This is a genomic window from Cerasicoccus frondis (assembly GCA_031296915.1).
Lineage (GTDB): Bacteria > Verrucomicrobiota > Verrucomicrobiia > Opitutales > Cerasicoccaceae > Cerasicoccus > Cerasicoccus frondis.
The window spans coordinates 1-50,017 of the sequence record JAVDPC010000026.1 but is presented as its reverse complement, the minus strand read 5'-3'; the positions used below and the strand labels follow the sequence as shown (position 1 = coordinate 50,017).

26 protein-coding genes and 1 tRNA gene are annotated in these 50,017 nt (G+C 55.7%); 15 read left to right on the top strand and 12 right to left on the bottom strand.

Annotation, left to right across the window (positions count from 1 at the left end):
- The first annotated feature begins 782 nt into the window (after positions 1-782).
- The 5 genes from RBB63_RS17890 to RBB63_RS17870 all read left to right on the top strand — a co-directional run bounded on the left by RBB63_RS17890 (position 783) and on the right by RBB63_RS17870 (position 9,135).
- Complete coding sequence (locus RBB63_RS17890) at positions 783-4,637, top strand: PKD domain-containing protein (protein ID WP_309386361.1); 3,855 nt, start codon at positions 783-785, stop codon at positions 4,635-4,637.
- Between the two features lie 184 nt (positions 4,638-4,821).
- The gene (locus tag RBB63_RS17885) at positions 4,822-7,020 is read left to right on the top strand and encodes a WD40/YVTN/BNR-like repeat-containing protein (protein ID WP_309386360.1); all 2,199 of its coding nucleotides are present in this window, start codon (positions 4,822-4,824) and stop codon (positions 7,018-7,020) included.
- Between the two features lie 44 nt (positions 7,021-7,064).
- The gene (locus RBB63_RS17880; protein WP_309386359.1) at positions 7,065-7,583 is read left to right on the top strand and encodes a hypothetical protein; all 519 of its coding nucleotides are present in this window, start codon (positions 7,065-7,067) and stop codon (positions 7,581-7,583) included.
- Between the two features lie 31 nt (positions 7,584-7,614).
- Positions 7,615-8,301: a polysaccharide deacetylase family protein gene (locus tag RBB63_RS17875; RefSeq protein WP_309386358.1), complete on the top strand. Its 687-nt coding sequence runs from the start codon at positions 7,615-7,617 to the stop codon at positions 8,299-8,301.
- A 165-nt stretch (positions 8,302-8,466) separates the two neighbouring features.
- Complete coding sequence (locus tag RBB63_RS17870; RefSeq protein WP_309386357.1) at positions 8,467-9,135, top strand: prepilin-type N-terminal cleavage/methylation domain-containing protein; 669 nt, start codon at positions 8,467-8,469, stop codon at positions 9,133-9,135.
- A 254-nt stretch (positions 9,136-9,389) separates the two neighbouring features.
- Here RBB63_RS17870 and RBB63_RS17865 read toward each other — a convergent pair whose 3' ends face one another.
- Together RBB63_RS17865 and RBB63_RS17860 are read right to left on the bottom strand one after the other, a co-directional pair.
- Positions 9,390-11,000, bottom strand: a complete 1,611-nt coding sequence (locus tag RBB63_RS17865; RefSeq protein ID WP_309386356.1) for an ABC transporter substrate-binding protein — start codon at positions 10,998-11,000, stop codon at positions 9,390-9,392.
- A 100-nt stretch (positions 11,001-11,100) separates the two neighbouring features.
- A complete protein-coding gene (locus tag RBB63_RS17860; RefSeq protein ID WP_309386355.1) occupies positions 11,101-12,174 on the bottom strand; it encodes an ABC transporter ATP-binding protein in 1,074 nt (357 codons plus the stop codon).
- Positions 12,175-12,364: 190 nt separating this feature from the next.
- Between RBB63_RS17860 and RBB63_RS17855 the strand changes: the two genes are divergently transcribed.
- The 6 genes from RBB63_RS17855 (at position 12,365) to RBB63_RS17830 (ending at position 16,018) form a co-directional block, all read left to right on the top strand.
- On the top strand, positions 12,365-13,087 hold the full coding sequence (locus tag RBB63_RS17855; protein ID WP_309386354.1) for a tetratricopeptide repeat protein: 723 nt from the start codon (positions 12,365-12,367) through the stop codon (positions 13,085-13,087).
- Positions 13,084-13,659, top strand: a complete 576-nt coding sequence (gene hpt, locus RBB63_RS17850) for a hypoxanthine phosphoribosyltransferase (protein ID WP_309386353.1) — start codon at positions 13,084-13,086, stop codon at positions 13,657-13,659. The genes RBB63_RS17855 and hpt overlap by 4 nt, the downstream gene beginning before the upstream one ends.
- A gap of 98 nt (positions 13,660-13,757) precedes the next feature.
- Positions 13,758-14,177 carry a SufE family protein gene (locus RBB63_RS17845; RefSeq protein WP_309386352.1) on the top strand — a complete coding sequence of 140 codons (420 nt, stop codon included), beginning with the start codon at positions 13,758-13,760 and terminating at the stop codon, positions 14,175-14,177.
- Positions 14,178-14,269: 92 nt separating this feature from the next.
- Positions 14,270-14,845 (top strand): response regulator, encoded by a 576-nt coding sequence (locus RBB63_RS17840; RefSeq protein WP_309386351.1) that lies wholly within the window; start codon positions 14,270-14,272, stop codon positions 14,843-14,845.
- A 124-nt stretch (positions 14,846-14,969) separates the two neighbouring features.
- A tRNA-Leu gene (locus tag RBB63_RS17835) sits at positions 14,970-15,055 on the top strand.
- Between the two features lie 273 nt (positions 15,056-15,328).
- Positions 15,329-16,018, top strand: a complete 690-nt coding sequence (locus RBB63_RS17830; protein WP_309386350.1) for a response regulator — start codon at positions 15,329-15,331, stop codon at positions 16,016-16,018.
- A 348-nt stretch (positions 16,019-16,366) separates the two neighbouring features.
- On the opposite strand, the gene RBB63_RS17825 is transcribed toward RBB63_RS17830, so the two are convergent.
- From RBB63_RS17825 to RBB63_RS17790, 8 genes are all read right to left on the bottom strand, one after another.
- Entirely contained in the window at positions 16,367-21,535 is a 5,169-nt protein-coding gene (locus RBB63_RS17825) for a galactose-binding domain-containing protein (protein ID WP_309386349.1), read from the bottom strand.
- A 106-nt stretch (positions 21,536-21,641) separates the two neighbouring features.
- Complete coding sequence (locus tag RBB63_RS17820; protein WP_309386348.1) at positions 21,642-26,828, bottom strand: discoidin domain-containing protein; 5,187 nt, start codon at positions 26,826-26,828, stop codon at positions 21,642-21,644.
- A 192-nt stretch (positions 26,829-27,020) separates the two neighbouring features.
- Positions 27,021-30,194: a PQQ-dependent sugar dehydrogenase gene (locus RBB63_RS17815; RefSeq protein ID WP_309386347.1), complete on the bottom strand. Its 3,174-nt coding sequence runs from the start codon at positions 30,192-30,194 to the stop codon at positions 27,021-27,023.
- A 268-nt stretch (positions 30,195-30,462) separates the two neighbouring features.
- Positions 30,463-31,410 (bottom strand): PEP-CTERM sorting domain-containing protein, encoded by a 948-nt coding sequence (locus RBB63_RS17810; RefSeq protein ID WP_309386346.1) that lies wholly within the window; start codon positions 31,408-31,410, stop codon positions 30,463-30,465.
- 125 nt (positions 31,411-31,535) lie between these two features.
- Positions 31,536-33,035, bottom strand: a complete 1,500-nt coding sequence (locus RBB63_RS17805; protein WP_309386345.1) for a glycoside hydrolase family 30 protein — start codon at positions 33,033-33,035, stop codon at positions 31,536-31,538.
- 6 nt (positions 33,036-33,041) lie between these two features.
- Positions 33,042-34,430, bottom strand: a complete 1,389-nt coding sequence (locus tag RBB63_RS17800; RefSeq protein WP_309386344.1) for an MFS transporter — start codon at positions 34,428-34,430, stop codon at positions 33,042-33,044.
- A gap of 25 nt (positions 34,431-34,455) precedes the next feature.
- Complete coding sequence (locus RBB63_RS17795; RefSeq protein ID WP_309386343.1) at positions 34,456-37,908, bottom strand: hypothetical protein; 3,453 nt, start codon at positions 37,906-37,908, stop codon at positions 34,456-34,458.
- Between the two features lie 24 nt (positions 37,909-37,932).
- On the bottom strand, positions 37,933-39,249 hold the full coding sequence (locus RBB63_RS17790; RefSeq protein ID WP_309386342.1) for a glycoside hydrolase family 2 TIM barrel-domain containing protein: 1,317 nt from the start codon (positions 39,247-39,249) through the stop codon (positions 37,933-37,935).
- Positions 39,250-39,353: 104 nt separating this feature from the next.
- On the opposite strand from RBB63_RS17790, the gene RBB63_RS17785 reads away from it, so the two are divergent.
- The 4 genes from RBB63_RS17785 to RBB63_RS17770 all read left to right on the top strand — a co-directional run bounded on the left by RBB63_RS17785 (position 39,354) and on the right by RBB63_RS17770 (position 45,603).
- Entirely contained in the window at positions 39,354-40,418 is a 1,065-nt protein-coding gene (locus RBB63_RS17785; protein WP_309386341.1) for a LacI family DNA-binding transcriptional regulator, read from the top strand.
- Between the two features lie 252 nt (positions 40,419-40,670).
- Positions 40,671-41,159, top strand: a complete 489-nt coding sequence (locus RBB63_RS17780) for a hypothetical protein (protein WP_309386340.1) — start codon at positions 40,671-40,673, stop codon at positions 41,157-41,159.
- A 102-nt stretch (positions 41,160-41,261) separates the two neighbouring features.
- The gene (locus RBB63_RS17775) at positions 41,262-44,927 is read left to right on the top strand and encodes a pilus assembly PilX family protein (protein WP_309386339.1); all 3,666 of its coding nucleotides are present in this window, start codon (positions 41,262-41,264) and stop codon (positions 44,925-44,927) included.
- Between the two features lie 19 nt (positions 44,928-44,946).
- The gene (locus RBB63_RS17770; protein WP_309386338.1) at positions 44,947-45,603 is read left to right on the top strand and encodes a hypothetical protein; all 657 of its coding nucleotides are present in this window, start codon (positions 44,947-44,949) and stop codon (positions 45,601-45,603) included.
- An 844-nt stretch (positions 45,604-46,447) separates the two neighbouring features.
- On the opposite strand, the gene RBB63_RS17765 is transcribed toward RBB63_RS17770, so the two are convergent.
- Together RBB63_RS17765 and RBB63_RS17760 are read right to left on the bottom strand one after the other, a co-directional pair.
- The gene (locus RBB63_RS17765) at positions 46,448-48,370 is read right to left on the bottom strand and encodes a sodium:solute symporter family transporter (protein WP_309386337.1); all 1,923 of its coding nucleotides are present in this window, start codon (positions 48,368-48,370) and stop codon (positions 46,448-46,450) included.
- Positions 48,371-48,399: 29 nt separating this feature from the next.
- Positions 48,400-49,500: a hypothetical protein gene (locus RBB63_RS17760; protein WP_309386336.1), complete on the bottom strand. Its 1,101-nt coding sequence runs from the start codon at positions 49,498-49,500 to the stop codon at positions 48,400-48,402.
- Positions 49,501-50,017: the final 517 nt, after the last annotated feature.

Below are 50,017 nucleotides of genomic sequence, written 5' to 3'. Positions count from 1 at the left end.
AACGGAACGTTGTTTCTCTCCGAATAGGAGCTACCAGCGGATTTAGTAGATGGGCTCCATTGTGTTAGCTCTTAATATTTTGTGAATAACTTTAGGGAACATACCTTGCTAGTATCGTGTGTGATCCCAATGACTTTATTACCTATATCATGGGGTTCGCGTCGATCACTTCGTCAAGGGGAGGCCTATAAGCTTTCTGTTTCAGATCGCTTATTCACCGCAAAAAGTAAGCGGGAGGCGAAAAGCCTTGCTCGAAGTCTTGCAGCGAGTCACGTTAACGGCGTTGTGAAGGTATGGATTGGCCCCGATTTGCTCGCCGGTTCTGCTTGTCGCAGGATTAGCAAATCTAATCAAAAACGCAGTTGACAGAGCTACGTCGTGATACGGTGGGATTTAGGGTTATGCTTTTTCTGCAGAAGGACACCCTCTATATATTGTGCGCAATCATAGGCATTGCTAATTTTAAGAGTGCTTGGATATGGATTATACCGCAATCGAATCGCGAAGGTCCGCAGCCAGGAACTGCTGGGCGTATTTTAGACATGCAAACTCTCAGACTCAGTGAAGCATAATTTCTCTAAGCAATTCGCAAGCGCTATTTGTTGTTTCAAGCCGCTGGTGCAATGCAGCGGTTTCTTTGTGCCACCAATCTTGCTGTGACTGTAACAGTGACAACGGCGTTCAACGATAACTCAAATTCAATAAGCTACCAACAACCCCTTCTACTTGCATCCAAGCCTACCCCATGGCTGCGATGGCGCACTTTTGTGCGTGCCCCCTTTATGCTCAAATCAATAGTCCTACCCCTCCTCGCATGCCTCGCCCTACCCGCGATCTGCCTTGCGAGCAACCCCCTGCGTCCGGACGCCAATGGCGTGGTGGACACAGTGTTTAACGCCGACTACAACGAAGCCGTCTATGGCCGTTGGCTCTCCAGCAAAATGGGCGGCGGCGGCTACATGCTCAACGTAGTCATGAACGAAGCCGACCCCGACATCCTCTACGCGTACAGCGACGTGGGCGGCATCTTCCGCTCCGACGACAACGGACGCAACTGGCGCATGGTCCACAACACCGTGAGCCCACAAAGCCTGGATTGCGTGCGCGACCTCCTCGTTGACCCCAACGATCCAGATAAAGTCATTGCCGCGGTCGGCACGCGCTGGGCGCCCCGGCAAGGCATCTTCATCAGCAACGATGGCGGGCAAAGCTGGACTAAGACGCTCGATTGCCCAGTGTATGGCAACGGCGGCAACCGCAGCGCTGGCCGGATACTTCAGCGCTCACCCGACAACGACGACACCCTGTATGCGGCCCCCGGCAGCGATGTTTACAAAAGCACCGATGGCGGCGTTACCTGGACTTCGCTGAACTTGCAAAACCACTACGTGACCGATCTGAAGATCGACCGCGCCAACGCCAACCGCATCTTTGTGTGTGCAGAAGCGAGGACGATGTCCACCATCGATACATGGACATCGACCCGCCAATACACCACGCTCACCGGCGGGCTCTTTCGTACAGACAACGGCGGCTCCACCTGGACAACGGTTGTCAGCACCGCCCCGCGCGAAATGGTCCAAAGCCCCACCAACGCCAGCCGCTGGTACGCAATCCGTGACGCGCGCCGTATCGAATACACGGACGACCTCGGTGCAACCTGGACTGATGATTCAACCGGGCTGGCGCTAACGAGTTCATCGAATCCCTCGCCCATGTGGGACAGTAGTTACCAGAGCCTGGCCGCAGGGTCTGACTTTCTGTTGGTCGGCAGCGGGTCCGGCACGTTTTACATCAAGCAACCGCTGAACGCGGACTGGTCTGCCATTACCAACGTTGGCCGCTATCAGGGGGACTGGTATGCGAGGACTGTTGCCGGGGAGTGGGATCACTTTGGCCGCGCCACGGCCTCGGTGGTGATCGACCCGAACGACGACGATCACTGGTTCTTCACCGACTACTATTCCATCCACCAAACTTGGGACGCCGGCGCCAACTGGACGCTGACCATCGACGGCATTGAGAACACCGTCATCCACGAAATCGCCGTGGACCCCAGCGACGCCAACATCGTCCACATGGCCATGGCGGACAACGGCTACTACCGCTCGACCGACGGCGCCGACTCCTTCCCCACGCGCGCAGGATCGACGACGAATTGCAAAGCGATCGCGGTTGCCCCGTCCGACCCGGACACGGTTTACATCGTGGGCAACCACAACTGGTATGTCGGCTGGTATTCCAACACCGTTTACCAAAGCACCGATGGCGGCGAAAACTTTGGCCGCCAGAACATGACGAATGTGCCCAAAGATCCCGACACCGCGGGTGACGACATCGACCAATGGCTGGTCAACTCCATCGCCGTGGATTCCAGTGATCCGCAACAGATTTACATCACCGTGAGTGGCGCCGTGTCCTCAAGCGCAGGCGGCGTGTGGGCCAGCGCCGATGGCGGCGACACCTGGGCTTGGGACAGCACGGGGCTGCCGTCATCATCGAGCTTTTTCCAATCGTCGATTTGGGACAACGGTCATCAGCTTGCGCGGAATTTCAACGGCTCCATGGTCGCAGCGACCAGTGGGAATATTTACTACCGCGACAGCGATACCGACAGCTGGGCGCAGTCCACGATTACCCGCCACGGTGGGCAATTCACGCAAGTTCATGCGTCCCCAACCGAGAGCGGCGTGTACTATCTGGCCGAGAGTGACTACGGCCTGCATCGCAGCAATGACAATGGGGAAACGTGGACCCGTGTGCTGAGCCAAGGCGTGCAATCCCTGGCCGTTGATCCACAGCAGGATCGGATCGCGGTGTCGCTCGATGAAGCCGGTGGCATCCTGCTCAGCGAAGACGGCGGCGCCACCTGGATCACGCTCGATAACGGCATTCCGCAGCGCTACCGCCTCAAGATGGCTTTTGCCGGTGAGCGTCTCGTGGTCGGCACGCCGGGCAATGGAACGCTCTACATTCCGCTCACCATGGAGACACTGGAGATCGCGCAGCCAGCCAACGACTACGGCGTTTACGCAACGGACCAGCTAGCATTGCTGCAAGCCTGTTGGGCGGATTATGAAGCACCAGCTTCGGTCACCTGGATTCTCGTGGGCTCACCCAGCGGCGCGCAGATCGATCAGCCCAATAGCCCGCGCACCACGGTTCGCTTCACCGCTGAAGGTCGTTACACCATCTTGCTAACCACGGTTTCAAGCGACGGCCTCACCACCACGCGCACGGCAGTGCTCACTGCGCTCGACAGCCAACCGGTGGGCAATCACGTCGAGCTCGGCGGCGAGCTAACGATCGAAGCCGAGAACTATAACAGCATCGCCAACGGCACTGGCGCCTTTGCCGGGCAATCCTGGATATTCAGCGATCAGCAGGCCGGCCACACGGGCACTGGCGCGATGACAAGTAGTAGCAACATCGGCAGCAATTCCGGTGATTCCACCAACGGTCCTCGCTTAAGCTACAACGTGCATTTCACCACCCCCGGTACTTACACCGTTTGGGCGCGGTTGCATGGCGGAAGCAACGTCGATGACTCCGTGCACTTCGGGCTCAATGGCAGCCCCGTGACCTTCGGTTTGTATGGCGTGGATACGCCCGCGGACGGCTCCTGGTCATGGAGCAATCGGTATAATTACCAGTCGGCCACGATCACTATCCCGAGCGCGGGCAGCCATGAGATCCAAGTCTGGATGCGCGAAGACGGCGTGTGGTTCGATAAGCTTTACCTGACCACCGGCAGCACAACGCCAACCGGCTCAGGCGCCATTGGCTACGGAGCATTGACCAACACCCCGCCGACGACCGGCATCCACATCCCCGAATACGCAATGGTTGACTCGTCGTTTGCCATCGAGGCGGAAAATTACGCGACCTCGCATGCGGGCTCAGGCCCCTTCGCCGGGGACAGCTGGACCTTGACCACCGCGCAATCCGGCTACTCTGGCAGTGGCGCGCTGACCAGCCCCAGCAACACCGGTAAGAACTCCGGCGATTCCACCGACGGACCCCGCCTCGACTACACCGTGTATTTCAGCAACCCGGGAACTTACTACGTGTGGGCGCGGCTGCATGGTGCCAGCAATGTCGACGACTCCGTGCACTTCGGCCTCAATGGCAGCCCCGTGACCTTCGGCTTGTATGGTGTCGATACGCCCACCGACGGCTCCTGGTCTTGGAGTAATCGGTATAATTATCGGGCGGCCAAGGTCACCATCCCGAGCGCAGGTGAATACACCGTCAATGTCTGGATGCGCGAAGACGGCGTTTACTTCGACAAGCTTTACCTGTCGGCCAGCAGCAGCGCGCCATCGGGAACCGGCCCCACCGAAGCCGCCGCAGACTTCACCGCCGCGACATCCAGCAGCATCGCTACAGCCGATGTGGCAACGGGCGCCGCGATTGCGCTCAACGGCTCGGCCTCCGATGATGGCATTCCCGCCAGCCCGGTGCTGAGCTATCAATGGGAACTCGTCAGCGGACCCGGCGCCGCCACCTTCAGCAATGCCACGTCCGCCAATGCCTCAGTCGTGCTGAGCACGGCGGGAAGCTACGTGATCCGATTTTGCGTTAGTGATGGCGAACTCGCGACGGCACAGGAAGTCTCGCTACAAGCAAGTAACTGATCATCTCGCGTTCGCCGGGATTTCGGTGCATCGTTCGAGGAACCCTTTTTCCTGAACGATGCACCATTTCCCAAGTTACAGTAACAATCGAACTAATGTTTCTAATTGGGGACAATGGGCGTTAAAGTGCTTGAATACATTCAATCCAAGGCCCCATCGCGGGCTGCAAACACCCAAGTATCCAATGCTTCGCCCATTGTTGCTCCCCCTCATCATTCCTTTCATTGCTGCGGCCCAGCCCGCAGGCGACCCCTTGCGCCCGGATGCCGAAGGCGTCGTGCAGGCAGTTTTCAACCCGCAGGAAAACCTCGCGGAATACGGCCACTGGCGTTCGAGTAAAATTGGGGGCGGCGGCTATCTGCTCAATGTCGTCACGAATGACGTCAACCCGGATATTGTTTACACGCATAGCGACGTTGGGGGGATTTTCCGCTCCGACGATGGCGGGCGCAATTGGCGTATGCTGCACAACAACGTGGAGCCACAAAGCCTGGACTGCGTGCGCGATATGCTCGTCGACCCGCAGAACCCGGACATCATCATCGCTGCCGTGGGCAACCAATGGACCCCAATGCAGGGTCTTTATAAAAGCACGGATGGCGGGCAAAGCTGGAAAGAAGTTTACCACACCCAGGTGTTCGGCAACGGCCCCAACCGCAGCATGGGCCGCATCCTCCAGCGCTCCCCCGACGAGCCGCAAACGATCTACGCGGCGCCCGGCATAGAAGGCGTGCTCGTCAGCCGCGACGATGGCGAAACGTGGGAATCCATCGGCATCGACAACCTCTACGTCAACGACTTTAAAGTCGATCAAACCAACGCCCAATACATGTTTATTTGCGCTTCGGAGCGCAAAATGTCCAGCCGTCAGGCCTGGGGCGGCGCGACCACCAAGCACGAGCTCGGCGGCGGCCTTTTCCGCTCGGATGACGGTGGCCAGACCTGGGGTAAGCTCTCCGATGAAGCGCCGTTGGAGATTATCCAGAGCCCCATGGAACCGCGCCGCTGGTACGGCATCTTTAACTCCATGCGCGTCAAATACACCAACGACGCAGGCGGCACGTGGATCGATGCGTCCGAAGGCCTCGACCTCGCCGACTCGCGCCCCAGACCGACCGACGGTAACAGCTACCGGGCGATTGGCGCAGGCCCGGATTTCCTCATTCTGGCCAATGGCCAAGGCAAGTTTTTCGTCAAAAAGTCCGTCAACAGTCCGTGGGTCGAAGTAGAATCCGAGCGCATTCAAGGCGACTGGTTTGCCCGCAGCCGCCCCAATTCCTGGGATAAGTTTGGTCGCGCCACCGCCAGCATTGTGGTCGACCCCAACGATGAAAACCACTGGTTTTTCACGGATTACTATACGGTCTATCAAAGCTGGGACGCGGGCAAAACCTGGACGCTGACCATCGACGGGATTGAAAACACCGTGATCCACGCCGTCGTTCAAATGCCCCACGATCCGAGCATCGTCCACATGGGCATGGCCGACAATGGCTACTTCCGCTCCGACGACGGCGCGGCCTCGTTCCAGCACACCACCGGCTCGTTCGACAATTGCAAAGCTATCGCCGTGGCGCCGTCGGACACGGATATGGTTTACCTGCTAGCGCCCAAAACCCACGGCTGGTACGCGGACACCGTTTACATGAGCAGTAACGCCGGCAAGAGCTTCAAGCGCATGGCGATGGGCGGCGTGCCCAAGGGCAAGGACGACTACCGCGTGAACTCCATTGCCGTCGACTCCGAGGATCCTTACAAGCTCTACATCGGCGTCAGTGGAAATGTCGCCCCGGGCCAAGGTGGCGTCTGGGTCAGCACCGATTTGGGTGACACCTGGAGCTGGGACAGCGAAGGCCTGCCGCAGGGCAAAGGCTTTTTTCAAAGCTCGATTTGGGACGCAGGCTACCAACTGGCGCGCAACCGTAATGGCTCGATGGTCGCCATTCAAAACAAGGCGGTTTACCGCCGCAGTAGCGACGCCGAGCCCTGGCAGCTCGCAGATATTCAACCAAGCAACGGCTGGAGCAAGTTCATGCAGGTCTTTAGCTCACCGAGCGAAACGGGTGTGTATTATGTGTCCGAGCAAGGCGGTGGCCTCTACCGCAGTGAAGACAGCGGCGTGACTTGGCGTCAAGTGCTCGACCGCGGTGTCGAGTCCATGGCGATCGATCTGAACAACAGCCAGCGCCTTGCCGTCTCCCTGCATGGCAACGATGGGCTGTTGCTCTCAACCGATGGCGGCGAGACTTGGGAAGCCTTGGACAACCACATTCCTCAACGCCACCGCCTTAAGCTCGCCTTTGCGGGTGATCGGCTGGTGGTCGGCACCCCGGGCAACGGCGTTTTTTATCTCCCGTTATCGGACAAGACGCTCCTGCAATAGCGCGCGATATTTTAAACAATCAATCCCCCTCAGATAACCCACCGATGAAAATTAATCTGAAACACATCGTGGCAGCTATCGCGCTGGCCTGCGCCTCTGGCTCCGCAATCGCCGAACAAGTCAAAAACATCCTGCCCTACGGAGCATGTGAGCAAGGCAAGCTGGGCTGGTATGTATGGAGTAAAGCGGGCTCAATCGAACTGGAAACCGACCGGAATGGTCTCGGCTCCGGCAAGGGGCTGAAGATCATCGCCCAGGGGGATGCCGTTAATGCCAGCGTTTCAATGCCCTTTAACTATCAGGGGCGCGCCACCATTTCGGCCCTCGTCGAATGCGACACCATCGACACCACCAAAGTGGTCCTGCAGTGTTTCAACTACGAGGGGCAGCAAATCGCCTGGATCGACCTCGCACACTTGAATAACGATGGCCGAGTGACCCAGATCAAGAAAACCGTCACGATTCCCGATGGCTCTCACAAGGTCAACCTGGCCCTCATCTTCTCTTCTCCCGGCACGCTGCGCATTGACGACATCGTGGTAACGCCAGCGCCTGTCGAATAAAGCATTTCATCCCTACAAACGATACCAATCCATGAATAAACTATTAAGACACTCCATTCTGCTTGTGGCCGCCTGTTGCATCTCGGCCACAGCTTCAGCCGACGACACAACGGTGAAACGCATTAAGTCCGTGGACACTGATCAGCCACTGATTGCGCTGACCTTCGACGACGGCCCCAACGAATTAACGCCCAAGTATCTGGAGCTCTTTGAGAAGGAAGGCATTAAGGCGACTTTCTTCTGGAAGGGAAAGAGCGTCGCCGGACGCCCAGAATTGGCCAAGCGCATTTTGGCCGAAGGCCACGAAGTGGGCAACCATTCCTACACGCACCCCAACTTCCAAAAGATCAGCGACGAAGAAGCCGTCAAGGAAGTCATGGAAACCCAGGAAGTCATTCAGGAAGTCACCGGCTTCAAGCCGACACTCTTCCGGGCGCCCTACATCGTCTACACGCCCAAGCTCATGGAAATCCTGACCGAAGCCGAGCTGCAGCCGATCGACTGCTCAGTTGGCGTCAAAGACTGGCACGAGGACACCACCGTCGAGTTGATCATTGAGCGCGCAACGACTGAGAAAACCAAAGCCGGCACAATCATGCTCATGCATGACTGGTCGCCCAAAAGCCTGGCCGCGCTACCGACCATTATCCAGCAACTGAAGGCCAAGGGATACCAGTTCGTCACCGTATCCGAGCTGCTCGAAGCCGCCAAATCATAGCACCATTTTCAATATGTTCACTACTAAGCGAGGTCAGGGATGGCCTCGCTTTTTTGCGCTTCTCTCTTACGGATGCGCGGCAAATGTTACAGTAACGTGAGTTCATGCCTTCCATTTTCCTTAATTTCAGTGCTAGGTTAGCCGTTTTAACACTTACCCCTGAAAATGAATCGTTTTCTACTTAAAATATCCTCCACCCGCAAAGCCTTTACGCTAGTTGAACTGCTCGCCGTTGTCGCGATTGTTGGCATATTGAGCAGCATCATCATCGCTGTGGTTGGCAATGTCCGCCAATCTGCAGACCAAACCACCTGCGCGAGCAACCTGCGCGAGCTACAGCTTGCGAGCATATCATATGCTGCCGAACAAGGCTATTACGTGCCAAGCATCATCAACTATGAGAAGGGCAACGGCAGCATTGACCGCGTATATTGGTATAATAACCCGATCTTTCTGGATCACCTGGGCTCGGAAAAACAGTTAAGGTGCCCGACACACGAATACCTGAAGTCCGACTCGCCCAAGGCTGGGAACTTCAGCTACGGCATTAATTTTACCAACTTGGAAGGCGGCTGGAGCGAGCCGGGCATTAAGCGCACGGCAACGATGGTTCAGGTCGAGAATCCAGTCGATACGATGGCGTTCGCCGATGGCGTAGACTGGCAGATTGCCGATTGGGCCGCCGATAAATACGTAGCGGAAGAATACATCGCCCATGCGATAGCCTATCGGCATAACGGCAAGGCCAACATCGTTCGCTTCGATGGCAGCGTGTCTGCAATGTATCGGGAGGAGGTCGTTAAGAATAATGACCTCTGGAAAATCGAGCAGTAGCTGACAAACAATCGGTGCTGTTTTAGCACAACAGCCCATGCTATGTTGCTCCAACAACCGATGCTATGATGGGGAAACAACCGAGCGGTTGTTGTGCACACATAGCATAAGGCTTTTTCAAAACACAGCATAAGGCTTTTCGAAAACAACCGAGTAGGCTTTTCGGAAACATAGCATAAGGCTTTTTGAAAAAGGCTTAGTAGGCTTTTTTCTGGCCTGCCTTGTGCGACTGATCTTACAGGAAGCAGGTAATATTAGCCTTGGCCGCCGTCGGCGATTTGTTGGGCGCGGCGGTACTGCTCACGGAAGTGGCCAGAGAGCTGGGTGAGCAGTTCCAAACGGCCCAGGGCGCCCTCGCCCAGTTTTTCATCGATCGTGGTCTTGGCCTGCTCGTAGTCGATGGCGGAAAGATCGCTCAGCACAGCGAATGCGGCGTCGGCGTCGGCGGTGCGGCCTTCTTCGCGGGCCCGCAGAATAGAGCCCCACGCGGCGCGCAGTTCCTCACCCGGGTCGATGAATGCCGCGCGGACCACGAAACGCAGCTCGCTGAACAGGCGTCCGGTCCATGCCGGCTGGTAGACAAAGCCCTCGGTCTCATCGTAAGGGAGGACCGTGGCGTCGGAGCGGTATTCCGCAAACTGCGGCTCGTAAAGATCGCGGCGGATCGGCGAGCGGCGCAGCGCGTAGTGGATCGGGCCGCCGGGCGCGCCGACCTTGAAGTCCCACAGTTTCTGCCCCTCCTGCGAGAGCGTGTATTCGATGAAGGCCTCGGCAATTTCCTTGTTCGGGGCGCCGCGCAGCAAGCCAATCGGGTCTGCCGAAATCGACGATCCGCCTGGTGGCATGATGAAGCCGAAGCGATCGCCGCCGCCCCGGTCCACGAGGTTCTGCTCCTGGAATCGTCCGTAGAAATCGATGGCCATACCGATGGCGCAGTCCCCCGCCGACACGTCGAGCACGGGCTTCGTCGCGGAGTCGGTGAAGTAGCGGGCGTTGGCGCTGATTTGCTGGATCAGCTGCATGCCGTTCATCCAGCCTTCGGGCACGGCCTGCTCCTCGGGCACGCCGGCGGCAACGAGCTCTTGCATTTGCTGCTGCACAAGCATTTCGAAAGCCTTGGTGATGGAGCCGCTCTTGGTCGGGTCAGCCACGGCGACGCTGCCGTAAAACTTCGGGTCAGCCAGGTCTCGCCAATGCGAGGGCTCGCCCTCAAAGCCCGCGCTGCGCAGCTCATCGCGGTTGAAAATAATGCCAAAGCTCGACAGCACGGCGCCGACGTAGCGGTGTTCATTATCCCAGAAGACTTCGCCGGAAAACGTCTGCGGAATCATCTCCTCGGTGAACCAATCCGGGTGCTTTTCGAAAATATTGTTGGCGACCAGCATCCCCTGCTGAGCCTTCACGTTGAAGTCATACCAGCCGCCGCCATGAAACAAATCGATGCCCACGCCAACGTTGCTGGCGAGGAAGGCTTCGCGAGCAGCTTTCGCTTCCTCGACCTGCGCCGGATCCTTTGGCGTATAACGCGGGTTGCCAAAGGCAGAGGCGACGTTTTCGTTCCACACGCGGCCGAGGTCGCGCGTCCAGTAGAGCCGGAACTGGTTCGTGTATTCGGCGTTGAGGTATTTAACGATCTCGCTGGTGCCGCCCGGGCTGCGCCAGTCGATTACAACCACCTTGCCGGTTTGCGCCTCATACCACTTGCGAAAACCCGTCTCAAACTCGTAGCGAATCGCCTCATTGTGCGGCGAAATGATGATCAGCTTCGCGTCGGGATTCTTGACGATATCCTGCTTCTTACGCAGCGCAATCGGCACCCCAACAACGAGGGCAATGAGCAGGACAATGATGGAATTTTTTAGCACTAATAACGCAGGTTAGAATTTCACGCAAAGACGCAAAGACGCAAAGGCCACTCCACCGAATTCTTTGCGACTTTGCGGCTTTGCGTGAGGAATCATTCGTTTAGTCGGTTAAAATGACTACGTCTTCGGGGCGAGCGGTGGCGTAGATTTGGCCATCGCGGCAGCCGCCGAGGTGCTGCGGGTTGATTTCCGAAACACGCAGGGACTCGCCGCCTGCGGTGGGCGCGACGTCGTAGTGCGCGACTTCGCCGTAGTAAGTCAGGCCGCTGATCGTGGCGGGAATTGCGTTCACGGCGGCGGCCTTTTCTTCGAGGCGCAGCATCTCCGGACGAATCATGATCGTGACCGCGGCGCCCGCCGAAAGCGTGGTCCCTTCGGGCGCTGAGCCGAGCAGCTCGCCGAAGCTTGTTTCGACCACGTAAAAGCCATTGGCCATAGTCTTGAAGTTGCCCGGGATGAAGTTGGCCTCGCCAATGAAGTCCGCGACAAACTTGTTCTTCGGACGGCGATAGACGTCCACCGGACTGCCGACCTGCTGGAGTTCACCGCGCGAGAAAACCGCCATGCGGTCTGCGATGCTCAAGGCCTCCTTTTGGTCGTGCGTCACGTAAATCGTGGTCAGCTGATACTCCTTGCAGATGCGGCGGATTTCCAGGCGCATGTCGTTGCGGAGCTTGGCGTCGAGGTTCGAAAGCGGTTCGTCGAGCAGCAGGCACTTGGGGCGGATCACCAGGGCGCGCGCGAGGGCCACACGTTGCTGCTGGCCGCCGGAAAGCGCGTTGGGCTTGCGGTCGCCGTATTCCTCCATCTGGACGGAGGCCAGGGCTTCGCGGGCGCGCGCGAGGCGTTCGGCCTTGGGCACCTTTTGCTGCTCCAAGCCGAAGGCGACGTTTTCGAGCACGGTCATGTGGGGCCACAGCGCGTAGCTCTGGAACATCATGCCGGTGCCGCGCTTGTGGGGTTCCTTCCTGGTGACGTCTTCTTCGCCGAAGAGAATCGTCCCCTCCTCCGGAATGTAAAAGCCCGCCAGGCAGCGCAGCAGCGTCGTCTTGCCGCAGCCACTTGGGCCAAGGAGAAAAAAGAGTTCACCCGGCTCGATTTCAACATCGATCCCAGCAAGCGCCGTCGTCTCGCCAAAGCGTTTCACCACGCCTCGCACACTAACCCCAATCATGCGGGCAACGTCAGCGAATGCGGCGCCAAGTGTCAAAACAATCGCGAGAAATCCCACATTGCGTTACCAGATTGCTACCGAAGCTCAGGCTTTTGCCTGCAACTGGCCCGTAAAACGCTCTGGAACAAGCTGTTTGGGTTCGGTTCTAATTGACACCAGTAGGCGCAGTTGCACCCTGTGAGGTTTATTCATGTTGAGAGCTAGAATTTTCGGTATCCTATTTGCGTTTGTTGTGACTGTCGGCGCCCTGCACGCCGAGCAGGACCTGAAAGCCGACACCAGTGGTGATCAAAGTATCCCCGGACTGGAGAAGAAAGTCGCCGCCAACCCCGACGACCTGGAGCTGAAATACGACCTTGGCATCGCCTATAGCGAAAAGGCGATGAACGATGAGGATGAAAAGGCGCTGGATAAATCAATCGCGATTTTCGAACAAATCCTGAAAAAAGACCCTGACAACGCCAAAACCCAGGCGATGCTCGGCAGTAACACGGTCATGAAGGCGCAGTACGTGTCGATTTTCAGCAAGTTGGATTACGTTGAAAAAGGTTATACAATTCTGGACGAGCTCATCACGAAAGATCCGAGCAATCCGGACACCAGGTTGATCCGCGGCATCAACGCCGCGCGCAGCCCGAGCTTTCTTGGCCGTTCCGATGTGGCCACCCAGGACTTTGAGTGGCTGCTGGCCGACATGCAAGAAGCCAGCAACACCTACGACGACAACTACCGCCGCACCATTTACTACTACGTGGGTGACTGGTATTTGGAAGAGCGTGACAGCCGCTGCGTGGAACTACTCTTGAAAGCATCGAAAACGTCCGGCGCCCCCCGCCTCACCGACGATATTGAAAAATCACTTACACGCGCCAAAAAGCGTTTCCCATCTACTTACCGAAAGCTAACCAAATGACGCACAACAGTCTCATGGATGACCTCGCCGAGGTCCTTGTCAGCGAAGAGGCTCTCGCAAAGCGTATTGCCGAACTGGGCGAAGAAATCACCACATACTACCTCAATAAAGGCATTGAGGAAATTGTGGTCGTGGCCGTCACCAACGGTTCCATTGTCTTCGTCGCCGATCTGATGCGTCAACTCAAGCTTCACGCGCGCCTGGACTGCATCCGCGTCTCTTCCTATCGTGATGACACCCAGCCAGTTTCCGAGCCAGAGATCATCGACAACATTCGCCTGAATATCGCGGGCGAGCATGTGCTGCTGATTGACGATATTCTCGACACGGGCAGCACCCTGCAAAAGCTCGTTGGCGTGCTCAAGGCCATGAAGCCAGCCACGCTGCGCACTTGTATCTTGCTGGATAAGGAAGGTCGGCGCACCAAGACCTACCGCGCCAGCTACAGCGGCTTCACCATCCCAGAGGCGTTCGTGGTTGGGTATGGTCTGGATTTTGCTGAACGTTACCGTAACCTGCCGTGCATCGGTGTTTTACGTCCAGAATTGCAAAATCCACCGGAGTGGTGCTAAGTTAGAGTTTGAAGGTTCGAAATGCTCGAAAGTTGAATTATTTCCGAACAACCAGTAGCTTACGAACTTCTAACCTTAAATCTTCGAACGCATTTCAAATGACTTTAGCGGAAAAACGGGATGAACTCGTCGAAGACCTGTCGATCATTGAGGATCCTCAGGAACGCTTCGCCTACATAATCGACAATGCAAGGAGCCAAAAGCCTCTAGCTGATGAGTTTAAAAACGACGCATTTCGCATCGAAGGCTGCCAGTCGCAACTCTGGCTGGTTCCGCGTTTCGAGGAGGGATTATGCTACTTTGAAACCGACTCTGATGCAGTCATCACAAAAGGTGTCGCCGGCCTCTTAACCCAGCTCTACAGTGGGTTTCCACCGGAGGAGATCGTGGCGATGCCACCGGACTTCCTGGCGCAAGTCGGCATTACCCAACACCTCACGCCCAACCGCCGCAATGGCCTCTCCAACGTTTGGAACAAGATTAAGGCATTCGCCGAGCACTGCCTCAAAGAAGCCTAGCAAAGGGGCAATCAACCCTATCTGCGCCGCAAATATACCCCTGCTAAAATATCGTGCAATCAAGTAGCTATTGAGCTAAACCCAATAACTCAATGAATGTGCTCATAGCAGAAGACGACGCCATCTCCCAGAACCTGCTGAAGACGAACCTTCAGCAAATGGGTTATAACGTAGCAACCGCAAGCGATGGTGAAGAGGCTTGGCGCATTTACAACACCTGCCCTACCCGCATTGTGGTCAGTGATTGGCTGATGCCCTGCCTTGATGGGCTTGGGCTGCTGGAGCGCATTCGCAACCGCCCGGAATCTGACTACACTTACTTCATCATGCTCACCGCCAACGTGGCTGATGAACAAAATTACGTGCGCGCGATGGACGCAGGCGTCGACGACTTCCTCAGCAAGCCGCTCGACCGCACTCAGCTCAAAATGCGACTCCGAGTGGCGGAACGCATCCTGCAAAGCACTTCGCGCATCAAGTCACTGGAAAATATCCTGACGATTTGCAGCTACACGAAAAAGATTAATTTCCCGGACGAAGGCTGGCAGACCATCGAAGAATTCATGCAGCGCCACTTGGGCATCCAGGTTTCCCACGGCATCGAACCCGGCTACTACGAGAAGGTAATCAAGCCGCAACTTGAAGAGCTGAAGGCTGAAAATCAATAATCAGCCAGGTCGTGAGGCCGAGGCTTTTTAATCAAAATTCTCTGTGATTTTCCCCTTGTCGACACCACGGCGACACGTAGCATACACCCTTTAATCCATGACCAGCCGACTTATCGGCGCACCCGCCCGGGTGGTGGAATGGTAGACACTGGGGACTTAAAATCCCTTGCCCGCAAGGGCGTGCGGGTTCGAGTCCCGCCCCGGGCACCACCTTGATATTAGGGAAATGTGGCGTGGGTTGGTGGATTTAGTCCAAAATACAGGGGCTAAATGAGTTGTCATTCCATCACAATTGTGACAAAAGGAATGCATTAACTTCAGGAAGGCTGTAGTTTAAACTGATTGAACAGATTTCTAAGGCCAAAACAACCTGATTTTCTATCCCTGAGTTTAAGTATACACACAAATGTGTCGTGTAGTCTTTGAGCATATCCCTATCCCAAAACGTAAACCCATTGTTGTTACAATGATGTCAACCCAAGCATGATCACGAAAGCAACACCAACCAAAATCATTATCGTCGAGAATCATGAGGTAGTCCGCATCGGACTTCGCCAATTGATTGCAGACTGCGAAGAGTTCGAAATTGTAGGTGAAGTCGATAATTGCGACGATGCCCTTACAGTTTACGAGGACCAAAAACCAAACATCGTCCTTATTGACGTGATGCTGCCTGATTGCAGCGGCATCGAATTATGTAAAAAAATGCGTGAGTCGAGCCATCATGCGAAGCTACTCGTGTTGACCTCATGTGAAGATGATCGCTGCATTTTCGACGCCTTTGCCCTTGGAATCGAAGGGTACATTCTCAAAAATTGTAAAGCTGAAAGCATTGTGTCGGCCCTAAGGGATGTGACGGCTGGTAAGAGTATATTGGACCCGTCGATCACCCAACACGTAGTTAACCATATGCGTAAAGCCAACGAGTCCCAACAAGAGGACTTGGTGGATACGTTATCAGCCCAAGAACGACGCGTCTTGGAACAAGTGGCGAAAGGCTTAACGAATAAGGAAGTGGCAATTTTGCTCAAACTCTCCGAAAAAACGGTTAAGAACTACTTTAGCAACGTGTTGAGTAAGCTATACGCCTCTCGCCGCACCGAGGCCGCTGCACTTTACTGGAGCTACGTTCGCCAACGAGAAACGTCCACTTATCAAAGGACCGCTTCATAGATCAGTTTGCCTAGAGCACTTTTCATCTAGATTGGCCGAGTCAGGTGGGTTAGAGATTGGATGCAGCGCAAGGCGGCTTTGATTGAGCGGGCTGGAAGCCCGTGATTGAAATGCCAACGCCGCGAACTTCCAATCTGGCCCCAAGCCCAAAACCGAGTGCTTTTCCGCGCCAGCGTTGTTGGCTTTTCGCTCACAGGCTTCCAGCCTGTGACGCTCAAGCCGCCTTGCTGAACACGAAAAATCACTGCGACCTGATCGGCCAATCTATATGAAAAGTGCTCTAGAAAAAGCGGGGCCTGCACACGATGTGCAGGCCCCGCTTTCTTCTCTATTTTAGCCAATGGGATGCTATTGCCCGGTCACGGTCCACGTCGCGCTGGCGTCGGTGGTTTGCCCAGTGCCATTAACGGCGCGCACCGTCCAAGTGTGAGCTCCCAATGAGGGAGCCGGAACTGTGGCGCCCAGCACCTGCTCACCAAACACTTCCACCTCATAGAGGGAGAAGCCATACGGCGTGGGCGTGTCGATGCAGTAGACGTTGAGGTATCGCGCTACGGCGGACAAGCCGGTCAGGTCGTCGATCAAGCCATCGCCCGTATTGGTGTAGTAAGCCTCGGTCCAGGTTTCGCCGTCAATGGACGCCTCAATGCGATACTCTGACGCATAGGCGTTTTCCCAATAGAGCTTCACCTGAGTGACCAGGTAATCCGCTCCAAGGTCGATCGTCACCGTCTGCGGCTCGAAGTCATCACTGGCCCAGCGTGAGCTTTCGCTGACGCTGTCGCCATCCGTCAGAGCGTAGTAAGTGCCCTGTTTAGTGGTCGAGGCCACATACGGCCGGTTGAGCGCGATGTTGGCGTTTTCTGTAATGAGTGGCTGGGGGGAGATTTCTCCTAGCTTTACACTATCAAAGTAGAACTCGTAGTAATCGACTCCGCTGTCGGCGTCCACAACATCCTCCCAGAAGAAGGACAGCGGCTCGCCCGCAGGCGCGTTGGAGGCGTTGGCCGGAGCCACCAACGCAAAGGCTGGCGGCGCGGTCGTATCGTTGAGCGTGAACGAGAAGGTTCCCGAGCTTTGCTCAAGCCCCGCCCAGTTCACGGCGCGCACCTCCCAAGTGTGGGCTCCATTAGCCAGCGCAAGATTCCGGTGATCCCAGGATGTGCCCTTCCTGGTCGTGTGCGCCTTGACGCCGTCGACGTAGACATCGTAATGGCTAATGCCGGTTTCCGCATCGGTGCTGGCTGTCCAACTAAAGTTGGGCAGGTCAGGATCGAAGGTTCCCGTGTCTGCCGGCGCAATGAGCGTCGGGGCGCTGGGCGCAGTGGCGTCTGCAAGGCCGTAGCCATCGAGGCCCGAACCATACTGGAACAACGGATCTCCGTAGATTGGCGGCACGGATTCACCCGCAGCGATGTGGGCAATGATTGCATCAATCTCTGGCTGGGTCGCACCGAGGTCGAAGGGAAGATCCTGACGTTCGACGGTATCCAGAATATCAGCCCCGCCCACTTGGGCCATCGAGCGCGGCAACTGGAACGGCGTCTTGCCGGTTGGCGCATAGTCGCCAAATAACACTTCAGCCAAAGCAGGTCCACCACCGTCACCGGCGCGATAGGTCAGGAGCAGCGCATCGGCGCTGAGTTCAGATGCCCCCAGAACGCACGGGCGCGGCATGACGTAAACAACCACGACCGGAATATTTTGAGTCAGATAATTGTCGATCACTGCGGTTTGTGCCGCTGGTAGATAAGGCTCTTCTTGCGGCCAATACGTGCCATGCGTGTAAGATGGTTCGCCGCAAACCACAATCGCGAGATCAGGAGTCGTCGGCGCCGTATTCAGGTAGACGTTGATCCCCTCTTCCGCCGCACGTACCGAGATGGCGTCAAACGGCGTGAGGGAGCCTTCCGTTTCGTGGAAGAAGCTCGTCCAGATCACCCATTGCGTGCCTGTGTCGGCAAACGGTCCATCGACTACGATGTTGCTGCCCGCAGGTAACTGGATAGGCAGAGCACCGTTGTTGCTCAACAGGGTCATCGACTCACGCGCCGCTTGGATGGCAAGGTCGTAGTTGTGGTGATCGCGCCATTCGCTTTCGCCATAGAGGTAGTCTCCATATGGGTTTTCGAAGATACCCAAGCGGAACTTCATATCGAGGATGCGGCGAACACGGTCTTCCACCACGGCGGGGTCAATTTCCGTGTCGAAGTCATCAATCTCCGGTGTTCCAGGATCGTAATCGTGACGCTTGGTCGGATCAGCGCCACCCATGACGTCGCAACCCGCGTTGGCGGAGTCGAGCCATACCCAACTGTCCAACCAGTCGCTACAGATCAGGCCTTCGTAGCCCATCTGATTGCGAAGGTAGGAGATGATGTATGGGTTGTCACCCGCGCCATGCGTGCTGGGCCCAAACAACGTGGTGCCGCCATAGCCCGGCATAATGCCGCTGGTGCCTGCTTCGATCGCAGCGTGCCATGGGCGCATGTGGTAATGCACAGTGGTGCCATCGTATACCATGACTTGCTCACCGCCAGCGCCTTGGCCCGGCCAGTGCTTAGTGGTCACCCAGATGGAATTCGGGTTTAGCTCCGGCCCCGCCTGCAAGCCAACCAGGAATGCGCGGATAATCGCAGAGGCCACATCCGCGTCTTCCCCGCAACCTTCCTGAATGCGTGGATAAAGAATCATGGTGCCCACTTCCGCAATCGGCGACAAAGTGCCAAACGCGCCCACGGCGCGCATTTCGCGACGCTGCATGTCACCCAGTTCACGGATGAGGTCATAGTTCTTAGAAGCGGCGAAAGAGGTGCCAGTCGGGAACGAAGTCTTGTATCCATGTATGGTGTCAGCACTGGTGATCGACGGAATGCCCAGACGCGTCGCAGCGTTGGCGAGTTGCGTGGTTTCCTGATCGGAAGGATCAACTGGACCGAAGTCAAATCCGGTCAATGGATCGACATCCGAATCGAAGAACATTTGCGAGATCTGCTCGACAAGCGTCATACGCGAGATCAGGTCATCCACCCGAACACTCACGGGCTGAGTCCAATCTTCATAGGGCTCAATCGTGCCGTTGCGGTTCATGTCACGAGCGCCGTTGACCATATTGATGCCATCATCAACCTGCTCCAACGTCGGAATATACAAACTGAAGGTGTTGATATCCGAACGCGGGTCCGACACGCCGTCCACGGCGACCACATACCACTGATAAGTCCAGCGATCCGGCAGTGGCTCAGTGAGCGTGAAAGAGGTCGTGGTTGATTCGCCGATCTTCGTGTAGCGATCAAGCAACTTACCCGGCTGCGTGAAGTCGTAATTGTCCTGAGTGATGTTCATGTAAACATCGTAGCGGGTTGCGCCAGCAACGGAGTTCCAAGTCAGCGTCGGCGTATGCGTGGCTGTTTCCATCGCGCCGTCGGCTGGACTGATCAAGGCGAAAGCTCCAACTGGGTCCGGAGCGGCGGGCGCCGTGTATGGATCCTCAATGATGTCGTCTGGATTGTAGCCCTCCTCTTCGTAAATTTCGAAGCTCCACAGCGAGTAACCATAATCCGTTCCGCGATCAATGCCCTGCATGCGGACATAGCGGCCAGTGGCGTCCATTTGCAAGTCGTCGGTCTGGCCGTTGCCGCCGCGAACTTCATAGGCCGTCGTCCAGGTAACGGCATCATCGGATACCTGGATATCGAAGTCCAGCCCGTAGGCGGTTTCCCAGATCAGAAGCACGCGCTTGAAGTTGTAGACCTGCCCGAGATCAACATATATCCACTCATCGTCGATGCCGGAAAGCGAAGCCCAGCGTGACTCGGGGTCCGTCTCGTAAGTCTCGCCATCATTCGCGCGGCTCGGAACGAGCGGTTCTTGCGAAGAGGATGCGTAGATTGGTTTGCCAAACGCGAGGTCCAAACCATTGCTGGCCTTGATTTTCTCAAGGTTAATAGTAAGGCCCTCATAAACGGTCAGTGTCATCGGGAACCCAAAGTCTTCGCCGCCCACGATCTGTTGATCATTTGCATTGACAGCCGAAATGCGCAGATCATAGCCGACTCCCAGGCTAACGTAATGCTTGGAAATCGTAATTTCAGTTCCGATATCATAGTTAATCGTATCGCTGATTTCCACGTTCTGGAAGATGAAGTATTCTTCGTCGTCATTGGTGTTTGGGCTAACGTTCACGCGAACGTATTCCACGTATTCTCCCGCGAGCGTGACGTCCGTCGGGCCGGTCGGTCCGGAATTGTTGTTGCTCGTGCTGTAGACTTCGAAGTCCCATAAGCTATAGCCATAGATCGTTCCACGCTCCACACCTTGCATCCGCACATAACGCGCGGTGACGGTATCGAACGAGATGTCGTCTGTTCCGCCGTCGCCAGCGGTTTCGGTAAAGACATCAGTCCAAGTCGCCGCATCGTCTGATACTTGGATAATGTATTGCTCGCCATAGGCGTCTTCCCAAGTCAACACAACACGACTAACCGAGCTTGCGGAACCTAGGTCCACGTAGATCCATTCGGTATCCGTCTCCAAGGAAGCCCAACGTGTGAGTCCGTCGCTGTCTACCGCGAAGTCCTTGGACAAACCAACCGGGTCCTGTTCGGATGAGACAACGACTGACTTACCCGCAGCCAAATCGCCCTCCGGCTGCGCTGCGGAGCCATAGACTTCGAAGTCCCAGAGCGAGTAGCCCCACTCGGAGCCTCGCGTCACGCCCTGCATGCGCACGTAACGGCCATTGACTGGTGAAGCCAACGTGATGTCGTCTTCTCCGCCGTCGCCAACGGTTTCCGTGTAAGCGTCGGTCCAAGTAGTCGCGTCATCGGAAACTTGGATGATGTAACCGGAGCCGAAGGCATCCTCCCAGCGCAGGTAAACGCGCTCGATGGATTTTGCTTCGCCAAGATCGACATAGATCCACTCGTCGTCCTCATAAGCGCTGGCCCATCGGGTCGCAGGATCGCCGTCAGTGGCGAGTCCTTCGGTGTAGGCGCCTTCTATGCTCGAGGCATAGGTGGGTTGGCCTTCCGCAAAGTCTTCTTCGTTAGGCGGTGTGGTGGACTGATCATAGATGGCGAACTCCCAGAGCGAATACCCATAACCGCCCGGGCGTTCGAGGCCATACATGCGAACGTAGCGCGCATCCGCGCCAACGGTTATCGTGTCCGTGCCGCCATTGCCATCTGTAATTTCAGCAATGTCCGTCCACGCCAGCGCGTCGTCAGAAGTTTGTATAAAATAATGGGTGGCGTAGGCGCCTTCCCAAACGAGTTCAACATCGCCGATGGATTGCACCGATCCAAGGTCGATATAAATCCACTGTGGGTCCGACCAATCGCTGCCCCAGCGCGTGCCGAGGTCGCCGTCGTTAACTTCTGCAGTGGTCAATCCAGCTTGCGTGCTGGATGCGGTGGCGGGCTGGTTTAACGCCAAATTGGTCTGCCCGCTGGCAAGGGTCGCAGCGAGCAGAGAAAGCACGCCTAGTCCCGGTTTGAATATACGAGAATATTTCATCACAGTTGAGGGAATCAGGTTTATGTTGAGAAAAGGCGGGGCCCTTGGGGAGAATGACCCCGCCTTGCAATTCATGGGGTGGATTTATTGGGGAATTGGAATTGGCCTAGTAGACCTCAAACTCCCACAGCGAGTAACCCCAGGGGGAGCCGCGATCAATGCCGAGCATGCGCACGTAGCGACCACTGCCGGAAACGGTCAAGTCGTCTTTGCCGCCATCGCCGTTGGTGACTTCGATGAGGTCTGTCCAGTTCGTCGCGTCGCCGGAAACCTGGATCTTGTAGTGTAATCCATAAGCGCCTTCCCATATCAACACGACCTGGGAAATGGTCTGCGTTGAACCAAGATCCACGTAGATCCATTCGTCGTCTTCAAACTCGCTGGACCAACGGGTGCCGCCATCGCCATCAACCGCTGCATCGGCGATGTAGACGCCTTCATCAGAGGATGAGACCACTGGCTGACCTTCGGCTAGATTCGTCGGTGGAGGCGTGCCTTGCGCATAGATCTCGAACTCCCACAGCGAATAGCCCCAAGGCGAGCCACGGCTTACGCCCTGCATGCGCACATAGCGACCGCTGGCGCCGATCGGCAGATCATCCTCGCCGCCATCGCCGCCGGTTACGCTGATTGCGTTGGCGAAGTTCGTCCCATCATCAGAGAGCTGAATGTGGTAGTCTTCGCCATAAGCGCCTTCCCAGCGAAGAATGACCGAGTCAATATAGGTGGATTGGCCAAGATCGACGGTGATATACTCATCATCTTCGAAGATGGACGACCAACGCGTGCCCAGGCTTTCATCGATCGCCGCCGATGCCTCCATGCCAGCGCCCTCTTCCGACGAGGCCGAAGCCGTTCCGTTTGGGGCGATATTAATGTAGGCGCCACCGCCAGATACATTCACGGTAGCAGTTGCATCAAGCACGCCACCGCCAGCAACCGTGCCAGTAAAGGTCGCGGTTACGGTGAACGGCCCGCCTTCCTGCGTGGCAGTGTAAGCGCCGTTCGCGTCAATGGAGCCGGTGTCGGCAGACCAGTCAATTTGGCTCGTTTCGCCGCCATTCCAATTGGCGTCGAACACGTAGGCATCGAAGTCCGTCGACATGCCGTTAAGCAGATCCACATCTGTCGGGTTCAGGAACAGCTGCGCGCCTTCAATCGCATCCGCGCCCTCCGATCCATAAACCTCGAACTCATAGAACGAGTAGCCATAGTCGAGCGCACGGTCGATGCCCTGGAAGCGAACATAACGCGCGCTAGCTTCTACGGCGAGATCGTCGTCTTCTGGCGTGCTTTTTTCCACGGTGAGAATTATTGTCCAATTCGCGCCATCGTCGGATACCTGCAGCTCATATTCGCTGGCGTAGGCGCCTTCCCAGTCGATCACGATACGCTCGATGTCATAGCTGGCGCCAAGATCGACTTGAAACCACTCATCGTCGTTGCCATGCGCGCTTTCCCAACGGGACACGCCGTCTTCATCAACAGCCAGAGCTGATTCACCTGCTGGCCCCACCACACTCGAAGCATCAGTGGTCTTGCCTGCCGCGACATTTTGCAGCGGCGGATGCACGGCGAAAAGCGCGGTCTGCGAGGCATTGCCGTTGTCGGCAATTATGTAGAAGGCGCCCGTGGTTCCGTTGGATGTAAACACGCCGTTCGCATCAATCGAACCGCCGCCATCGACTGCCCACACGAGTCCGACCAACGAAACTTCGTCACCATATTGGTCGAGGCCAGTCGCGGCGAATGTTTCCGTCGAGCTAGCTTCCACGCGGGCGAACTCCGGCGTGATCGCAATGTCGGCGAGGTATGGCGCATCGCCTACACGGAACGTGTAAGTCTGCTCCTGTCCATCCGCATTCACGGTCACGACAACCGGGTCGGCATTCACGCTCGCGGAGAAGAGTCCGTTCACATCGATGCTGCCACCGGCGTTGACAGACCAGCTGATGCTCGTCAGCGGATGCGTGGCGCCATACTGGTCGTAGCCCACCGCAGAGAACTGAATCGTGCTGCCAGGCGTCACCGTCTTGGCGGCGTTCGACGCCGTGATCTGCACATTGTTCAACGCTTGGTCGAGCTTGTGTTGGACGACCTTCTTCGGCGGAACTGGGAACGTGCCAATCACGCCGCCACTGGTGTTGTAAACCGTGGCCGTTTGCTCGACATCGCTCGGATTGTAAACCGCGTAGCTGTAAACGCCGGTCGACGGATTGTAGAAGACCTGGCTCGTCGGAATGTCCGTGTAGCGATCATAAACGATGTGCCCGAGCGAACGCAGCGCGTGCGTGTAGTAATACGTCAGGCCGCTCGTGTCGTTGCCGATGCCAATTGGATGTCCGTCGTCGTAAAACTCGTCCATGAGCTCAGCCACCACATCGGCATCGTAGTGAGCCATGTAGCCAAGGATCACATTGCCGAGACCGACGCCCCAATCGCCAATGACTTTCTTGGCCTGCGCAGTGTCGACGCCGCTTTGATAATTTAGCACCTCAAACTCCCACTTGTCCTCGAGGTAGTTTACATCGTAGGTATAATTGGTGTAGAGGTAGTCATACATTGGCCAGCCTTCGAGTGGTTGGCCAATGGCGGGCGGCACGAGGTCCGGGTAATTCGCAAGCGTGCCGGCAGACCAGATTGTCGGGTCCAGTGTAATCGCGCCATCGGGCTCCACGGTGAAGCTCAACTGGCCATTCACGTAAAGCGGATTGCCGCTTTGCGCGAGCGTGTAGGTCGGGTTGTGGTCGTAGGCGAGTTTGATTGCGCCAGCAAACTTTTCAAGCGCGCCTGCAGTATCTGCATTGTGCCATTCGGTTTGCGCGGGGGCGAGATTGTAGTCGCGGATAACGCCACGCGCCGCGCCTGCCATCGTCGGCACCCGGTCTTGAACCATGGAGTTCATTTGCGATTTCGCAAACGCCGGATCTTCACCCATGTAGGCGAGGCCGGGCTGAATCGGCAGCCATTGAATGCCATACATCCAGCCGGGATCACCGCTAAAGAACGTCGCGTATGCAGGACCACTGTCAAAAACAATGCCCGCGTACTCGTGGCCATATTCGACGGGCAACGTGCCGCCATCGCCGAGGATGGGATTCGTCGCATCGGGATTGCCATGATAGTCCGTCCAATATTCCTTGATCGCGAGGCGCTCGATCGCGTAGCCCATGGCGCCAGCGGCAAGCATGTCATTGTCGTTCATCGCTTCGCCGAGCAGGAACAGTCCGCACCAGGATTGAATCGACTCTGAGCTCGACTCCTGGTTGTTGCCATTGCCTGCGCTGGTGCCACCCGCGTAAGAGTGGCCATGCCACAGATCGAAGGTGCGGAAGAACGGGAAGTCCGTGTCGTTGCGATCCCAGTTTGCGTATTGCTTGGCGACGAGCCTGGCTATGTCGCCGTAATCCGCGAGGAACTGCGGGTCTTGCAAACCGAGCAACGCAGCCGCACGGGTGAAGTAACCGTAGTGGAAATGATGGTCCGTGAATTGCGACGAGCCATAGGATTCATTAAAGCCAACCAACGCCTTGTAGCCATCGTAACGGGCAAAGTAATGCTCTGTTTCGACGCCGTCGTAGGTAAACCAATCTTCAAGCGCAGTCGTCAGCGCAGCCTTGAGAGCGTCTACGTGGTCGGTCCCCAAATCGGCGGAGATCGTCAAGTAGTCACCGAACTGTGTGAGGCTCTTGCCGCCCCAATAAGTGTCACCACCGTAGTCCGTGCGCTGCGCGTATTGATCGAGGTAGAAGTCCATACGCTCCGGCGAGTAATCATGCGCGCCACCGAGCTGGCTAGGCGTCGGCAGATTCGGCAAGATGCCCGTGAACGGGAAATCGATCTGCGCGGTGTTCGACGCCGATAGCTTCAGCTTGCCACGCGGCGTGGTGTAGCTGACCGACGTGAACGTGAGATCGTTATCCGTCTCGCGGTAATGATGCGGAATCCAGCCTTGCAGCACGGTCGTGTTGACGCCCTTGAGCGCTTCCGCCGTCACCGTCCAATTCGTGCGAACAAAGCCGTTGGCTGGGTTGTAAGACCACGTCATCATCGTGTCTCGTGGAATGGCATAGGCATAAGCGTCAAAGCCGTTCAAGGAGCCCCAATCCGGCATTGCGCTGATCACCAGATACGAGCCACTGCCGAAGTTAACGAGCACATCGCCATTGGCGTCCTCAAAGGTCGTGCCGTCGGGCGCGTGAAGGCCAAACGTTCTCCCCTGCACTTCCACGGACATCGCTGAGCCGGTGTAAGGCAGCGTCAGCACGTTGCCTGCGGCGTCGCGAAGGATCGCCGAAGCGTCGATGCTTAGCAGCGGACTCACGCCGGTTGACTCCACCCACACAAACGGCAGGCCGTGCCCCATCGTCACGTCGTAGTAAGCGTTCGGGTTTTGCTCGAGACGCATTTGCACGAGCCAGTCCGACCAGTCAAGCGCCACTGCGCTGGCGGGCGCAAAGTCGGTGCTAAACTTCGTGGCCGGGTCGGCGTCGTTGGTCATCACAATTTGGTCCGCCATGATATGGCCCCAGCCGCCGGTCACGTTATCGACCACCTGCACCTGCGCGGTTTGGCCGTTGTACTCGGAAATGTCCCAGGTTTGCCATGCAAGGTTTTCCGAATTCTCACCCGTCATGGTGCGGACGACATTGCCGCCGACGATGAGACGAACTTCCGCGACGCCGGGATGGTTTCCACCACCCACCAACGCGTGTATATACTGCGCGTTGACGGTGAAGGTTGGCGAAGTTAACGCCCCCGTTGATGCATCGCCACCGTGGAAGGAATTGGCCAACCCGGCGCCGTTGAAGTTCGTGACTAAAGATTGCCCGGACACCGAGCCAGCCGCTGGACCACTGCCAAAGGCCGCGCCCGTCGTGCTCCAACCCACAGGCCAGCCAGCGCCTTCGAAGTCGGCGAGGATGGTGTCATTCGGTCCGAGGATGATCGCGGCCTGCCCACCTACGCCGATGGGATACTCCGTCAGCATGTCGGTTCCCGAGGCCGAGAACTCGATGGGGAAGAAAACATTGACCCCCGAGGCATTGGCCTGCACCGAGAGCGGATACGGCCACATGTTGCCCGAGTATTGGTTGAAAATCAGGTCCGTCCACCAATCGTTGGTTGGAACCGGTTCGCCCGACTTGGACGAGTGAATGTAGAGCTGGCGGTTGAGGAAGTTGGACACCATGCCGATGTCTTCTCCACCAACGATATCTTCATGCGCGGGTGGGAATTCCGCGTAGCTGCCTGCGCCAATCGGCACGGCTTGTTGCGCATGGAGCTGGCCCATTGGGGCTAGCGACAGAGTCGTCGTCAAAGCCGCCAAACGGGCAAGACAACTCCGATGTGGGGTGCACAGTAGTCTTTTCATCTATGTTGGGATTGGGATTCAGGGGAATAACAACCACACACATCGTTGCAATTTAATGCAACCTATCGATGTCGAGTTGTTGAGGGATTGAGAGTTGTTGAAAGCATCGTGCTAATTCGATTCTACTTTGAATCGAAAGAAGAGTCCGTTATCGATGGCCCCAACTGGCGGGATCAGGAGGATTACATCATGTTCGGGGTCCGAATACAGTTCGTAACCAGGCGACAAAGCCCAAGCACCAAAAGCCGCACGGCTAGCCACACTACTCCATGATTCTGGAGTCAAATCAGTTGAAGCCTCCCAACGGATTGCAATGCTGTCCAGCGGCTCCGCAACGGTTAGCACAATGCCATCCGAATCGGACAACGCATTGACACTCGCAAAATCCCCATTGTTGGCCGCATTGGATTGAAGTGCATATTCGATCAAGTTCTGGACGCCGTCCCCATCGAAGTCGCTTTCGGGTTCTGCTTCATTTGAGCTCGATTCTTCACCGAAGGTTTCACCACGCCAAAGCTGGTAGGCGGAGAGTTGTTGGATCCAGTCGCGAATCGTTGCCTGATCCTCAAGCGACATCGGATCGTGAGGGCGCATACGGTCGCCCACTTGCGGTTGGTCGGAATTTATTTTTTCCATCAGGTAACTGCGCTCCGGCGAGCCAGGCTCCACGAGTTTGACCCCCGGCGCCTCAACGCTCAGTTGGTTCACCAGCTCTGCAAAGCTGGCGCTTGGCTGTAAATCCAAGCCGCCGCTGTTGGTTGCGATATCGTTATGGCAGCCAATGCAGTTAGCTGAAAAAATCACCTGTACGTCGCTGACAAAATCGATGTTTGGCGTCTCGGCAATGCCCGATAAATCATCCACGTCTTCACCCCCATCGAATAGGCCAAGGACTGGCTCGCTTTCTACGAGTCCAGCATTCGAAATGACTTCGCCGACTTGCACACGTCCGTAAACATTCGTTCCGGAATCACCCGGAGCATCCAAGTAAAACACGTCATCTGCATCTGCGCTCGCAATGGGAAAATAGAAAAAGCCCAGTGCATCCACGTCCAAGCGATTCTCGATTCCGGTAGGTGCATAGCGCGCATTGCTGCTGTAGTCACGGCCACCAATGATCCCATACGGGATCTGATTCTCGCCACGCGATATGCCAACATCGACCACCGCTGGTTCGCCTCGGGTATCCAGCACACGACCGGCCCAGGCAGTGTTCGAAAAATTCAGGTTCAGCTCGAGTTCGGCGCCATTCCTTAAATCGACCATAAAGCCGTGCGTGATTGCGGCGAACCCAGCGGCATTCGCATCATCAGCGACAACCACAAATCCAGTTTCCGTCAGTTGAACATTGATTGACAGATCGACATCACTGCCAGCAGGAACGCCGAGCACATTCTGGTTTAGACCACTGCCGCCAGTCACCACCGCAGGCGTAACGCCATCTGCCTGATAGAATGTGAGCTCGACCGGCACGCCGACCGATTGCGACGAGCCGTCACTCACGTCGGCAATCTCGCCCATGATATCTATGTTCGGTGACTCAAATACCGACACCTGGGCTTCCACCGTGTCGGTTAACTCCAACGCATTCACCACCGTAAGACTGACTGTATAAACGCCGGCTTCACTATAGCTGTGCTGCGGACTCTGCTGTGTGCTCGTCGCGCCATCGCCAAAGTCCCAACTCCATGAGACGATCGATGAATCCGGCGCTATGGATGTATCAGTGAAATCGACGATCAACGGAGCAGCGCCTTGCTCAGGTGTTACGCTAAAGCTTGCTACTGGCGGCTCACCACCTTGAAAACGAATGCGGCCAATCTCATAACCATTGCCCAATGATGCGCCCTGATTGGTATCTGTATAATAGAGTGCTCCGTCGGGCCCGAGTTCGAAGGATACCATGCTCGCAGGCGGATCACTGAGGAAGGCAGCGCCGTTATCTGACTCAATTGCGGTGATTGCATCCAATTCCGCCCCGGTCAAGGACCAACGGTTAATTTCCTGGCCATAGCGAGCTTGGTAGATGACCGGACCATCCGGAGCAAAGGGGCCACCGCGCAGAATAATTACGCCCGTGGCAGATGGACTATGCGTCCGCAAGATGATGCGCTTTCCGTCGGCTGACGATGTTTCAAACTCATCTGGCCAACCACCATCAGCCCCCTTCTCGATGCGCACGAGGCGATCCGTTCCATCACCATTTTCGGAAAGATACATCACCTCGTCAAGCGGTGCCGCCGGATCGAAAACAAAGCGAAACGCATTGCGAAAGCTGTGCGCCCAAACGCGTGAGCGCACGCTATCAGGATCGCCATCGTAAAAGGGATTATCGGCCAATCCCAAGCCAGTAGCGGCGTCGACTTTCAGGATCTTTCCGTTGTAAACGTCCAAGTCATCAACGACGTAGCGGTTGCCATCATCGCCCAGCATGACGTAGAGCGAATACGGGTCATTCGGGTGAAATTGCAAGTCGCCGGCGTTGTGAACGTTGGTTTCGTTGGGCAAGCCGGAAAGCAAAATCACTTCCGAACCTGCAACCATCTGCGTGAAGCTTTCATCCAGCGTGATGCGCGACAAGCGCTGATCACTGGAGGTTGAATAAAACAGATAGACGTAGCGGTTGTTCGCAAAATCTGGATCGAGCCGCATGCCGAGCAAACCACGTTCGCCATCGGTATTGACCGCAGATGTGATGTCGGCGACGACGAGCGGCGGATTGAAATCGCCGCCTGCTCCTCCTAATTGCTGCCGCACAATCGTCGAACTCTCCCATTCCACTGTCAGACTCTCACCACCTCCGTTTTCGAAAAACTCGACTACTACGGTGTGATCCCCCTCCGTTAAATAAATCGTCCCCTCTTCTGTGATGTTGCCGTGCAAACCATCGTTGTCGACCACTTCCACACCATCAATCAACAGACGACTACCATCGTCTGAAGTCGTGTAAAACGTGTAGTCATCTTCTGTCGCAATGCTCAGTGTTGCGGTGTAGCGAAAAGCAAAATTATCGTCCCGTAGTCGGGGCTCCAAATCAAACCCCGCAACGGAACCGCTGGCCACCGGAGTCAAGGCGCCAAAGTCCGGCAACTCTGTCCAAGTGCCCTCAAAATATTGATAGCTGATGCTAATGTCGGGTCCATCATTTGGCTCCAGCACGAGCAATCTCCCCTGCTTCTCATTGACATAAAGGCGACCGGCATCGTCGAACTCCAGTGAGACAACTCCGTTGCCGCTGTAAACAGTTTCCGAGATGAAATTTGCATCCGAAAATTCTGCATGCAAAGAAGAACAAACTACAATTTTTACGAATAAAAATAATCCGATTATAGTTTTATTTATCTTAAAAGATTTAGGGTAATAGAGCATGATGGTAGTCGGAAACGCATAGCGATAAGGCTAAAACCTGGGGTAAGCACAGCCCGGCAAGCGAGCATTCATGCGGCTGCTTTAGTTGGGAGGGAACGACCAGAAGTTGGTCGGAGATGCGGTGTCTGTTTGTGGTAAAAAGCCGCCAGCTCTTGCTGACGGCTTCGAAATAAAAACAAAAGAATTATTGCTTGCGACGGCGAATCATCATGATGCCTAAAGTCGCCAATCCCAATAGCCCTGCATAAGTCGAAGGCTCCGGTATGTTAGAGGTAAACTCATACCCATTACCGACTGCAGTTGCGATGATGCCAGAGTTTACGTCATTGACGCGAACACGGCCACTAGCCATGAGGATGTCTTTGTTTGCCTCGTCCAGGTTATCAATGAACAACACTGAACTGGCCGAAGTGATGTTAATGTAATCGTCATCGCCGATGGCGAAAATTCCTTGAAAGGTGCCACCGTTTGCGATGTTCAAACGACCGCTGCCACCCAAGTTGACTTTGCTGGAAACACCTCCATCAAATGAAACCAAAGATGCATTATAAATACCGCCATTGATGGTGGCGTTGCTCGTTCCATTTGGCTTGAATTCAGCAGTATTCGCCACGCCTCCTGTCATGAGGAAAGATGCGGTATCCGCTGAGATTAAGAAGTTGGCCGTTGAGTTAAACTGGCCTCCGGAAGAAATCGTCATCGAGTCATCGTCCAGCGTCAACGCAATGCCGTTCAGTTCGAATACCCCACCAATATTAAGCGTGTTTGCGCCAGTATTATTGAAGTTTCCAGCGGTGCCAGTGTCAAACGAGCCACCGGTTTCAATCGTCAGAATGCCACCAGATGCCTGGATCCATGAAATATCGCCTTCCTGTATCCAACTGCCACTGCTTTGAATGGTAAGCGTGCTGCCATTGGTCAGAAAAAAGTCGCCTGGCGCCGTGTAAACGGTGGAGCCATTCACTGTCGCATTGTCTGGACCAGTGAGATTAGGAATTCCGTTGGGACTCCAGTTAGTAGCGGTGGCCCAATCGCCATCCGGTGCGCCGTTCCACACATAATCGACCGCGCTTAGATTGCTAACGAGCGACAACGACGGAACGAGAGATAAGGCAATGATTGTCTTTTTCATAGGTTTATTGAGGGGTCTGTGAGGGTATTGGTTAGTATGGAGTGAAAGTGTCACAATTTTATGCACGCGTCAAGTTAAATTGCATTAAATTACATAGTCGATTTTTAGGGCATTTATTCCTCGGCCTAGTCCTTGACAAGGATTGTCTGCAACGCTTGACCAGGTATCATTATCGTCTTTTTTCCACGATTCATAAACTGCAGGTCAAAATTGATTGCCTCTTCGGAGGTGTTAAACACAGCGATAGCGATGGAGGCATCCGGGTTCTTGAACGCAGTGGCCATCAGCACTTCATCATGGCCGACCATGTCGATGCGTACTGCGCCGGGGCGCATGTAACGGCTAAAATGCGCCAACGCATAAAACAGAGGAGTGCGGTAAAATTCATCCTTACCGCTATCGACCAGAATCGGCGCAAGGCAGTAATTGCGGGCATGGTTCGGCCCCCCACGGGTGTTGAGGAACATATTCCAGTCTACCCAACCCACGAAATGATGATTAAAGCCGCCAATCAGGTCACGAGCATAGCGGTAAAAAGGACGATACTTCGGGTGGTTCACCTTGTCATCTTCCGCCGCCCAGTCGTAGCCCCAATCAGTTGCTTCGGCGCGCCAATACCAGTCATCCTCAAGCCAGGAGCCAATCGCCTCATGGTCGCCGACCGCATCGATGCAGCCCTCCGAGTGTAGTATTTGCTTATCTGGAAATTCCTCGTGCACTTTATCCAGTGACCAGGCGCTGTAGTCGATCGTGCTTTGATACCAGTGCACGGCCATACCTGCTGTATACTTCGCCGCCTTCCGATTACCCAGAATCGTCTCGGCCCACTCAACCAAGTGATCCCCACGATTCTGATCATAAGCCCAGATCTTCACCTCCGGCGCATGCTTGGCCAAAGTCGGCCCAAGGTAATCACCAATGTAGTCCGCCATCTCATGCGCAGAAAAATGCACACTCTCCCACTGGCTGCCATTGCCCAGCGGTTCATTGGCCGGCGTCACGCCCCAAATCGGAATCCCTTCCACCGCATAAGCCTGAATGTATTTGACCATGTAGTCGGCAAACGTCTGGTAATGCTCACGCTTCAAATTGCCGCCATTCCAGTGGTTGTTAGTCTTCATCCAAGGCGGAGGCGTCCACGGCGAAGCCATGATTTTAAAATCGGCTCCCGCGATGCCCTGCGCTTCTTTAATCATTGGCAGGAGATACTTGCGGTCTGGCTCGATGGAAAAATGCTCGAGGTCCTTATCCCCCGGGACCGGCGCGTAGGTGTAGTTGGTGACGGAGAAATCACTGCTGGCAATGTGCGTACGGGTCAGCGAATAGCGGGCGCCTGCCGGTGAAAAGTAGCTACGCAGCGCCAGTTCACGCTTGGTTTTGGAAAGTTCGCTGATGACTTGTGCCGAGGACTCCGTAAAAGACCCTCCAATACCGACGAGCGTCTGGTAGGTCTTGCTTGGATCGAGCGTCAAGGTATAAGACGCCTCGCCGGTTGCGACCGCCTCCACTTTGTCCAGACGGTCGCCTTGTCGCGTCGTCTGATAAATTTCAACATCAGCATGGGAGCCGAAAGGAATGAGAAAAGTGGACGCAGACAGCGCCACAATAGAGGTAATTTTATTCATCTACTATTAAGCGTTTACAGGATTAATTGATTCTCGTTTGATTTTTAAATCCGCTTCAATTTCAGCAACCTCACGATCAGATAAAGGATACCAAAATAGGATAACACCATTGGCCACGGCCAGCAAGCCTGGTAAGATCGAAAAGAGCATACGAATTCCAAGAATCGCTTCCGGCGTTTGCTCCTGGTTGGCAACGTAGCCAAAACAGCCAAGCAACCAGCCAGACAGCCCTCCCCCGATCGTCAGCCCCATTTTCTGCGCAAACATGGCGGCGGAAAACACAAGCCCCGTTGAACGTCGACCAAAGCGCCATTCACCGTAATCAGCGACATCGGTATAAATTGCCCATACCAGCGCGGGCGTCGGACCGGCCAACAAACTGCCCAGTGCATTCACTGCCAACATGGTGTAAAAGGCGCCGGGAGGGATGAAATAAAACGCCAGCAAAGTCACTCCGTTCAGCAGCGTAAGCGCCATCAACGAATTTCGTTTGCCAAAGGTTTTGCTCAACCACGACGTAAAGAAAATTCCCACGATAAATGCGAGTGATCCGGAAGTGAGCATCAACGACGTTTTATCCAGGAACCAGAATACGGCTTCTCCGTCGTCACCGATGTAATACTTGAAAAAATGCGCCGTCACCGCGCCGCGAACCGCCACGTTAGACAGTGTCAGAATCGCCGCAATGACCATGATCACCCAAGGCCGATTACGAAAAAGAAACGCAATGTCTTTTCGTAAACTGACGCCTTCCTCACTCTGCGGCTTTACACGCTCCTTGGTCCAGGCGAACGTGATTAAAAACAAGCCAATCGCCACCACTGAGAGCAGCCCCATCGTCAACTTGAAGCCCAACGCCTCATCACCGTCGCCAAGCTCACGCACCAGCGGGCGCACTCCCAACGAAATAAGTAGTGTGCCCGAAAATGCGCCGACAAAGCGATAGCTGGCTAGCTTGGTCCGCTCCACCGAACTAGGCGTCATCACCCCCATCAGCGCCGAGTAAGGCACGTTAATCGCGGTGTAGATCATCATGAGGCCGATGTAGGTCGCATAGGCATAGATTAGCTTACCAGTTTCGCTAAAGTCTGGATTGGCAAAGCACAGATACCCCATCAACCCAAACGGTATCGCCATCCAGAGCAGATAGGGGCGATATTTACCCCATCGCGTATTCGTGCGGTCAGCCAATGCGCCCATCAAGGGATCGTTGATCGCGTCCCAAAAACGAGCCGCAACGAACATTGCGCCAACTGCCGCTGGCGCCAGTCCGAACACATCCGTGTAGTAATACAGCAGAAAGATGTTAACAAACTGAAAGAATATATTCGAGGCCGTGTCGCCAAAAGCGTATCCGACTTTTTCCCGAATCGAAAGTGATGCTGACTCGCTCATAAAGGGGGGAGGTTTTCAGAGGAGACTAAGCTGGCAGCTTCACCACAATGTGGTCGATATTCCCACTGCGATTCAGGATGTCTGCCGCCACGCCACGCGGCAACTTATGATCATGAACAACGGCCACGGCGCCATCCACATGGCAGACTTGAATCAAAGTCGACTTACGTTCAGTTCGCTGATAGATAATCGGCGTTTGCGCCAAGGTAAAAAGCAGCCCTTGCGGCGGAATGCTCAAACCGCGAGCCATGCCATCCACACTCAATACGCGGCAACCAGCGCCTTGCCTCATAAACTCTGCATTGCAAAGTAACTTTGGCTCAAAATGAATGCACTGATCGCGATAGCTTACGCCCAGCTCCGCAAAGCGCGCCAGGATGCCTTCCTTGACCATGCCGGTCAGTCCGGGTTGCTGGGCGCCAGCATGCGCCGGTGTATGCGAATACGCGTCGGCTGGGAAAGCCCCGTAGTCGAGTGCGGATTTACGAAAGCCCAACCCGCCCTGTATCGCATAGTAGCGACGCTCCAATTCTGCGTAAGCTGATTCATCGACTCCAGCAGCTTCGAGCGCCAACTCCGCCACAGCCAGCATCAGCTTGGACACCATGTGCCAATAGATGCTTCCCAAGCCTTCGTAGGCAAACATCGACCCACTGCGCCCGGTAAAGCCCCGGTGATTAAAAGCATTCTCGTACAGTGCATGCACCGCGTTGCGATCCTGCGCAACTAATTCGGCATATTCACTTTGCGATGCAAAGTCATTTAACACGGCTTCAAGCTCAAAGCGATTGGCGAGTCGCGCATGAAAGCGACAACAGCCTTCACTGGGCGAGCGTTCAATGATCGAGCTGTCGCCTTGCTCCAGAAGTTTTGCGAGTAACGGAATCGCCTCCACGGCATCGCTCGACGCCTGGCCGACATTGAGAAATTCCGGAATCTCCTTATCCGCATACAAAATGTAGCTGTTGCGCTCGGGGCAATAGAGCTGGCTTTCCTGCAGCGCCTGTAGGACCGTCAATGCTTCGTGCGAATTCAAGACACCCGCACTCAGCACCGCGACCTGCCCTTCCAGCATTTCGCCCAGATGTCCAATGCTTGCGGTTTCCGCATCCAGATCCAAGCTCAAGGTATTGTAGGCATGAAACAAGCCATCGGCTCGCTGGTTCAGGCGAATTGCGCCTTCCAAACGCCGAATAGCCTGGTCAATCCAAGCGTTCAGATCAGCCGGTTCAACTTCACTTTGCGATCCAAAGTTACCCGCGTAAACTCGCTCCCGGTAAGCTTCGCCAGCCTCACCCAACTCACGCAGCAAAGCGTAGCGCCGGGCATCGTCCATCTGCGCATCTAAAGGCGCTGCAGCAAGGGCGTTCTTCTGCGAACAAAGCAGCTCCGCCACGGACTCGCTGCACGTATAGGCGCCCGAACCTTCACTCACCACTTTACGCAGGAAGAGCAAGTAACGATGCAGGTAAGCGGTCGTCACCATCGACAGCCCCCACCCCGCCAAGGCATTGTTGGCGTCGTTCCATTCCGGACGCTGCGTATTCATCCAAACGCCGCCGCCCGGACAATAGTTACTGAGCTTCACCAGTGCAGGAATCAACAGCTTTTCCATCAGGCTAACACGCCGCAAGCCGCCATCATCGCCGTGTAATAATTTTCCATCGGCGCCCACCTCGGCAACGCGCGACTCAATAGCTTTATCGCGTTCCCAATTGAACCGAATCGAGTGATTGGGGTCGCGCGTCAGTTCCGTAAATGATTTAATCTCGTATGGCGAATCTGCAAAGACGTACCCCGCTTCGTGTAGCTTGTCGCGAAAGCCCGGCCCATCCAAGCGCTCGGCAAATTCAAGCAACTTGAGCAAATAAATGATCTGATGATCGCCCCAGTAACCAATCGACGCCCAGGGGTCGTCTGGGTCAGGCTTTTCGAAATCCAGCCCCTGCGCAGTGATCCGATACGGGTTGTAACCATCGGCAGTCGAAGCGTTGAGAAACTTGTGCAGGAAGGCGTCATTGAAATGCGGGTAACTGTAAGCCAGCGCCTCCCAGTTTTGAAAAATGTCGCGCCAGTTGCCCTCAAAGCCAACCACATCACGCCCCTGCGCATCTTTTGTTTTAATGTGGAATCGATTCCAAGGACGGCTTGGGTCACCATGACGACGGCTAAAAATCAAAGGCAGATGCTCACGGCAAAGCCTCGCCAAGTCATCACTCGCGTCGCCCTCCGCCAGTTCAATCAACTCCGGATAGGTAATGCTTTCTTTAAGCGAAGACAACCAAGCTTCTTCGACCGCGTTGAGTGTCTTCTTGTTTTGCCGAATCGACTCGATGAGCAGCTTGGTATCGATCCTGTAATTGTCTACAAAAGCACCGCCTCGCATAATGTTAAACAACACATTCGATCGATGATGTGCGCAGTAAGCTGCATCGGCAGTCAATTGACAGCCATCCGCCGACGCGATGAGCCTTTCCAATGCCTGGCTACCAGCATCCACGTCTTCTACAACCTGTTCCCACAACTGATCAGGGCGCTTAAGTTGGGACTTAAGCGTCGCAACTGCGGATTGGCTCTGCATGATTTCCGCGATCTGGCTCCAGGACTTTTCATCACCAGGCTCAAGTAGAATCCGACCAGCATTAAAGTAGGCGCCTCGCACGGCCCGGATCTGTGAAGGCTCATGAACCGGGCGCCCTTCGAGGAAGTCCAGCGCACTCGCGCGACGGCCCAGCACTTGGCTCTCTGGCCACCCATGCGACCACACCGTCGTTGCGCGCAGCACTTCCATCGGCGCAGCCTCATCCGTCAATCCCGAAGCCATGCGGTGAACTTGCAGGCTGTCGTCGGCGTCAATTTCGGTGAGCTTATAGGCATCGCCCAGGCAGCTATAGACATTCTGCGTTCGCTCATCGATGCCCGCCGGCAGGTAGTTTTCCAACCCGTCCACCACGTCCAGCGACAGCGCTTTCGTGGACAGATTTTGCAACGTCGCCGTACGGATGAAACCAAAGCGTTCCGAAGTGCGCCAACGGTAACTAAAGCGAAGATTCAGGCTACGGTTGGTCTCTTCAAAAATCAGCGAGTCACTGTTCATGCTCTTGAGCAGGCGGCGCTCGATTTTGAACTGCCGCGCCGCATAGGGCGTGAAAGGCTCCCAACGCGCCTGGCCCAGCTGGATGATCGTTTGCGGGCCCGTCGTGTTCCAATTGTCCATGATCTTGTCGACCGTGTAGTATGGAAACAACGCGGTGTCCGGGGAGCCACGACCTGCAGTCAAGGGGCCCTGGCTGCTGACAAAAAACCAATGATTCGTCGCACTGACCATGGTCAGGAAAAACGGCGGCATTTGCTCAGCTTGCTCGATAGCGACAAAGCGTTCGCCATCAATGGAAACCATCTTGGGCGCATTGGCCGGAGCGCCAACAACGCGCTCATCAGCCCCAACCCTGGAGGCGGGAAGCGTATCAGTAATCATGATGTCTGGGGTCTCTGAGTAGGGTTACTCGACGTAGAAGGGGAAGTTGGCCGTTGCGGCGCCACCCGCATTGTCGCGGATATAAACAAACAGTCGATAAGCGCCGGATTTCGACGGGGCGCGGAATTCCACACGTTCGCCACCGTTACGCGCAACCAGCTCTGGAAAAGATGGCGGCGTGGCTTCATGGTCGCCGCCAGTCTGGCGGTCCGTGCTCTCGGCCGTGACGATCCATTGAATATCAAGAGGGTCCCCCTCGGCGTCCTGCACATCGACTTGCGCAGTCTGCATTGAATTGCGCTTCACCCGCTTTTGGTCCGCCGGGGAGGACAAGGAAATTAGCTTCGGGCTGCGGTTGCTCGGAAACTCGCCGTTCCACGCATAGCTCATCGCGTCAACTGTACCGAGTTTTTCGCCACTCGGTAAAAACATGCCGTACCAAGTGGAGGTGGTTTCCTGCTTGTGACTCCAAAGAAAGGCGAATGTCCCCAGGCACATGCCCTGCCCGTCCTCGATCACTCGCTTTTGCGTGGCAAAATACGAGGCCGCCTTTTCTCGGCTGGTCGGTTCGATCGGCGCGCCCCACGACGTGTGCCCGACTTCCCAATGCCCACTGGGCCCAAACTCAGTCAGCATGAATGGCTTTTTCCAACCCTGCTCGACCAAGCCACCGCCAACGCCCGGCGCGCTGGCGTAGGCGTTAACGCCCAGCACATCGATCTCTGGATAGTATTTGATGATGTTCTTCACTTTCTCTCCGCCAATGCCCGCAATGACTGTCATCACTGGATGATTCGGATCTTCGTCTTTCACGATTTTGGCTAGCCGGTTTAGCTCCTTCCAAATGCGGACTTCACTGCCATCGGAAATGGGGCCTTCCATCTCATTGCCCAATCCCCACATGAGAATTGCCGGGTGGTCTTTGTATTTGCGCACGGCAGCTTCTACATCGTTTCGCTGTTTGCGCAGTTGTTTTTGATCCGAGTAATCAAAGCCGTGCCGCTCATGGCCCAGCCAGATGCCGACAACCACCATGAGACCCAAGTCGTGGGCGTAATCGAGCAGCGGCTTGCCATCGATCCGCTCCTCCAGCGACTCAATGCCCCAAGTCCGGAAACAGTTGCCGCCCATTTTCTTCAGCATGGGCAAATTATTGTAGCCGCCAACGCCATTGGCGAAAAACGGCTTACCATCCACCAACAGCTCAAATTGATGCGGAGCAGTCTCTTTTATCTCCACATTGCTGGCGGCAAGCAACTGGCCTGCGCACAATGTTGCAGTGAATACGATAAGGGAAATCAACTTATAAGGGGTCATACGACGCAACGGGATTTGCTTCATGCTTAAATTGCATAGAATTGCACAATAGATTGTCAAGGCTGTAAAATGATTTAGTTGCATTAAATCGCAAAATAGTTCAGGAACATCGACTAACGTAATTATATATGAAACAAATCAATCAGCAAGCGATAGCCGACGCCCTGGATCTATCCCGTGCAACCGTTTCCCGTTGCTTCACCAACCACCCCGGCATCAACCCTGAAACTCGCGCGCGCGTATTCGAGCTGGCCTCCCGCATGGGCTACAACCACATTTCCATGCGCACCTCGCAGTCGGGCAAAAAACGCACTCGCCCCATATTCGGCGTGCTCATCTGCTCCAAGGAAGAGGAGTATCATCGCATGGACTACGAAAGCCCAGGCCGACTGCTACTCAAAGGCGTTTCCGAGTATTGCCAACTGGCCAAAGTCGGCGTGTCCGTACACTTCGTCGACCCAGACATTCAGTCCATTAACCACGCGACCTACAAGGACCTCTTCAACACAGTTGGCCGACACTGGTCCGGCCTACTGCTGCTCTATCCATTCCCCAAGCCGGTCATCGATGAACTGCTCATTCGCATGCCCTGCGTGTCTTTGGTGGAGCAGCGCAACTCTGGCGAACTCGATTGCGTTGACGTCAATCACTACCAAGGCATCGCGTTGCTGATAAACAAATTGCACAACTTGGGACATCGCCGAATCGGGTTTTACACCAAAGCCTATCCCACTGAAGCCAGTTGGTCACTCCGCAGATTTGGCGCTTACACCGAGAAGATGACCCAACTGGATCTGCCCATTGTTGAGCGAGATCTGATTAACGCCCAGCCACGCAATACCGTATCGCTGGAAGACAGCTTTGATCTCGCCGCCGAGCGCATTCGAGATGGCGTTACTGCCTACGTTTGCGCCGCCGACCACCAGGCCTACGATCTCATTCGCGAACTCAAAAAACGCGGCATTCGCACCCCGCAAGACGTATCTATAACTGGCTTCGACGGCATTCCTGCGCCCAAAGAAACCGAGGAACTGAGCACCATCCAAATTCCCTATCGCAATATCGGATACGCAGCCGCTAAGCGACTGAACGACCTGCTCAAAAAGCGATTTGGCCCCTCTCAGCACATCCTCATGAGCTGTCAGTTACTTGATGGCCAAACCCTCGAAAAGCCACGCGCCTACTCACTCTAATCGTCCGCGCTGCCGCAGCAGCCAAATACCGACAAAACAGCTAATTGCACATAATTAGCCTCTACTTCTTGGCATTAACTTACTGGCGAAAAGCGGTGATTTCGAGCGGATTTGAGTCGAAGTAAATCATCAAGCCAGACATGAAAATTGCACGGAATCACTGCCTAATTCGGCATTAAAAATCACAAAAGTTGCATAAAATTGTATTAATAAACTTGACCCCCTTCAAAAATCGGAGCACCGTAATGTTCCATGAAAACAAGTTACCCGATTAAATCCCTTTTGCTCCTCACCTTCGCCAGCATGCTGCTGGCTCTAAACAGCTTCGCCCAAGAGGCAGGCGCGCCCGCACCGGACTACGGTAATTTCAGCTCGGAAACCCTGACCTCAAAAGCATGGGACGCGCTGGGCCAGAAGAATTACGACCTCGCGATCGACTACACCAGCAAGTGCATCGAGATGTACGCCGCTCAGGCCAAGGAAATGCAGGCCGGCCTCACCGACGCCGCGCCGAAGGAAACCGCATCTTCATTTTGGGCGCTGAACGACGTCGGCACCTGCCTGTTCATTCGTGGGCAAGCCTACGAAGCCAAAGGCGAATCCAAGCTCGCGCTGGCTGATTACAAGCAATTGACCAGCGAATTATCGTTCGCCCAGACCTGGGACCCCAAAGGCTGGTTCTGGCGCCCGGCAGACGCCGCCAAGCAGCGCATCACCGTTGTCGAATTCGAAGCATTGTAATTTTCGGAGCAATCGCGCGGCTTGCGAACGTTTTATAACGACAAGCCGCGCTGCATGCGTTAAGCTCAAGACACATTCCTTCCGGCCATTTCGTTGTCCGTGATGAAAACTACCCCCCAACACCCCCACCCCAGACACAGTACACACAGCGCACAGCACGGCTTTGCCTTAGTCATCGCCCTCACGCTGATGTCACTGATGATCCTGCTCGTGATCTCCATGGCGACGCTAGTGCGAGTGGAGCTCAGCACCGAGCTGCACACCCAGAAGCAATCCCTAGCCCGCCAAAACGCCCTCTTCGGGCTGCAAGTCGCCATCGGCCAACTACAGCAGGAGCTCGGGCCCGATCAACGCATTTCCGCCAACGCCGCGATCCTCGACGCCAATCCCGACACCGATGGTTTCGGCGACGAAAACGGCGCAGCCAACGTCCAACAGCCCTACTGGACAGGCGCCTGGAACAGCCTCGATTGGGACAATGCTTCCGATCGCTCGGATGACCCTACTTTGAACAACGCATCCGACGGCAAGCCCGACTCTTTTCGCGGTTGGCTCGTCAGCGGTTTCCGCGAAACCAATCTTCAGGGCGACGCGCTGCTTGCCCTCGCCAAAACCTTTGACCGCAACTCAAGCAACGCAGTAAAGCTCGTTGGAGAAGGCACCGTTGGCGACTCGACGAACATGGAGTCCGACTACGTTTTCGCCCTGCGCGAAACGATCGACAACAGCACGAGCGACTGGCGCGAAAGCGGCTTCGCCTACTGGGTTGGCGACGAGGGCGTAAAAGCCAATGTCCATGGCGAATCCCAGTCTGAGACCATTCAGAACATCGACAAACTGAACGCGATTTCCTCCAACAGCCGCGCCAATCTCCGCGCCATTGAAAGCTGGGAAACCCTCACCGAAGACGACCTCAACAGCAACGCCCTCTTCAGCCACGACATCCTCAAACTTGCAGCGATTCAAGAACTCGGCGACGCTGATGCCTACGAGGGCAAGTTCAACGCCATCACCCCTTACGGCCACGGGTTGCTCGTCGATGTGCAAAACGGCGGCTTTCGCCAGGACTTGAGCCTCGCCTTTGCTGAAGCCGACTTGCCCGAAAGCTTCCTCACCTCACCCGATGAGCCCAAGCCGCTCTTCCACCTTGGCGCCGAGGCGGCTCCCACCGTAACAGGCCCAACCTGGGACTACGTGCAGCGCTTTCACAACCGCTACCTGATGCTCGACGCCGCTAGCAATGGCGCACCTCGCTACGACATCATGGACGTCAAACCAGAAGTAGACAATGATCTTGCCCCCGAAAAAAAGGGCGATGCGCCGATGCCCGTCGTTGTCCGTTACCAATACATTTTCTCACTTTACAAGGGCTACAACACATGGAACGGCATGCCCTACAATCCCGACGAGCAGTACCTGGACGCCAACCCAGCCAATGGCCCGCCAAACACCGACCACCAAAGCAATGACAAGATAGTCTACCTCATGGTCACGCCAGTAATCTACGTCTGGAACCCTTACAACGTCACCCTGCGCATGCCTTTCGACAAGAAGGCCGCCTTAAATGTCTTGGCCGCCTTTCCCGAAATGGAATTCTCATTTGACGGTGGCGCTTCTTACAAAGATTTCGACGAGATATTCTGGATGTGGGCCGGAGAAATTATTTCGCTGGACAGCTCCAACGGCGAAGAAGGCGAGCTCATCATTCCACCGGGCGAAATGCGCATCAACACGCTCAGCCAGTTCCATGGAGAATATGACGGCAAACTCTACTTCTCCTATGCGGATCGAGACATTTTCTGGGGTGACGCCTCCGGGGGCAACGCCAGACGCGCACAGCCATCTACTGGCAATTTCAGCGAAGGCATCATGGGACTATTCTCGCCTCTGCTCAAGCGCAGCCTCCAGCAACCCAACTCAATGGCGTGGCCGGACACCAAGCTGCTAGCCTTTGGCTCAGGCAAGATACACCTGCGCTTTAAGCCGCAGTCCAATAAATTCATCTTCAAGTTTAATGCCGGAGCCGAAGGGCACGACCGTCAGCAAGCAGGCGTTTTCCACGTCAACTCTCCCACCCCGATCAGTTCCGAATTTCTTCCAGAAGAATACATTCATGAAGAGACGATCAATTTCGCCTCGTTGCCAGATCTCTTGGATCTCTCCAATAACTTCACTGGGCTAAGCCCAGTTTTCTCCGTCACACTTTCTGTTCGCGGCGTGGATGAGGCTGATGGCTTGGGTAAGCCCGGTCTCTTCACCGACCCGGCAAACGCTTACTTTTACTCTGAAATCGCTGACGAAGACTCCCTGGCAATGGCGCCTTTTCGCATCACCTTTGACGGCGCGGTGGCCTCTGGCGATTACCTCCAATACGACCCAAACACAAACCGCGCATTCTTCCGCTCAGGCCCTGACTTGGTTTACTCCAACGTCGCCAAGGAACTCCCTGTCGCGCCGATGCTCTCCATTGGTCAGCTTGAGCATGCGCCGCTAGGGCGAGACTACGAGCACCTCATCTACCAATACACCAACTTTTTCAGCGAGGACACTCCGCCCAGCGAACTCGCCGCCAGCGATCCCCAGCGCCGGAGCATGGGCCCCGTCTACAATCGCGCGGTCGGCAACGGGTTCCTCCACCCCATGCTGGAGCCCGACGAGGTCTGGGACGGCGCCTACAACGTCGACCGCTCTTACTTCCTCAACAGCACGCTATTCGACAGCTATTACTTTAGCGGACTGGCCGACAATGGCGGCGCCTTCGCGCTGAATCAGAAGGATTCCAGCCAACTGCTGGACGACTTTCTGGACGGCGAAGATTCGCAGATCAACCCAGCCTATGAACTGCTCGTTCCCGAGGATCAATCTCGTGAATCCGTTGCCGAAATCATTGAGGAAACTCCGGGTGAGGCCTACCTCCGGCTAGCCGCATTTCTCGGCGTGAAAGGCGCCTTCAACATCAACTCCACCTCGGTGGACGCCTGGGCCGCCATGCTCTCCTCCTCCCGTGGCAAGGCAGTCATGTACAACGACCTCAATGTGGGCAATTTCGCCGAGGAAACCGACGCGGAGCGCACGCCCGTCATTTCCAAGACTTTCCCCGCTGGCGCTTCGGCCGAGAGCCAGTCCGGCAATTACCAATCGGCCAATGCTGCGCTGTGGAGTGGCTTTCGTTCGCTGTCAGACGCGCAGATCCAGGGCCTGGCCAAGGAAATCGTCGCCCAGGTCAAGGCGCGCGGGCCATTCCTGTCCCTTGGTCAATTCTTCAACCGCGAGATTTCCAATCGCGACGCCTACAACACCAAAGGCGCCGTGCAAGCCGCCATCGACGAAGCCGGGCTCAACACTTCGGCCGACGAAGGCGCGCTCAACGACGCACTGCAAACCCGCTTCGACTCAAACACCGTCACCAGCGAGGACATCGCCGCCATCACGCGGCTAGCCTCGCCAGATACCTTACTGGGCGACCGCAACGAGGGCTTGCCGGGCTACATCACACAGGCCGAGCTCCTCAAGCCCATCATCCCCGTACTCAGCGCACGCTCCGAGACTTTCATCATCCGCTCCTATGGCGATGTCCGCGACGTAGATGGAACCGTGACCGAAGCCTGGTGCGAGGCCGTCGTCCAGCGGCAGACGAACTACGTGGGCTCAACCGACGCCACCGGGCCCAAACGCTGGGAAACGCCCACCACTGGCAGCACCGCCGAACGCTTTGGCCGCGAGTTCAAAATCATCAGCTTCCGCTGGCTGTCCAAGGACGAGGTCTAACTTTTTTATCGTGATAACTATGCTTTTCCCTCGCAGCAGCAAAATCCTCATCCTCGCGCTTCTTGGCCTGTGCACCAGCGCAATGGCGGACAGTTTTCGCGTCGTGAGCCTCTCCCAAATCTCTGGCCTGACCTCACTTCATTTCCAGGAGAACGGCGAGCCGCAGACGCTGCCAGTCTCAATCTCGAATTTTTCTCAGCCCTTCAACATCCCCGCCACGCGCCAGCTTTCGCTCTACGCGAAGCCACCGCAACCCGATGTAGAGCAGACGCCCGTGCTCACGATTCAGTTTCCCGAAAAGTCTGGCGACGTCATCGTCCTGCTCAAGGCGACCCGCAGCGGCGGCGCCTCAGCCTACCGCTACGAGATCCTGGATGACTCGGCTTCAGCCTTTCCCTCTGGCTCAGTCTATATTTGTAATTTCATGCAAGAACCGGTGATTATCCGCTTGGGTAAAAAACAGGTTCTGGTCGAATCCAATGACCGCAACGTCGTAGCACTCACCAGTTCGGATAAGCCGTTCAACGATGGAGTCGCCTTCGCCGCCGAGATCAATGGCCACGGCCGTGTTTTTTCCACCAGCTCGTGGTATCTCGCGCCATCGATGAAAATCTTTTGCGTTCTCTACCAGGATGACCGCGGCAACCCGCAAATTCGTCGCATCCGGCTAACCTGAGCGGCCCGATCCGCTCTGCAACTCGTTGATTATCAGCACGAGTTAATAGTGAAAGCTACTCACTAATAAAATGCTCAAGCGTGCACTTTTTATTTGGCGCGCAGACGCAGTCTGTTAGTATTCAAGCCATCCTTAAACCAGCGCCCACTGGTCCGCTTGATTTGCCCATTGGCAAGCTCCACTTGATTGCGAAAGCCTGCCCTGCCAGCGTGACCGCGCCCTACTTTTAGCCATCCCAACACCATCATTCCGCCATGAAACACCACACTCCCATCTAGCTCTATGGGACGCTGCAAACGCAGTGTCCCCGACCCTGCTCATCTGAAGATGCGCCGCGCCGTAGCCGTATCGAGGCCCATTCGCGATAAAATCAATTCGCGACGCCGCGAGGCTTTAATCCGCGTTCTCCATGCCTGGAGCAACACTGGCGACGCACGCGCATCGATGTCACAGTTGAGCGGGCAACCCCGCGTACCACTGGTCCGGCAACCTGCAGTTGCAGCCTTAGTTTTGCCCATTAGGCAGATGGCTTGCACGTGACAGTTTAAAACTGAAGCGCGCAGCCTGCTTAACTGCTCCGCCAGCCATCATCCATGCGACGCCCCCTCGCCCAGCGAAAAGCCTGTCCGCTTTCTGCCGGGGATTCCCATGCGTTCTTTGCCACATTTTTTGCCCGATTTACCCCCCCCCCCTCGGGGTTCGCCAACGACACATCGCGGCGTAAAGCCGCTCCTACAATTTAGTGCCGGCGCCACGTAGGAGCGGCTTTACGCCGCGATGCGGTATGTTATGCACCCAGCGAGGGTGGTTTACACCCAAACGTAGCGGCACGCTGCCTGCCTGATTACCAGAAGAGGACGTAGAGCGCGAGCGTCGCCACGACAACGACGATGCCCCACAGCTTCGCCGGGCGCGAGCTGGTCAGCTCGATTTGCGCGTTCGTTGGCAGCGACACGGGTTGCTTGAGCGGGTTGAGCAAGGTCAGGGCTAGCAGCACGGCGCACACCACGCCAAAGCAGATCGCCATGCGGTTCAGGAAGGCAATTTCCGGCGCCACAATCTTTAAGCCGCCATAGAGCAGCACGTTGAGCAGGATACCCAACCAACCGGCGTAGCGTGGGCATTTCTTCGCCAGAAAGCCGAACAGGAATACGGCCAGGATGCCCGGGCTCAGGAAGCCCTGAAACTCCTGGATGAAGTTGTAGATGCCGCCAAACTGCGGGCTCCCCAAGTTGGGCGCAATCAAACCGGCAACCAGCACGAACAGCACCACGAACACCCGGCCCGCGCGAACCAACTCCTGTTGACCTGCCCCCCTACGCACCTTCGCATAGAGGTCCATCGTGGCGATCGTTGAAGCGGAGTTGAGCATCGACGCCAGCGACGAAACCACCGCCCCAAAAATCGCCGCCAACACAAACCAGGCAAGGCCCGGCTTGAGCAGGTTTTTGAGCAGCGTGGGAAAGGCGGAATCGTAGTCGTAGCCCACCAGCTTCACGCCGACCTGGTCCGGCTGCGCCTGTGCGAGCAAAGCGCTGTTTTGCGCCACCAATGCCGCTGCGTCCGCTGGCGCCTCCACTGTTGCATTTAACCGCTGTGCATTGTGCCGAACGACCGCCTGCGCCTCACTCTGATTCAGCCGCGCATAGTCGATGCTAAAGGGAATGATGACGTCTTGATTGGCTTCGACCAGCTCAAGTATTGGCGCGTTTTTCTGCCGAGCCTGCGCCTGCAAATCCTCGTTGAACAGGTGATACGCCAGAATGCCCGGGATCACGACAATGAACGGAATCAGCAGCTTCAAACCCGCCGCAAACACGATGCCCTTTTGCCCCTCGGCGAGTGACTTCGAACCCAACGTGCGCTGCATGATGTATTGATTCAGGCCCCAGTAAAAGAAGTTCGGGATCCACAGGCCAATGAGCAGCGCCGTCCACGGAATAGAGGCGTCGTCAGCTGGCCGGATCATGTGCATTTTGCCGCCTGCGCCATTCTCTCCCGTTGCTGCGGGGCCATCCGTCAGGTGAAACAAGCGCGCAATTGGGCCCGCCGTTTCGAGCTCCTCCAGGGTCACCTTGGAACTCTGGACCTTGTTGGCCATGAGCTCCTTTGCGGGCATTTCCGCCAAGGTTTGAAACGCGAGCCACATCACCATCGCTCCCCCCAGGATCAGCGCCGAGCCCCAGATCAAATCCGTCCAGGCACAGGCTTTCAGTCCACCAATAAACACATAAGCCGCCGCCGCGATGGCAATGATCCAGCAGCCCACCCCGAGGTCGCCCAAGTTGAGCCCCAGCAGGGAAACGTCCGTGAAAAAGACGCTGATTACCTTGGCTCCCGAGTAGATCACTGAAGCCGTTGGCACGCCGACCAAAATAACCATCGTCGCAATGGCCATGATGATGCGCGACAGCACGCCATAGCGGTACTCCAAGAATTCCGGCACCGTGTAAATGCCACACCGCAACAGTCGCGGCAGGAACAGGAACGCGATCACGACCAGCGTGATGGCCGCCATCCATTCATAAGATGCAATGGCAAGCCCCAGCCAATCCGCCGCCTGCCCGGACATGCCCACGAATTGCTCTGTGGATATGTTGGCCGCAATCAGCGAGAAGCCGACCAGCCACCAGGAGAGCCCCCGCCCGGCCAAGAAATAGTCGCTGGCGTCCTTCGGTTTCTCGCCACGGTCACTGCTTTTCCACAGGCCAAAGCCGATGACGCCAATTACGGACACAAAAAAGAGGATAACATCAAGCGTGCTCATAAAACAAAAGAGGTAGGGTTACGATCCGTTTACTGGATGCGGGCAAAGCAAGGCCCATCGAGACTCATCAAGCCGCGTTCATTGCCGATCTCCGCGAGCAATTGCTGCTCAAAGCCTGGCGGCAAGGGGGTCATCTTAAAGATCGGCAATATCGGGCGTCCATCCTGCCCCTGCGGGTATTCCTTGCCCTTTTCTTCGACGAGCAAGTAAGTCGAGAAGTGCCCCCCCGGACGCTCGCCAATGAGGATTTCGATCTTCAGTTGCCGCCCCTCCTGCACGTGAATCCAGTCACCCACCGCCAGGGCTCCATTACCGATGTTGTATTTGCGATTCAAATCGGGCTCACACGAGCGCCAATCCGTGTATTCGCCTTCATGAAAGGAGCCATCGAGCACCACGCGCCCATTGACGCGCACAATGAGCACATCGTCGGCAAAGCCCCAAAAGCGGAATTTACCACTGAACGGCGGCGTAATCTTACCCTCGTAGTGTGCGAGCCATTGGGATGGCTGGACCTCCCCCGCCACGCCAAAGGCTTCCGGCGCCTGATCCGCCATCCGATGCGGAATCAGCAACGTCGTCGCGTAGAGCTTGCGATCCGCCTGGTAGAAACGCTGCAGCTGAGACATCGACCAGGAACCCGAGGTGTAGCGACGCACGAAGTCGGCATAATCCACTTCCCTTGGTTTGCGCGAAGCAGTCTGTTTGAGATCGAAAAAAGCGCCCGCCAACTCCACGCCTCCCGACTGTGTATTGCCGAACAGAGACTCCAGCGTCAGCTTCGGCATGTCTGCCGAGATGCCAAGCCCCCCCGCCCCAAAGCCGCCGAAGCCGACCCGGGTATTGGTCGTCGGCACACTGAGGTCCACCGATTCGAGATCCGTCATCTGAATGTCCTGCACGGCGATACGCGACTTCGTGGGCTTCAGGCTGTCGTTGGTCAAAGACACCGCAAAACGCTGTGGTGGAGCAGGAGGTTCGATCACCGTCGGCGCTTCCAACTCTGGCGCCTCAGACCGGGAATTCTCCCAAATAATCACGCCGCCCAACACGCCCAGCCCAAAGACATGAGCGAAAAAACTAATGACTAATACAATGTAAACAGACTTGCGGCTCTTGGGCTTACTCATGGGGGATAGAGCAATCGATTGAAGTGGGGTTGATGAAATTGACAAAGCGCCGATACAGGATCTCCTGCACCGATCATCACTCTATTGAAGCAGAAATTTTTCTAGCAGCAAGCTAAAATGCAATTTAATGCAACTTTAGCGTGCTATGTTCTTTGTAATCACTTGATGATCTTCCAGGTAAGGACCCCATTTTTAGCTTGGACGACTAGGTAGTGTTTTCCAATTAAAACTGTTGATGGAACGAGTAAAAATGAATGCAGCGCAAGGCGGCTTGAACGAAGCGCACTACAAGTGCGTGAGTGAAAAGCTAACGCTGCGACCTTTCATTTTGACCGTTCAGGCCCCGGATGGCTTTTCCCATCAGCTTCGTTATCGGCTTCCAGCCTATTCAACCTCAGATGCCTCGCTGACTGGAAAAAATCCATGCCGCCATCAAAAGCTTTAATTGGAAAACACTCCCTAGTGTTCCGTTAGCTTAGTTTATTGCAAAATTGATTAATTTTGTGGAAGATGTCAT

Bases quoted from the DNA above. Each gene is read 5' to 3' on its own strand.
- hpt (WP_309386353.1), top strand. From the start codon at position 13,084: ATGACGCACAACAGTCTCATGGATGACCTCGCCGAGGTCCTTGTCAGC.
- RBB63_RS17875 (WP_309386358.1), top strand. From the start codon at position 7,615: ATGAATAAACTATTAAGACACTCCATTCTGCTTGTGGCCGCCTGTTGC.
- RBB63_RS17800 (WP_309386344.1), bottom strand. From the start codon at position 34,430: ATGAGCGAGTCAGCATCACTTTCGATTCGGGAAAAAGTCGGATACGCT.
- RBB63_RS17845 (WP_309386352.1), top strand. From the start codon at position 13,758: ATGACTTTAGCGGAAAAACGGGATGAACTCGTCGAAGACCTGTCGATC.
- RBB63_RS17855 (WP_309386354.1), top strand. From the start codon at position 12,365: ATGTTGAGAGCTAGAATTTTCGGTATCCTATTTGCGTTTGTTGTGACT.
- RBB63_RS17805 (WP_309386345.1), bottom strand. From the start codon at position 33,035: ATGAATAAAATTACCTCTATTGTGGCGCTGTCTGCGTCCACTTTTCTC.
- RBB63_RS17770 (WP_309386338.1), top strand. From the start codon at position 44,947: ATGCTTTTCCCTCGCAGCAGCAAAATCCTCATCCTCGCGCTTCTTGGC.
- RBB63_RS17840 (WP_309386351.1), top strand. From the start codon at position 14,270: ATGAATGTGCTCATAGCAGAAGACGACGCCATCTCCCAGAACCTGCTG.
- RBB63_RS17885 (WP_309386360.1), top strand. From the start codon at position 4,822: ATGCTTCGCCCATTGTTGCTCCCCCTCATCATTCCTTTCATTGCTGCG.
- RBB63_RS17890 (WP_309386361.1), top strand. From the start codon at position 783: ATGCTCAAATCAATAGTCCTACCCCTCCTCGCATGCCTCGCCCTACCC.
- RBB63_RS17775 (WP_309386339.1), top strand. From the start codon at position 41,262: ATGAAAACTACCCCCCAACACCCCCACCCCAGACACAGTACACACAGC.
- RBB63_RS17880 (WP_309386359.1), top strand. From the start codon at position 7,065: ATGAAAATTAATCTGAAACACATCGTGGCAGCTATCGCGCTGGCCTGC.
- RBB63_RS17795 (WP_309386343.1), bottom strand. From the start codon at position 37,908: ATGATTACTGATACGCTTCCCGCCTCCAGGGTTGGGGCTGATGAGCGC.
- RBB63_RS17760 (WP_309386336.1), bottom strand. From the start codon at position 49,500: ATGAGTAAGCCCAAGAGCCGCAAGTCTGTTTACATTGTATTAGTCATT.
- RBB63_RS17830 (WP_309386350.1), top strand. From the start codon at position 15,329: ATGATCACGAAAGCAACACCAACCAAAATCATTATCGTCGAGAATCAT.
- RBB63_RS17825 (WP_309386349.1), bottom strand. From the start codon at position 21,535: ATGAAATATTCTCGTATATTCAAACCGGGACTAGGCGTGCTTTCTCTG.
- RBB63_RS17870 (WP_309386357.1), top strand. From the start codon at position 8,467: ATGAATCGTTTTCTACTTAAAATATCCTCCACCCGCAAAGCCTTTACG.
- RBB63_RS17810 (WP_309386346.1), bottom strand. From the start codon at position 31,410: ATGAAAAAGACAATCATTGCCTTATCTCTCGTTCCGTCGTTGTCGCTC.
- RBB63_RS17780 (WP_309386340.1), top strand. From the start codon at position 40,671: ATGAAAACAAGTTACCCGATTAAATCCCTTTTGCTCCTCACCTTCGCC.
- RBB63_RS17820 (WP_309386348.1), bottom strand. From the start codon at position 26,828: ATGGGCCAGCTCCATGCGCAACAAGCCGTGCCGATTGGCGCAGGCAGC.
- RBB63_RS17785 (WP_309386341.1), top strand. From the start codon at position 39,354: ATGAAACAAATCAATCAGCAAGCGATAGCCGACGCCCTGGATCTATCC.
- RBB63_RS17790 (WP_309386342.1), bottom strand. From the start codon at position 39,249: ATGAAGCAAATCCCGTTGCGTCGTATGACCCCTTATAAGTTGATTTCC.
- RBB63_RS17860 (WP_309386355.1), bottom strand. From the start codon at position 12,174: ATGATTGGGGTTAGTGTGCGAGGCGTGGTGAAACGCTTTGGCGAGACG.
- RBB63_RS17765 (WP_309386337.1), bottom strand. From the start codon at position 48,370: ATGAGCACGCTTGATGTTATCCTCTTTTTTGTGTCCGTAATTGGCGTC.